Consider the following 54,578-nt stretch of genomic DNA (forward strand, 5'->3'; position numbering starts at 1 on the left):
GCCAGCCGCACCGTGCGGCCCTCGTCCTCGGCCAGTGCCGACCAGAACCCCATGCGTTCCCGGACGACCTCGGACACGTCGCACCCGGCTCCGGCGCCCGGGGGCCCGCCCTGGGTCTGCGGGCGCTGTTCCCGCGCCGTACGGATGATCGTGTCGACCTCGTGCTCCAGCTGTTCGACGGCGGCCCTGGTCTGTTCGGCGGCCGGGCCCTCGCCCAGGGAGGCGGCGTTGAGGCGGAGCACGGTGAGCGGGGTGCGGAGCCGGTGCGAGAGGTCGGCGGCCAGTTCACGTTCGTTGGCCAGGAGCTGGACCACCTGGTCGGCCATGGAGTTGAACGCGGCCGCGGCGGAGCGGAGCTCGGTGGGCCCCTCCTCCGGGACCCTGGTCCCCAGCCTCCCCTCCCCCAGGTCCTGGGCGGCGCCCGCGAGCCGCTGGGCCGGCTCCACCATCCGTACGCCGAGCCGGTCGGCCACGGCCACGGAGCCGACGACCAGCGCGGTCCCGACCCCCGCGAGCACCAGCCAGGCCGTACCGACGCCGTGGGTGACCGCGCCCTCGGGCACGAACACCTCGACGACCGCGATGCCGCCGGAGCCGAGCGCCGTGGGCTGGAGCAGCGCGGAGCCGCCCGGCACGTCGGCGATGGAGGCGCGTCCCGACGTGCCGACGGCCTCCAGGTCCTCGCGGGCGGCGCGCCGGGTGCCTATTTCCAGGCGGGAGCCGCCCGGCCCGGTGGCGGGCACGTGGACCGCGAGCCTCCCCCGGCCGCCGGGCTCGGTGGACAGGACGGCCCGGGTCAGCTCTTCGCGTTCGGTGGTGACGGTGAGGGTGGGACCGATGGTGGCGGCCTGCCGTTCGGCGTCGGAGAAGGCGCGGTCGCGGGCCATCTCCTTGATGACGAGCCCGAGCGGCACCGCGAAGGCGATCACGACCATGGCGGTGACGGCCAGGCAGACCTTGACCAGGGCCCATCTCATGCGGACGGCCCCGTGGCCGGTGGTTCGAGCTTGACTCCGACTCCGCGCAGGGTGTGCAGGTAGCGCGGCCGGGCGGCCGTCTCGCCCAGCTTGCGCCGCAGCCAGGAGAGATGGACGTCGATGGTCTGGTCGTCCCCGTAGGACTGCTTCCAGACCTCGGCCAGCAGTTCGCGGCGGGGGACGACGACACCGGGACGGCCCGCGAGGAAGGCCAGCAGGTCGAATTCACGGCGGGTCAGGTCCAGTACCGTGCCGTCCAGTTCGGCCTGCCGGCGCAGCGGGTCGACGGAGAGCCCGCCGACCTGGATGACCCGCGGCGGCGGGGCCCCGGCGCCGGCTCCGCGGGTGCGGCGCAGCACGGCCGCCATGCGGGCGGAGAGGTGCTCCACCGAGAACGGTTTGGTCAGGTAGTCGTCGGCCCCGTCGTTGAGCAGCCTGACGATCTCGGCCTCGTCGTCCCGCGCGGTCGCGATGATCACGGGTACGTCGGTGATGGAACGCAGCATCTTCAGGGCCTCGGCGCCGTCGAGGTCGGGCAGCCCGAGGTCGAGGACGACGACGTCGAAGCGGAAGTGCGCGACTTCGCGCAGTGCTTCGAGCGCGGTGCCGACACTCCTCACCGTGTGCGAGGCCTCGGTCAGGTGCCGGATGAGGGCGGAACGTACGAACTGGTCGTCCTCGACCACGAGCACACTGGGCATGCGCCGCACCGTAGCCCATACGGGGAAGCGGGCTCCCTCCAGGACGGCGCCCGCGCGGGTGGTGCAGGATGTGCCCGATGCAACGAGGACTCGTACACGCGATCGCCTGGTCGCTCGCCACGGGTGCGGCGGTCACGCTGTCGTGGTGGGGCGTGCACACGGTCATGTCGGGGACGGCGTACGACCCTCCGCGTGCCGTCCCGATCCCGGCGGGGGCGCGGGGCGGGCAGCCCACGGACGCGCCCGTGTCGTCCTCGACGCGTCGCGCGCTCCCCTCTCCCCCGCCGGGTGCCGCGGCCTCCCGGGCCGCACCCACACCTTCCCCCCGCCCTCCACGGCGGCCGTCCTCCCGTCCGCCGGCCGCGAGCGCGAGCCCGGCGAAGCCTTCGGCGCCTCCGGCCGTCCCGGGCGAGGTGAAGAGTTACCCGACGCGGGGCGGCAGGGTCGTCCTGGAGCTGGCGAAGGACTCGGCGAAGCTGGTCTCGGCGACGCCCGAGCCGGGCTGGTCGATGCAGGTGTGGACGAACCCGGGGTGGATCCGGGTGGACTTCGGCGACGGGGCGGGCGCGACCGTGTCCGTCTTCTGCACCTGGAACGGTCATCCGCCGATGGTGCAGACGGTGGACCCGTAGCCCCGCCTACGTGAAGGTGCCGGGCGGCGGCACGGGGGAGGGCTTGGCGCCCGCATCGGTGACGACGGCGGCGCCCCCCGTGAAGTCGGCGAGCGCGCGGCCGTGCTCGACGCGGCCGGGGTGCGGGTCGCCCGCGACCCGCCGGGTCAGCTCGGCGACCGCGACCGGCAGGCCGGAGGCGACCAGGACCGCGTTGCCGAAGCGGCGCCCGCGCCAGACGGCCGGATCGGCGGCCAGGGCCAGCTCGGGGAAGAGGGACGCGGCCGTGGCGATCTGCCCGCGCAGGTGCGCGAGCGGCGGGCCGTCGGCGAGGTTGGCGGCGTACTGGCCGCCGGGCTTCAGCACCCGGCGCACCTCGGCGAGGAATTCGGCGGAGGTGAGGTGCGCGGGGGTGCGGGCCCCGCCGAAGACGTCGGCGATGACGAGGTCCGCCCAGCCGTCCTGGATCCTGCCGAGTCCGGCGCGGGCGTCCACCGAGCGCACCCGTATCCGGGCCTGCGGGTCCAGCGGCAGTTCCCGGCGGACCAGTTGGACGAGCGGCGCGTCGATCTCCACGATCTGCTGGGTGGAGCGGGGACGGCTCGCGGCGATGTACCGGGCGAGCGTGAAGGCCCCGCCGCCGAGGTGGACCGCCTGCAGGGGCCTGCCGGGCGGCGCGGCGAGGTCGATGACGTGGCCGAGCCTGCGCTGGTATGCGAACGAGAGGTGAGCCGGGTCGTCCAGGTCCACGTGGGACTGGGGCGCGCCGTCCAGCAGCAGCGTCCAGGCGCGCGGGCGCTCGCGGTCGGGCACGAGCTCGGCGAGGCCGCCGTCCACCGTCGCGGACACGGGCTCCCGCTGACGCTCCGGCCGCTTCCGGTCGCCCGCGCCCCGGACCGCTCCACGACGTGCCACGCGTGCTCGTCCTCGCTCACCGGTTCGGGCCGGCACCTCGGAGGACCGGCGACGGCGGGAGATCCGCCCACCTGCCCATTATGGCCTCAGCGGCAGTTGTCGGCCGCCTCGATCGTCCGGGCCGCCTGGTCGAGGGCGGCCCGGAGCACGGCCGGGTCGGTGACAGGGGTCTCCGCCACGGGCGGCAGGAGCCAGCCCCCTCCGACGACGGGCGGCTCGGCGGGGACACGCAGCCCCCGGCCGTCCGTCCGCGTACAGGCGCTGCCGGGCACGTCCCACGCCTCCGCCGTGCCGGGGGGTACCAGGAAGCCGAGGACGGCGCAGGCCCCGTCGTGCAGGACGGGGCCGACGGGGTCGTTCTCCGCTCCCCTGCGCAGGATGTCCACGGCCTCCAGGCCCTGACGCGCCGGGACGGTCACCAGGTCGCACGGTGTGGTTTCCGGGCCCATGTGAGGCAAGGGAACCCCTCCTCTCGTCTCGACGAGACGGCGCCGCGCCCCGTCTCCGCATGGACCAACGCGCCGACGGCGTCAAGGGCTACGGCGGCACGCCGCCGCAAAGGGTGGCAGTTCATGGCGGATCACGGGTGAGATGTCCCGTTTTATTGGCAAACGCTGCGTGTGAGGCGTGACACAACAGGTACGTTCTTGCTCCGCCGGGACACCGGAAGCAGGAACCCGGCTGCGCCAGAGAGGGCTCCGCCATGGTGTCGGCACGGGCAGTTCCCAACCTCGTCTTCCGTCGGCTGCGCGGACAGCGCTCCGCCGGGGAGTTCGCGGCCGCGGTCCGCAGGGCCGCACGCGAGATCGGTGAACAGGTCGCGTGCGACGCCCGGTACATCGGACGCGTGGAGTCGGGCGAGATCCGCTGCCCCAACTACGCGTACGAACGGGTGTTCCTGCACATGTTCCCCGGGACGAGCCTCGCGGACCTGGGTTTCTCGGCCCGCGAGAGCGTGCGCGGCCGGGGGGCCCGCACGACACCTCTGCCCCCGCCCACCACACCCCCCACGCTCGACAGCGACATCCACGAGGAGAGCGACGTGCTGCGTCGCGTGTTCATGACCAGCGGTACCACCACGGTGGCGGCCGCGTCCCTGGGCCTGGGCGGCCGTCCAGCCGCCGCGAGCCCCCTTGCCGTACCCGCGCAACGCCGGGTGGGCGAAGCCGAGGTGAGCGCCGTCGAGCAGGCGGTGCGCCGGATCCGGCTGCTGGACGACCGGCACGGTGCGGACGGCCTGTACCGACAGGCCTCCCAGCCGCTCCGGGCCGCGTACGCCCTGCTCGATTCGGGGACCACCACACGGCGCAGCACGGCGGACCGGCTGCACGCGGGCGCCGGTGAACTGGCGATCTCCGTGGGCTGGCTGGCGCACGATTCGGGACGCTTCGACGACGCGCGCTCCCATTACGCGGAGGCGCTCGCGACGGCGCGGCTGGCGGGGGACTCCGCCCTGGAGGCGCACGCGTTCTGCAACGCGTCGTTCCTGGCCCGGGACACGGGACGGGCCCGCGAGGCGGTCCGCGCGGCGGAGGCCGGGCAGCGGGCGGCCCGGCCGCTCGGTTCGCCCCGGCTGCTGGCGCTGCTGGCGCTGAGGGAGGCGGGGGCCCGGGCGTGGCTGGGGGACCGCACGGGGTGCGAGCAGGCGATCGGGCGCGCGCAGGCGGCGTTCGACCACGGGCCCGGCGACGCGGACCCGGAGTGGATGACCTTCTTCCGGGAGGCGGAGCTGGAACTGCTGGAGGCGCAGTGCTGGTCCGCCCTGGGTGACTGGCCCCGGGCTGCGCGCCATGCCCGGCGGGCGACCCGGCTGCAGGATCCGCATTTCACCCGGAACCTCGCGCTGTACCGCGCGCAGCTCGCCGGAGACCTGGCGCGGGCGGGCACGGCCGACGAGGCCGCGGCGGCGAGTCACGAGGTGCTGGACCTGCTGGACCGGGTCCGGTCCTCCCGGATCCGCGGGATACTGGCGAGCACCGTACAGGTGCTCCGGCCGCAGGGCGGCCCGGAGGTGACGGCCCTCCTGGCCCGCTACGAGGAACTGCCCCCCGGCGCCTGAGGCGGGGCCCCGCCCCCTCCGGACCGGGCCGGACGGATCCAGCCCGTCCAGGGCCCGAACCGGCCGGCCCGCGCCGGAGAACCTGAGCGTGCCCGGGCCGGCGGGCCCGCTCGAACGGACCGGACCGGGCCGGAAACCGGCCCGGGCGCCCGGCTTGGACACGCCGGGCCAGGATCCGCCTGCCGTGCGCAGCCGGCGGGCATCACGATGAGCTCCGTGCGGTGCGGTCCCGGACAGCTCCACCGCATCGGAGGTCTTCGTCTCGGCCGAGCCCGGCAACGGTCGGCAACGCTCGTGATCAACACACCTGGCGGTCCAGGTGGCCCGTGTCGTTCCAGCGCTCCAGCGCAGGGAGGCCGTACGCCCAGCCCAGCACCGACAACGACGTGGGCTCCAGCCTGATCCGCGCGGCGAACGACACGTCCTCACCCAGCCACCGCGCCCCCAGCGCCCGCAGGATGTGTCCGTGGGCGAAGACCAGCACGTCGCGGTCGGCGGAACGCGCCCACTCCACGACCTCGTCCGCCCGGGCCGTGAGTCCGGCGAGGGTCTCGCCGCCGGGGACTCCGTCGCGCCAGATGAGCCAGTCCGGCCGGTCCGCCCTGATCTGCGCCGGGGTGAGGCCCTCGTAGTCCCCGTAGTCCCACTCCATCAGCGCGTCCCACGGCTGGGCCCGCTCACCGAAACCGGCGATCGCACAGGTCTCGGAGGCCCGGACGAGCGGGCTGGTCCGCACCTCGACGCCGGGCAGGCCGCTCCAGGGCTCCCTGTGCAGCCGCTCGCCGAGCAGCTTGGCGCCCTCACGACCGGTGCCGAGGAGGGGGATGTCGGTCCTGCCGGTGTGATTGCCCTGGACCGACCACTGTGTCTGGCCGTGCCGGGCGAGCAGGATTCGCGGTGCCATGACGGCTCTCCCTGAGAATACGGAGATCCGAAGATCCGAGGACCCTGGGATCCGATGGGTCCGGGACGGCGGTGTCCGGGACGGCGACGGGGCGGCGGACGCGGACGGCCGGCCGGGGGACCGGTGCGTGCGGGGCCCTGCTCCATCATCTCCCACCTGCTTCACGGGCAACCTGGGGGGCGGCGTCCGCGTCCCTCTCAGCGCGTGGCCAGGAACGTCCGCGTGGGACGGGCCCCACGGGGAACCAGTGCGTACGACCGCCGTACGGTTGAACGCCCGCCGTCGACCGCATGAACATTGGGGAGAGCAACCGGATGCCGCACGCCACCGCCGCGACACCGTCCGCCGGTCCCCGGCCCCGCTGGTGGACGGAACTCCCTCTGCTCGCGGTGGTGTACGGGCTGTACTCGGCGGGCCGGCTGCTGGTCCACGAGAACGTACCGGCGGCCGTGGAGAACGGCCTGGCGATACTCCGCCTGGAGAAGGCGCTGCATCTCAACGCCGAGCACCCGCTGAACCGGCTGCTGACCGCCCGTCCCACGCTCGGGATACCCGCCGACTTCGCGTACGCCTCCCTGCACTACCTGGTCACCCCGGCCGTCCTGGTCTGGATCTTCCGGCGCCGTGCGGCCGCCTACCGGGCGGCCCGCACCTGGCTGATGACCTCCACGCTCCTCGGGCTGGCCGGCTACACGCTGCTGCCGACCTGCCCGCCCCGGCTGCTCGACGCCCACCACGGTTTCGTCGACACGATGGCGCAGTACAGCGCGTACGGCTGGTGGGGCGCGGGGGCGAGCGCCCCGCGCGGGCTCAGCGGAATGACCAACCAGTACGCGGCGATGCCGAGTCTGCACGTCGGCTGGGCGGTGTGGTGCGGCGTCCTGCTGTGGCGCCACGGCCGTCACCCGCTCGTCCGGGCGGCGGGCGTGGCCTATCCGCTGATCACCGTGCTCGTGGTGATGGGGACGGCGAACCACTATTTCCTCGACGCTGTGGCCGGCGCCGCCGTGATGGTCCTCGGCGCCCTTCTGACCAGGCCGTTCATGCGGATCGCGGACCGCGTCAAGGACCGGGTGAGGGCGGCGCCCGCCCCCGTGCCCGCGATCGTCACCCGGGCGGAATCCACGATTGTCGGTGACGGATGCAACACTTCCGCGGGTGAGCGAATACCCGGACAGCGGACCGCCTCCGCAGATTCCAGCGACGCGAGACCCCGCTCGACAGCCGAGGCCGGTGACGACGCTCCGGCAGCGGCTCGCTGAGCTGCGCGGTCCGTCCGTCGCACCGCATCCGCTCGACGCACGCGCGCTGGCCGCGCTCGCCGCCAACCCCGGATGCAAGCGGCGCGCCCTGCTCGACGGCGCCGGCGTCGACAAGGCGGTGCTGGCCACGGCACTCGGCTCCCCCGCCGCGTTCGGCCAGTCCCAGTTCGCGTTCGTGCGGGGCAACGCCTTCGAGGCCAAGGTCAAGGCCGACGGCGGCACGGAGCTGCTCCGCCTCCTCGTCGAGCGGCTCGGCGGCGGCGCCGAGGCGCCGGCCGCGGCCACGGTGCCCGATCTGACGGCCGCGGGCCCCGAGGGCCGCGCCGCGCGTACGGCACTGGCGCTGCGCGAGGCCACGGCTGCGGGCGGCTGGACGCTGCTCGACCATCCGATGCTGGCCCTGGAGGTCGCGGGCTCGCCCGCCTACCTGGAGCCGGACGCCGTGGTGGTGCACCCCGACGGCACCTGGACGGTCGTCGAGATCAAGTCCTTCCCCATGATCGACGCCTCGGCGGACGCCGCGAAGGTCGGTGCGGCGGCCCGCCAGTCCGCCGTCTACGTGCTCGCGCTGGAGCGGGTCGCCGAGGTGACCGAGGGCGCCGGGGTCGGGCACCGGATCCTGCTGGTCTGCCCGAAGGACTTCTCCAACCTGCCGACCGCCTCGGTCGTGGACGTGCGTAAGCAACGTGCCGTCACCCGCCGCCAGCTGACCAGGCTGACCCGTGTCGAGGACATCGCGGCGGCCCTGCCCGAGGGCACCACCTTCGACCCGGACCGTTCCGCCGAGGAGCTCGGCACGGCGGTCGAGTCCGTCCCCGCGGCGTACGCCCCCGAGTGCCTGGCCGCGTGCGAGCTGGCCTTCCACTGCCGGTCCAGGGCACGCGCCGAAGGCGCGGTGGAGGCGCTGGGCCGGAGCGTGCGGGGTGAGCTCGGCGGCCTGAGGACGGTCGCCGAGGTACTGGCCGCGGCGGCCGGCGAGAAGGGCGACCCGGCCGACCCGACGGTGGCGGCGCTGCGCAGGGCGGCAGCCCTGCGGGCCGAGGCCCTGGCCGCAGCGGGCGGTGGCGTCCCGTGTCGCTGATCAGCACCCTGGCCCGGCTGGAAGCGGTCGACAGCGGGCGGGCCCAGCCGCTCGCCACCGTGCGCCACCGGCATCTGACCGGCGAGCCGCTCGTGCTGGTGCCGCTGACGACCGCCGGTGAGGCGGGCGCGCCGCTCGGGGCGCTCGTGGGCACGGACCGTGCGGCGCCCCGGCTGCTGACGGTGGCCCAGCCGCGCGACCGCGACCTGCGGTTCGCGTTCCTCGCCGAGCTGGCCGAGGCGGTGCTGCCGCACATCGAGTCCTACGCCGACGCCGTCGAGCCCGCCGAGCGCAGCGAAGTCGATCCCGCGACCGGCAAGAAGGTCAAGGTCGAGGTCGAACTGTGCGCGGACGCGGCGCAGTTGATCGTGCCCAGCAGGGCCGGCATCGATTTCGTACGGCTGCTCGGGCGGTCCATGCGGTTCCGGCGCACCGCCGAGGACGACCCGGACACCCCCTATCCGGCTCCGGCCCGCGTGCCGCTGCTCGGCCGCTGGCTGACGCATTACGGGGAGCGGGCCAGGGTGCCGGGCTCCTCGCTGCTGCTCGCCGCGACGGATCTGCTGAACCGTCACTGGGCGACGGGCCAGAGCAGCCTGGAGGACCAGCATCTCGGCGCGCTGCTCGCGTGGGTCGACCCGCCGGACGGACGGTCCGGTGCCGAGGCGGCACTCCGGGCGGAGCTGGAGCGGGACCGTGCCGGTCAGCTGGTCTGCCCGCCGGCCGGACCGGCGACGGATCCGGCGTTCGACAACAGGCTGCTGGCGCCCGCGATCGAGCGGTACGACCGGGCGCGCACCGCGCTGGCCGCCGCGGAGGACGCCGTCGACGCCGACACCCGGCTCGGTGAACTGAGCGACGCCGAGCGGGAGATCAGGTCGCTGCTCGCCGGGGTGCTGCTGCCCACCTGGGACGCGGTGTGGCGGGGACTCGACCTGCTGCGGGGGCTTCCGGAGGGGGCGAGGTCCGGGGAGCGCTGGACCAGGGACCGCTGGTCGTTCACCGCGCACCGGGACCGGGTGCGGGCGGGCGAGCCCCCGCAGCCGCGCCGGGACGACGCGGTGACGGCGGCCCGGAAACTGGCGTCGAGGGAGACGGCCCAGGCGCAGCTGGACGCCCAGGAGGCACTGGACGATCCGCTGGTGCTGGCGGGGCGGAGGCTGGCGGGCGAGGCGTTCGTCGGGGAGGTGACGGAGGTCGAGATGGTGTACAGCGGGTCGAAGCGGCCCTCGCCGCGTCCCCTGGTCACGGTGCTCACCGACGAGCGCCCGCACCTCGGTGAGCGGACCAAGGTGTACCGCTCGCTGGACGGGAAGCCGCAGACCGCGGAGTTCGTGGGGTACGCGGCCGAGGAGGCGGGGAGCGCCGGGACGGCCGGTCTCGTCCTGCGGATCACGGACCGGATGGGCCGGAGCAAGGAGCCCGCCCCCGGTTCGGTGCCCGAGCCCGGGGACCGGATCGTCTGGACCCTGTTCGAGCACGATCAGCGGGGCGGCCCGAAGCTGCCTGATCCGGATGAGACCCCCTGGACCCATGGCGGCCCGCCGGACGCCGCCGGCGGGCCTGCCGAGCAGCCCGATCCCGTGACCGCGGAGGACCTCCTGTGACAGCCGTATCCGGCCCGGGCGCCTCGGCGGCACGGGCGACCGACGCGATCCTCGGCGACACCCTGCGGGGCACGGCGCGCGGCATCGTGGTGGATTCGCCGCCGGGTGCGGGGAAGTCGACCCTGGTGGTGCGTGCCGCGCTGGAGCTGGCGGCCGCGGGCCGCCCGTTGATGGTGGTCGCGCAGACCAACGCCCAGGTGGACGACCTGGTGGTGCGGCTGGCCGAGAAGGCTCCCGAGCTGCCGGTGGGCCGGCTGCACAGCAGCGATTCCGATCCGTACGACAAGGTCCTGGACGGCCTGGACAACGTACGGAAGTCGGCGAAGGCGGCGGATCTGGCGGGTCTGGACATCGTCATCTCCACGGCCGCCAAGTGGGCGCACGTGAAGAACGTGGAGCCGTGGGGGCACGCGATCGTCGACGAGGCGTACCAGATGCGCTCGGACGCCCTGCTGGCCGTGGCCGGGCTGTTCGAGCGGGCACTGTTCGTCGGGGACCCGGGCCAGCTGGACCCCTTCTCCCTCGTGGGCGCCGACCAGTGGGCGGGTCTCTCGTACGACCCGTCGGCGAGCGCCGTCTCGACTCTGCTCGCGCACAACCCGGAGCTCCCGCAGCACCGGCTGCCCGTGTCGTGGCGGCTGCCGGCGTCGGCGGCGCCGCTGGTCTCGGCCGCGTTCTACCCGTACACGCCGTTCCGCAGCGGCACCGGCCACGGTGACCGGCGGCTGTCGTTCGGCGTGCCCTCGGACGGGTCGGGCCCGGACCGGGTCCTGGACGAGGCGGCGGAGTCCGGCTGGGGACTGCTGGAGCTCCCGGCCCGGCACACCCCGCGCACGGACCCCGAGGCGGTCCGGGCGGTGGCCCTGGTGGTCCGCCGGCTGCTGGACCGGGGTGGCGCCGCGACGAGCGAGCGCGCCCCTGACCCGGTCCCGGTGACGGCGGAGCGGGTCGCGGTCGGTACGGCCCACCGGGACCAGGCCGCCGCGGTCCGGGCCGCGCTCGCGGAGCTGGGGGTGACGGGGGTCGCGGTGGACACGGCGAACCGGCTCCAGGGCCGTGAGTTCGATGTGACGGTGGTCCTGCACCCGCTGTCGGGCCGCCCGGACGCCACGGCGTTCCACCTGGAGACGGGCCGCCTGTGCGTGCTCGCCTCCCGGCACCGGCACGCGTGTGTCGTGGTGTGCCGTGCCGGGGTGGCGGACCTGCTGGACGAGCACCCGTCGACGGAGCCGGTCCAGCTGGGGGTGACGGTGAAGTTCCCCGACGGCTGGGAGGCGAATCACGCGGTCCTGGCGCATCTCGCCGAGCACCGCGTGCATTGGGCGCCCTGATCCTGGGCAGCGCTCTTGCGCCGGGCTGGACAATGGAAGGTGGCCGTCCGGCCGTACGAGGAGGGAACCCCACATGGCACGACCCGAGCGGAACGAGCGGCAGAGGCTGCGTCCGGCACCGCTGCTCTTCGAGCCGTCGGAGGCGGCAGCCGATCCGGAGCACTTCTTCGACCTGGAGTCGATGGAGGACCCGAAGAAGCTGCTGGCCCGCGCGACGGAGCTGACGCTCGCCTTCCGGGCGGCGACCGACCGGGCCGTGGAGTTCCAGGCCGTGGCCGCCGCCCAGCTCGCCGATCCGCGCCGGTTCGACCGGCTCACGGCCGCGGACATAGCCGAGCGCGCGGAGTGGACCGAGGACTACACCAAGAAGATGATCGAGTTCGGCCGGTCCCTGCTGGACGAGCCCACGCCCTGACCTCGGTAGCCTCCGGCCGCACCGGCATCACTGCGGGTACACCCGTGGCATATGCCGATGGGCAAGATACTCCGTACGCCCGCACCCTGTCCGGCTTTCGGCGACTCCGGGAAACAGAGTCGTCACTGCCGGTAGACATGACGCCATGACCGCATGGCTGAATGACGAAACGACTCTGCAGGCCGGTGCCGCCCCGCACCACGGCGCCGGCCTCCTGGCCCTGCTGCGGCAGCGCGCCGGCGACAGGGCCGCCCACGTCACGGCGGCCGGGGCCGCGTGGCTGGCGGGAGCTTCGTCCTGCCCCCGCAGCACTCTCTCCCGGTGGGAGTCCCACCCCCGCTCCCCCGGGGTGCTGCCGTGCGGCTCCCTGTTCGACATCGTGAGCGTGCCCGCCCTGTTCGGCAGGCGCATGCTGGAGCAGCTCTGGGCGGAGGGGCCCGGGTCGGGTCCGGTGGCCACGCACCGGGGCCGGACGCTGCTGTTCGCCTCCCCGGGCACGGCGCAGCGGCTGCCGTCCCTCCTGGCGTGGGAGGAGTGGGGCACGGGGCCGGCCGCCGGATCCCGGCGGCAGCGGGGCGGTCTGCCACCGGTGCTCTGTCACGGCACGGGGGACGCGGTCACCGTCCCGCCCCTGACCGGCGGTGCGGACACCGGCGGGCCCCGCTGGGTGGTCGCTCCCGGCACGCGCACCCCCTGGCTTCCGGGCCCCGACGTGCTGCTGTGGGCCTGTGTCCGGGCGGGCAGGTCGGCGGCCCCGTCGACCACCGGGAATTCGATTTTTCCTCCCGCCGATGCGGGTGCTAATGTCTACGACGTCAGCAGGCGCCGTTAGCTCAGTTGGTTAGAGCAGCTGACTCTTAATCAGCGGGTCCGGGGTTCGAGTCCCTGACGGCGCACCGACGGAAGAAGCCCCCTCGCGCGAGCGAGGGGGCTTCTTCGTGCGTCTGGGCAGGTCAGGTGCCGGTGGCGATGCGGACGGTCCATGCTCCCGACCGGGTCCGGTCGGCGACGTCGATGCGGACGCGTTCGCCCGGCACGGTGTAGCGCTCACCCTCCCGGAGGGGGGCGTCCGCGAGCGGTGGGTAGACCGACCGGTCCCAGCAGGCGTCGGACCCGGGGTGGGCGTCCAGCACCTCGACCGGTCCGCCGCCGGACGGCGTCGTGTTGCGGATGCGGTAGACGAGCACGCCCTCGGTACAGGTCGTCCGGTCGTTGCCCGTGGCGCTGCGGGCCTCGACGGCCAGCGCACTGTCCGCGCCGGTCCTGATGACCGCGAGCCGGGTCCCGATGGACGCGCCCGGCGCGGGCACCTCGGCCATGGGTTCCAGGGTGAGGTCGGCGGTGCCCTGCACGCACACGACCTCCTCGCCCTCCAGCCAGCCGAGCTTCCACTTGTGCCAGCCGAACAGGTCCGGGGACAGGCCGAACTGGCTGCCCATCACGTCCCAGTCGCCGACGTAGGTGTCCCAGTCGCCCTTTCCGTCCTCCGGCCGGTGGTAGAGGTCCGCCAGGTCGAAGACGTGCCCGGTCTCGTGCGCCAGGACGTTCCGGTCCGGCGGGTGCTCCTCGAACAGGGTGACCACACGCCTGATGTCGGTACCGTCGGCGCTCAGCGGCCGGTCGAGGTTGACGACCTTGGTGGCGTCGGAGTCCACACCGGGGGCGCCCGGGTCGGCGACGAGGTAGACGATGTCGTACGCGGAGAAGTCGGTCCGCCCGTCGGCCGCCGCGATCGCGTCGCGCAGATAGGCGCTGCGGCGCCCGGAGTCCCAGTCACGCTGTATGCCGTACCGGGTGGACGGGTGCGGCATGGGTGTCCACTGCCGTTGCGGGTGGGCGCGGAGCTCGAACTTCCCGTACGAGGCGCGGCGGAAGAAGCGGGAGGTCGAGGGGAAGTAGTCGGCGGCGAGCGCTTCGGGGGACACGGCGGGGTCGGAGTCGGGGAACGAGAGGAAGACCATGACCGCGTCGAGGGTGCGGTCGGGGCGCGGGTAGGCGTCGTTCCAGGTGTCGAGTCCGAGGGAGTGGTGCGCCCCGGTCCTCGGCAGGGCGCACGGTCCCGCGTCACGCGTGGCCGCCACGACGGGTCCGGCGACGAGTCCGGTGGCGGCGAGCGCCAGGAGAGAGGTGAGAGCAGCCGCCGCACTGCGCAGGTTCGGCCTCTCCACTCCCCCGGATCCGTGCTGACGCGGCACATCTACCTCCGGGTGGCGAATGCGGGGTCATCCCCTCACCCTGTGCCGTTCCGGCTGTGCACGCCCTGTTGTGCTGCCCCACACGGGTCAGCGGATCAGCGGGTCGGCGGATCCGGTGTGATCACCCGAAGGCAGATAACCCCTTTCACACACAGTCACAATCGCTCACCAGAGAAGCGAGATCGATCGAGGAAGTGCAAAAATGACCACTTGTGGTAAATCTGCATAAAAACGCCATCAGCTGGACAGGCGCGAGACGGGCATGAGCCACGGGCGTGCCGCAGGTCCGGAACGGCAGGCGCATTGGAACGGCCGACGCGCCACCCTCTATGCTTCACCTCGTTTTCCCGCGTGGTTCCCGCCTCCGGCGCGGCGCTCCAACTCCACGCCCTGCCCGGCCATACCTGTTCATGACAATCTGCACAGCGGGAGCGAGCGGTGAGCGGAACCTCCGAAGGGCCGATGGGCCGGGCAGGCACGGCCCACGGCGTCGGCTCCTCAGAGGTCACGCAGTGTGATCATCAGATCTCGAGGCTCTCCGAGCTGCGCGAGTACCGCGCCGCCTTCGCCGCGTCCGCCCTCCCGATGGCCGTCGTCGACCACCACGGCCGGATCGTCAGGCCGAACGGCGCGCTGGGCGAGCTGCTCGGTGCCGACCCCGCTTCCCTGACCGGGCGGCCCGCGGCCGACCTCGTCGGCCTCTCCTCGGACAGCCCCACCTGGCGCGCGTACACCGAGGTCCTGCGCGGCTCCCGGCCCCGGCTCCGGTACACCCGGCGGCTCGCGCACGCCGACGGCCGGCCGCTGTGGGCCGAGGTCACCGTCGTGCCGATGAGCGGCCAGGACACCGGGAGGGGCCGTGCACTGCTGTCCGTCGCCGACGTCAGCGACCGCCGGGAGCTGCGGGAGCGGCTGCGCCACCTGCGGATGCACGATCCCGTGACCCGGCTGCCCAACCGCACCCTGTTCTTCGAGCGGCTCACGGCCGCCCTGGAGGATCCGCCCTTCCAGGACGGGTCGTCGCCCCGGCCCGGCCGGATCGGGCTCTGCTATCTCGACATCGACGGTTTCAAGGCGGTCAACGACACCCTGGGGCACCGCACCGGTGACCGGTTGCTCGCCGCCGTGGCCGAGCGGCTCACCGACTGCGCCGAGGCCGGCGGTCGCCGCGCCGGCGGCCATCTGGTGGCGCGCCTCGGCGGTGACGAGTTCGCGATCCTGGTCGAGGGCTCGTCGGGCACGCATCAGCTCACCGATCTCGCCCGTACGGTGCTCAGCGCCCTCCAGCGGCCGTTCGACGTGGCCGGGCACCGGCTGTCGGTCTCCGCGTCGATCGGGGTGGTGGAGCGGGCGTCGGCCGGCACCTCGGCCACCGCCCTGATGCAGGCCGCGGACACCACCCTCTACTGGGCGAAGGCCGACGGCCGGTCCCGCTGGACCCTCTTCGACCCCGAGCGCAACGCGCACCGGATGACCCGGCAGGCGCTCTCCTCCACGCTCCGCCCGGCCGTGGAGCGCGGGGAGTTCACCCTGGAGTACCAGCCGCTGGTCGGCATGGCGGACGAGGTCGTACGGGGTGTGGAGGCCCTGGTCCGGTGGAACCACCCGCGGTTCGGGCTGCTGGCGCCGAGCCGGTTCGTCCCCATCGCGGAGGAGGACGGCACGATCGTCCAGCTCGGCCGGTGGGTGCTGCGCACGGCCTGCCGGCAGGCCCGCCGCTGGCAGCTGGGACACCCGGACGAGCCCGCGCTGTTCATCAGCGTCAATGTCGCCGTGCGGCAGCTCTGGGACTCCGACCTGGTCGCCGATGTGGCGGAGATCCTCGCCGAGACGGGCCTCGCACCCGGGCTGCTGCAGCTGGAGCTGACCGAATCGGCGGTCATGGGCTCGTCCGGCCGGCCGCTCCGGGTGCTCCAGGCGCTCAGCGACATGGGCGTCCGTATCGCGATCGACGACTTCGGCACGGGCTACTCCAACCTCGCCTATCTGAGCCGGCTGCCGGTGTCCGTGCTGAAGCTGGACGGCTCCTTCGTGAGCGGTTTCCGCTACGAGGACGGCGCGCACCCCAGCCCGGCCGACGAGACGATCGTCGAGGCCATGGTGCAGCTGGCGCACCGCCTGGGCCTCACGGTCACCGCGGAGTGCGTGGAGACCTCGGGCCAGGCGGAGCGGCTGCGCCGGATCGGCTGTGACACCGGGCAGGGGTGGCTGTATTCGCGTGCGGTGGCCCCGGAGCGGATCGCCGAGCTGATCGGCACCAGGCCGGCGGGGAACTGACCGGGTCAGACCGTCCCGGGCAGCCCGTACGCGTCCGCGATGAGCTCGTAGGAGCGCAGCCGGGCCTCTCCGCCGTGCGCGTTGGCCGTGATCATCAGCTCGTCCGCGCCGGTGCGCTCGGCCAGGCCGTCCAGACCGCTGCGGACCTCGTCCGCCGTGCCGTGGACGATGTCCTTCAGCCAGCCGTCGACGAACTCGCGCTCCATGGGGCTGAAGTCGTACGCCTCGGCCTCCTCGGGGCTGGGCACGAGGCCGGGGCGCCCGGTGCGCAGCCGGAGCATGGACAGCGCGCCGGTCAGCACCTGGCGCCTGGCCTCACGCTCGTCGTCGGCGGCCAGCGCCGCGACCCCGATGAGTGCGTAGGGGGCGTCGAGCACCGCGGAGGGCTTGAAGGACTCCCGGTACAGGTCCAGGGCCGGCACGGTGTTCCGGGCCGAGAAGTGGTGGGCGAAGGCGAAGGGCAGACCGAGCACACCGGCCAGCCGGGCGCTGAAGCCTGAGGATCCCAGCAGCCATACGGGCGGACGGGCGGGCGACTGGACGCCGCCGGGCGACGTGGCCTGCACGGGCCCGGGGACGGCGTGGATGCGGGCGTAGGGATGCCCGTCCGGGAAGTCGTCGTCCAGGAAGCGGGTCAGCTCGGCCAGCTGCTGCGGGAAGTCGTCGGCTCCCTCGTTCAGCCGGTCCGTGCGGCGCAGGGCGGCGGCCGTGGCGCCGTCCGTGCCGGGAGCCCGGCCCAGGCCGAGGTCGACACGGCCGGGGGCCATCGCCTCGAGGGTCCCGAACTGTTCGGCGATCACCAGCGGGGCGTGGTTGGGCAGCATCACTCCGCCGGAGCCGAGCCTGATGCGCCCGGTGTGGGCGGCCAGGTGGGCGAGGATCACGGCGGGGGACGACGAGGCCACACCGGGCATGGAGTGGTGCTCGGCGACCCAGAAGCGGTGGAACCCGCGGTTCTCGGCAAGCTGGGCGATGTCCACGCTGGTGCGCAGGGCCTGGGTCGCCGTGCGGCCCTGGCCCACGGTCACCAGGTCGAGCACGGAAAGGGGCACGGAGGCCGTCCCGCCCGCTGTGCCGCGAATCTGGTCGCCTCGGTTCTCGTCCACGTGTTCGGCCTCTCCGGTGCTGCGTTCTGTGTACCGGAGGATGCCAACAGGAGGATGGCTCCGCTTATTCCCCGGGGACTGCCCCGGCCCTCACTCCCGCACCTCGATGCCCCGGGGTTCGGTCGCCCCCGGCGGCGGCTCCCGCGTGGCGAACAGGGTGCCGAGGGTGGGGGCCCAGATGCGGCGCTCGGCCAGCCGGAGTCCTTCCCAGACCGCCACCTGGTTGGCGGTGAGGACCGGCTTGCCGAGGAGTTCCTCCAGCTCGGGCACGTGCGCGGCGGTGTGCAGCGCGTTGTCGGGGAGCAGCACCACCTCGGCGTCCGGGTGGTCCCCCGCCACGGCCAGTTCCTTCACGAGGTCCACGTCGGCGGCGGCGGCCTGCGACGCCGTGACGATGCCGCCGCCCCGGACGGAGGTCACCCCGACCCCTCCGGACTCCAGGAAGCCGGCGAAGAGCGCGGCGATGTCCTCGGAGTAGGTCGCGGCGACCGCGACCCGGGAGGCGCCCAGTTCGCGTACCGCGTGGACGAAGGCGACGGACGTGCTGGAGGCGGGCAGGCCGGCCGCCCTGGCCAGCCCTGCGGCCTGCTCGTGCGCCCCGTCCCAGCCGTAGGCGAAGCTGCCGCCCGAACAGGCCCAGACCAGCGATTCGGCGCCGGCCATCCGCAGTTCCTCGACACCGGCGTTCAGGCGCTCGGGCGCGCCTGCCGCCCTCAGGTTCTCGGCCCGGCGGGCGTCCTCGTCGATGTCCGTGTGGAAGAGCGGCACTCTGATGTCGCTGTCGAGCATGACCTCGATCCGCGGGAAGTCGTCCTCCGCGGCGTGGCCCGGGTAGAGAAGTCCTACGGTCGTCATGTCCATCCTTCCGGGGTGTCCGGATGTCCTGCCGGCATCCGTCCGGATGTCCTGCCGGCACTTCTGTCACCGCTGCCCCTGCCTGGGACAAGTATTCCCCTTATCGGCCCGTACCGCCGCCCGCGACAGCGGTGACCAGCGGTTTTCCCCGAGGGCGCCAGGCCCTGTTGACGGGCGTGCGCCCCGGTGCCAACGTGGTCGGTCCTGATGACCACTCCCGTGATCCTCGTCCTGGACACCGACCCGTCACCGCGCCTGGGCCGGCTGACCGGCCGGGCCACCGTCCGGTACGCCGACGAGCGGACGCTGGCCGGGCAGCTGCCGCACGCGGACGTGCTGCTCGTCTGGGACTTCACCTCCGACGCCGTCCGCGAGGCCTGGCCGGGCGACGGGCCGCGCCCCCGCTGGGTGCACACGGCGAGCGCCGGGGTGGACCGGCTGCTCTGCCCGGAGCTGGCCGCCTCCCCCACCGTCGTCACCAACGCCCGGGGTGTGTTCGAGCTGCCCGTCGCCGAGTACGTCGCGGGGCTGGTGCTCGCCTTCGCGAAGGACCTTCCGCGCACCCTGGAGCTCCAGCGGCAGCACCGGTGGCGCCACCGGGAGACCCGGGCACTCGCCGGCAGTCGCGCGGTGGTCGTCGGAGCGGGTCCCGTCGGGCGGGAGATCATGCGGCTGCTGCACGGACTGGGCGTCCAGGTGGCGCTCGTGGGGCGTACGGCACGGCGCACGGTCCACGGCGTCGAGGACCTGGACCGGCTGGCGGCCGGTGCGGACTGGGTGATCGGCGCGGCCCCCCTGACGGACGCCACGCGCGGGATGTTCGACGCGCGCTTCTTCGGGCTGCTCCAGCCGTCCGCCCACTTCGTCAACGTGGGGCGCGGTCCGCTGACCGTCGAGGAGGACCTGGCCGACGCGTTGCGCAGGCACTGGATCGCGGGCGCGGCGCTCGATGTGTTCCAGGAGGAACCGCTGGGCCCGTCCAGCCCGTTGTGGGACGTGCCGGGCCTGCTGGTCTCCCCGCACATGAGCGGGGACACGGCCGGCTGGCGGGACCGCCTGGGCGAGCAGTTCGTCTCGATGTACGAGCGCTGGGCAGCCGGTGAGCCGCTCCCCCACATCGTGGACACCGCACGCGGTTACGTGCCCTCCCCGGACGCCTCCGCCTGACACCTCGGCATGACGGCCGGTCATGAACCGCTGGACGGCGGGAGACACGCCCCGCGCACCGGCCGTCGCCCTCCGCCGATGAGGAGATACGGGAAGGTCACCCTCCGGCCACCGTTCGGTTACATGGAGCCGCTTGCTGCATAGGAGTCCTGGATCGGGCAGGTACTCACCCTGTCCGGACTGTTCGGCACCCTCATCTCTCCAGGAGACCTCGAACCATGGCTGACTTCCCTCACCTGTCCCGTCGGAGCTTCTTCAATCGAACGGCAGCCGTGGGAGGTCTGCTCGTCGTCCCCGGTCTGCTCTCCGCCTGCAGCAAGACCGACGCGGGCGCCGCCGACGGCGAGGGCGCGCTCGACAAGCTCCGCAAGCAGGGTTTCGTGCGGGTCGCGTACGCCAACGAGGCCCCGTACGGCTACATGGAGGGCAAGGAGCTCAAGGGTGAGGCCCCCACCCTGCACCGGGAGATATTCAAGGCGCTCGGAGTCGACGAGCTGAAGCCCACCCTCTCGGAGTGGGACGGCCTCGTCCCCGGCCTGCAGGCGGGCAAGTACGACGTGGTCAGCGCGGGCATGGCCATCACTCCCGAGCGCTGCGCCAACGCCCTCTTCTCGGAACCGGAGTTCATCTCCCCCACCGCCCTGATGGTACGGAAGGGCAACCCGAAGAAGCTCACGGACCTGGCCTCCGCGAAGACCGCGGGGGCCACCGTCGGCGTGATGTCCGGGGCGGTGGAGGGCTCGTACGCCGAGGGCGCGGGCATCGCCGAGGGGAAGATCAAGACGCTGCAGAAGCCGCAGGACGGTGCGGACGCCGTCAAGGGCGGCCGGATCGACGCCTTCCTGCTCACCGGCATCTCGCTGCGCTGGCTCGCGAAGACCAACCCGGACACCGAGGTCACCGAGGCCTTCGTCCCCGAGCTGAACGGCAAGAAGCAGTTCTCACCGGGCGGCGCGGTGTTCCGTCAGGGCAACGAGGATCTGCGGGACGCCTTCAACCGCGAGCTGAAGAAGATCGTCTCGGACCGGTCCCGTTACGTGGAGCTGCTGCGGGACTACGGCTTCGGTGCCACGGAGATCCCGCCGGCCACGCTCAGGACAGCCGACCTGTGCAAGGGCTGACGAGGGCGGAGCACACACCGTATGAGTGACTTCTTCTCCACACTCCTCGACGAGTTCCCCCAGGTCGGGTCCGGCCTGTGGGTGACGCTGCAGGCCACTGTCCTGGGCGCCCTGTTCGCCCTGCTCCTGTCGTTCGTCCTCGGCCTGGCCGCAGGCAGCGGACTGCTCCTGGTGCGGGGGGTCTCCCGGACCGTCGTGGAGTTCTTCCGCGGCACCTCGCTCTACATCCAGCTGTTCTGGCTCTACTACGCGATGCCGCAGCTGACGGGCTACGAACTGACGCCCATGCTCTGCGGTGTCGTCGCCTTCGGCCTGAACTACGGGGCGTACGGCTCCGAGGTCGTGCGGGGCGCGGTCAACTCCGTGCCGCGCGCCCAGTACGAGGCGGCGGTGGCACTGAACATGACGCCCTTCCACCGGATGCGGAAAGTGATCCTCCCCCAGGCCTGGGTCCAGATGATCCCGTCCTTCACCAACCTCCTGATCCAGCTGCTGAAGTGCACACCGCTGCTCTGGCTGATCTCCGCGGCCGACCTGATGACCGTGATCCAGCAGATCCGCGACCGCACGGGTGAGAGCCTCACCGCCTATCTGACGCTGCTGGCCGTCTACTTCGTCCTCGCCTACGCGCTGACCCTGCTGATGAACCTGCTGGAGCGGGCCGCCAAGCGGCGGCTCGGCCTGCACACCGGCACCAGGAGCCTGCTGAGGACACGCAGTGCGGAGCCCGTCCCGACGGCCGGAGGCGCCCGGTGAACACATTCGACCGGGAGGCCGTCGAAGACGCCCTCCCCCTGCTGCTCGAAGGATTCCGGGTCACCCTGCTCGCGACCGTGCTCGGCACGCTCGTGGCCGCGGTGCTCGGCCTGGCGATCGCCGTGGCCGGGCGGGCGCCGTCCCGCCTCGTGACCGTGCCCGTGAAGGCGGTGATGGAGTTCATCCGCTCCACCCCGCTGCTGGTCCAGCTGGTCGGCGCGGCGGCCGTCTTCACCTCGGTGGAGCCCCTGACCATCGGCATCGTGGTCCTGGGCGTCCACTACGCCACCTACACCTCCGAGGTGTACCGGGCCGGGATCGACGGTGTGCCCAAGGGCCAGTGGGAGGCCTGCCGGGCGCTCTCGATGTCCCCGCGGCGCACCTGGCAGGCGGTGATCCTGCCGCAGGCGGTGCGCAACGTGCTGCCCGCCCTCGGCAACTACGCCGTCTCGATGTTCAAGGAGACCCCGTTCCTCGCCGTGATCACCGTGCAGGAGATGGTCTTCGAGGCCCGGAAGTACGGAGCCGACCACTTCGCGTACACCGAGGCATTCACGCTCGCGGGACTGGTCTTCCTGGTCGCGAGCTACCCCACCTCGCTGCTGATGAGAAAGCTGGAGAAGCGCCTTGGCCACTGACCCTGCCCCCCTGAAGGAACCCGCGGACCGGGCTCCGGCCACCGGGACGACCGGTGTGGAGCCGCTGGTGCGCTTCGACAAGGTCGTCAAGCGCTACGGCGACCACGTGGTCCTGGACGAACTCGACTTCACCGTGCGGCGCGGCGAGCACGTCACGCTGATCGGGCCGAGCGGCTCCGGCAAGACCACCATCCTGCGGCTGCTGATGACGCTGGAGAAGGTCAGCGACGGCGTGATCTGGGTGGACGGCTCGCCGCTGTCCCACGTGCGCAGGCCGGACGGCTCACTGAAGCCGGCGGGCGAGAAGCAGCTGCGTGAGTCCCGGAAGAAGATCGGGATGGTCTTCCAGCAGTTCAACCTCTTCCCGAACATGAAGGTGCTCCAGAACATCACCGAGGCGCCGGTCAACGTCCTCGGCATGGACCGTGAGCTGGCGGAGGGGCGGGCCCGCGAACTGCTCGACCTGGTCGGGCTCTCCGGGAAGGTCGACGCACACCCCTCCCAGCTCTCCGGCGGCCAGCAGCAGCGGGTGGCGATCGCGCGCGCACTGGCGATGCGGCCGGAGATCCTGCTCCTCGACGAGGTGACGTCGGCGCTCGACCCCGAACTCGTCGCCGGGGTGCTGGAGCTGCTGAGCGACATCGCCAGGACCACCGACATCACCATGCTCTGCGTGACCCACGAGATGAATTTCGCCCGTGACGTGTCCAAGAAGGTCCTGATGTTCGACGCGGGACGGGTCGTGGAGTCCGGGACGCCGGAGAAGATGTTCACCGACCCCGAACACGAACGGACGCGCGAATTCCTCAACGCGGTGCTGTGACCACGCCGTCGGCGTGACGCCGACGGCTCCGGTGCATGCCGGACGGACACGCCCCGGCCGACGGGGCCGGCGCGGCCGCCTCCCCCGGCACCGGATCGCACGGCTGACCTCGCGGACGATCACGAGCGGGAAGGTGCTCTTCTCGAAGCCGGACAGCCGGCCGGCCGCGGCGCCGGTGCTCGACCTGTGGGAGTACGCCATGGGCACGGCGTGCGCGGCCGTGCCGCTGACGGCGGGCTCCTCGGCCGGGTGCCTGGCCCTCTCCCTGCCGATCGGGCACGCGCACCGGCTGCGGGGCGGCAGCCGCCACGCCGGACCGGCGTGCGGCGCCGGTCCTCCTGCCGCTGCCCCCCTGAGCCGGTGCGGGTCCGCGGACGCCGCGGGCGAGTGGCCCCGGCGCTCCCCCGCTCGGTACACATGTGAGGCGCGGACCCGCAGGTCAGGGGCGGGACCGCGCGTTCCGGCGGGCGTTCCCGGCCCTCGTGGGCGCGTGTCATCAGCACCCCTGAGGACCAGGTATTATTTTCGAGTCAGCAGGCGCCGTTAGCTCAGTTGGTTAGAGCAGCTGACTCTTAATCAGCGGGTCCGGGGTTCGAGTCCCTGACGGCGCACCGACACCACAGTGGGCGGTCTCCCTCCGAGGAGACCGCCCACTGTGTTCGTGCCGTGCCTCGTGCCGCGCTCGATCAGAACTTCACGTCGGAGCACGCGTAGAACGCGTTGGCGGTGTCGGCGACGTTCCAGACCGCCAGGATGACGTGCTTGCCCGTCTTCTGGGTGGGCATCGAGCCCTGGTGGGTCAGCGTCGCCGGGGGCTGCTGGTTCCCGTACGGCACCGTCATGAACGGCTGCGACTCCAGGGCCGCCCTGGTGAGCGGCTTGGTGGAGTCCCAGCCGTTCTTGGTGATGTAGTAGCGGAAGTCACTCGTGGAGTGCCGGGCGGTGAACTGCCAGCGGAAGCTGTAGCCCTGCCCCGCGGTGACCTGGGTGGCGGGCCAGTTGCCGCCCCGGGGGTCGTCGAGCTGAGCGAAACCGCTGTTCCCGCCGGCGCAGATCCTGCCGTCCGCCGGTCCTGCCGCCGGGAAGCCCTTGGGCCCCTCGACGCTCTGCGGCTCCCACTGGATGTTGCCGCAGCCGGAGACGGTGCCGTTGGCACAGAGCTTCTGCCGGCTGATGGGGGAATCCGTGTAGCCGTGGCTGCTGGCGCTGCCGGTCGCGAACATGGAGACGCCCGCTATCGCCAGGCCGATGACGGCCGCGCTTGCCCTTTTCCGCATGCTGTGTCGCTCCTCGAGAACGTGGGGGATGTTCTGGGGATGTTCTGAGCCGTGCTGCGCGCCTCACTGTGCGGTCTAGACCAAGTCCAGATTATTGACGCGACATGAACATGTCCAGACCAATGTGGACCGGGTTTCGCGCGCACTCCCGTGCGGCCGGAAGCGGTCAGACCCTCTCCCCGCCGCTCCGGCCGGTGTAGAAAGCCACCGTCAGATCCCTGACCAGGGACTTGTGTTCGTAGTCGTCGAGCTCCACGATGCCGCGTGCCGTCAGCCGGCCGACCGTGTCGTCCACCGCGTCGATCACGGAGGTCAGCACCCCGTCCCGGTGCTTCGCGTCGATGGCCGCCACCCGGCACCGCTGCATCGCCGCCGCGACCTCGGGGGCGTACTCGATCCCGGTCGGCTGCGCGGAGTACACCTCGATGCCCACGGGCACGCAGTCCGCCTTCACCATGCGGGTCAGCGCGTCACCCACCGCCTCCGCGTCCCGCAGGGTGCGGGTCTCCTCGTGGAAGGCGTCGGCGGGCAGCTGCGAGAGCACCCGGGCCAGTGCGGCCTCCACCTGGTCGCGCAGATACCGCTCGTGGTCCGCGACACCGAGCGTGGCCCGCGCGGTGTCCGTCACCCGCCAGACCACGAGGACCACGGCCCGCAGCGCGGTGCCGCTCGCGTCCACGGCGGGCAGCGGCTCACTGCGCCAGTGCCGCAGGCGTACGTCGACCCTCCGGCGCCGCAGGAGCGGGGAGATCCACAGGAGGCCGGTGCGCCGGACGCTGCCGCGGTAGTCGCCGAAGAGCGTCAGCACCGAGGCGTGTCCGGCCCGGCCACGCCCCAGGCCGTGGAGCGCGAACAGCGCCACGGCCGCCGACAGCGCGAGCAGGGCCCAGCCCTCGGTGCCGATGCCGTGGTGCCGGCCCTCCCCGAGCCCGAGCCGGCCGGTCACGGCGGCGGGCAGCGCGCCCTGCCACCACAGCACGGCGAGTGCGCCGGCCGTCCCGGCGGCAGCGGTGAGCAGCGCGGCCCAGCCGGGCAGCACGGGGCCGGGCCGTTCGGTGAGCCGGGGGTCGGCGAGGGGTGCGGGCCGGGTGGGGCCCTGCCGCCAGGGGGACCGCGGCGAGGGCGGACGGCGGCCACCGGGCCGCTGCGCGGCACCGCGGCCTGCGCCGCCCGTGCCGGTGAGCCTGCCGCCGCGCTCGTCGTCGCGGTGGGACAGGTGTACGGGCGCGGTGGTCCCGGAGGGGAGGCCGGGCTGCCGGTGCCCGGAGCCGTGCCAGGTGGCCGGGTCCGCGGCACCGACGGCGAGGGCCACCGAGGCGAGCTCCCTGTCGTCGGACGACAGGGCCCCGCCGGACACGGGCTTCCGGGGAGCCGGCGCCCCGCCCCCCTGACCCGCCGGGGCGGGCCGTGCCGGGCCCGCCTCCGCGCCGATGCCGGCGACCGCCTCCGGCAGTGTCAGCGGACCCGGCGTCGGGTCCAGGCCCGGCGCCGGCGGTTCCGGGGCGCGCACGGGCTCGGGCTCCGTACCTGCGTCCGCGTCCGCGTCCGGGCCCGCGTCCGGGCCCGTGCCCGTGTTCGCGTCCGGTTCCGCCACGTCCAGGGCCGTGTCCGAGTCCAGGTCCAGGTGCGGGTGCAGGTCGACGACCCCGCCGCCGGCCGGGGCGGTCCGGCCGACCCCGGCCACCGCGTCCAGGGCGGGCCCCAGGTCCGCCGGGATGTCCTCGTCCTCCACCGCGGGGGGCGCGTCCACCGCTGCCGGCGCGTCCTCCGCCGCGGCCCCCGCGGGCGCCGGCTCCGCCCCGCCGGCGGGCTCCGGCATCCCCGCCCCGCCCGTCTCCGTCACGGCCGGCACCTCGGCCGGCCTCTCCTTCGGCGTGTCCCCCGCACCGGGTCCGGGCAGGACCGTCCGCGCGCCCCGCTCGCCCAGCTCGTCCCATTCGCCCCGTACATCCTCGATGAATCGCATGTCCGCCTCCGTCATGTCCGTTCCGTCACTTCCGCCGTCACGTGAAGAGCCGCCGCCACGTCTCCGGCCCCGGATGTCCGTCGGCCGCGCTCCCGCTCCAGCCCTGGGCGCGCTGGAACGCCTCGACGTTGCGGCGGTCCGCCTCCGTCCAGCGGGGTCCCGGGCCCGCCGCGTAGTGCGTGCCGTATCCCTTCTCCACCAGCCGGGCACCGAGCCGTTCGACGTGGGCACCTGCCTGACCCGGCCGGAAGTAGCTCCTCCCCGGGTACGCCACGGGCCCGCCCGCGTCGCCGCCGGAGGCAGCGGGGATCCTGTGCCCGGTGCCCGTGACCAGCAGCTTCCAGGTTTCCGGGCCGGGGATGCCGTCCGCGTCCCCGCCCCTCCACCCCTGCGCCAGCTGGAACGCCCGCGTCGCCCGCCTGTCCGCGTCGCTCCAGCGCGGCCCGGCGCCCTCCTCGTGGAAGCGCCCGCCGCCCTGCGCGACGAGGAGCCGCCCGAGCCGGGTCACGTACGCGTTGTCCGTGCCCGGACCGAACGCCGCGGCCCCGGGGAACGGGCTCGCCGCGCCGCTCCCGCCCGTGCCGCTGACGACGCCCTTGTAGCGGTAGGCCACGTATTTCGAGGAGTCGCTCCAGTACGCCATCGGCATCGTCACCTTGCGCGCGTGCGGGCGGGCCAGCTCGTACGCGAGGTAGTGGCCGCGCGTGCTGCCGGCCCAGCCGCCGAAGACCGTGACGTGCGATCCCGGCCCCGGGTCGGCCGGATCGTGGAAGAGGAGGATGTCGCCGGGCTCCAGGTCGGTCCGGGCGATCTCCGTCCCGAAGCGGGCGAGGCTGCCGGTCCACTCGTTCGCGCCGAGGCCCCACACCATGGACACGAAGCCGGAGCAGTCCTGCCGGTATCCGTCCTGCCGGTACGCCGTCATGTCGTACGGGACCTTCGCCGTCACCCACGCCTGCGCACGCTCGACGATCTCGGCCCGGGTCGTCGTGCGCGACGCCGTGCCGGGTACGGGGGACGGCTGCGGGGCTCCGCCGTCGCGCAGGGGGCCCGCCGGGCCCTGCGGGGTGACCGGCCGCGGATCGGCCACCGTGTCGGCACGGGCACCCCGCGCACCGTGCGCGGCGGCCTGGCCCGCCCCGCAGGACAGCGCCATTCCCGCCGCGGTGAGCAGCACCAGCGCCCGCCGCACGCCGTGCGCGGCGGGGTGCCCGCCGCGCACGGGCAGCTCGGCGTCCGTACGACGCCGCCGGGCGCAGCCCGGACAGCCGCAGTCGGCGGCGGGCTCGTACTCTTCGAAGAGCGGCACAGGCATACGACTCCTCTTCCTCGGAAGCCGTCCAGATCTTCCGCGTCTCAGCTTTCCGGAGTGCCCCATGGTGACGGATTAAAGGGACAAAACGACCATCCGACAGGCCGTGGCGGAGGAGAATTGGTCAGGAGCACCCCTGCGCATCAGGTAATGTTTTCCAGGTCAGCAGGCGCCGTTAGCTCAGTTGGTTAGAGCAGCTGACTCTTAATCAGCGGGTCCGGGGTTCGAGTCCCTGACGGCGCACGCAGCAGCGAGGCCCCCTCACCGAGTGTGAGGGGGCCTCGCTCTTGTGCGTTCAGGTGCGGGCGTCGCTCCGGGGCGCCGCCGTCAGATACGCGGAGACGACGACGTTGGCCGTGTAGGCGCGGGCCTCGCGGTCGTACGTACCGCCGCAGGTGATCAGCCGGAGCTCGGCCCGCCCGTCCTCGCGCGGCCCGTAGGCCTTCTGCGCGTCGAAGCGTTCCCGGGTGAGGACCTGGACGTCGTCGACGGTGAATTCGGCGGTCCTCCCGTCGGCCCGGCTCACCCGGACCTTCTCGCCCGGCCGCGCGGTGCTGAGCGCGTGGAAGACGGCGGGTTCCGTCCCGGTGTCGACGTGGCCGACGAGGAGCGCCGTTCCCTCCGCGCCGGGTTCCGTGCCCTCGGCGTACCAGCCGACGGCGCCGGGCGTCTCGAACGGCGGGGGTTCGATCGCCCCCTCGGCGTCCAGTCCGCGCCGCACGACGGTCGCCTCGATGCCGAGGGAGGGGATCTCGACCCGCTGCGGCACGGCGCCGTCGAGCGGGTCGTGCGCCGGGGGCAGCGGCACGCCCAGGGGCCGGCCGACCGCCGCCACGTCACCGGTCGTCGGGGCCGAGTGGCCGACGGTGGCCGCACGGCCCCACACCCACAGTCCCAGCAGGAGAACGGCCCATGCGACGCCGGTCAGCAGGCGTCCTGTCCCGGCGGGACGCTCCGGGGCGGCCACGTCAGTGCCGGGCCCGGCGGCGGCGTCGCACGCCGCGGAACGCGACGGTGACGGCCGCGACGGCGCCCAGCGCGAACCCGCTCACCGCGTGCCGGGTACCGGGGCCCTCGTCGGCCGCGGTCTCCTCGGCGAGCATCGCGGTGCCTCCGCCGCCGGCCCGTACGGGGGCGACGGGCGAGGGGCGGCCGCGAGGGACGACGGCGACCGTGCCCACGGCCCGGCCGTGGCCGTCCTCGCAGGTCACCCGGGCCTCGTGGCCGCCGGGGGCGGCGCCGGGCCGGATCCGGGCGCCGGCGACGAGGTCCCTGTCGCCGCCCGGCCGGAAGCGCACCCCGGAGACGGACGCCTCGGAGTCGCCCCGGGCCGGCCCGCCCTTGCCGCAGACACCGCCCCGGAGTTCCACCTCCCCGCCCGGCGGGACACGGGACGGGGCGGCCGGAGCCGGCCCGGAGCTCCGGCCGTCCCTGGAGTGGCCGGCCTCGGGGGCGGCCTGCGCGGCGTACGCGGGAAGGGTCATCGTCCCGGCCACCGCTGCGGCACAGAACGTGAGGGGCAGTGAGCGCATCGTAAACCTCCTGGGGGAAGGTTCACGCGTCAGGCGGCACCCCGCATCCGCTGTGGCCCGGTCGGGTCACACCGACGGCAGGTCGACCAGGTCGACGAGGTCCGCGATGGAGTCGACGACGGTGGAGGGCCGGAAGGGGTACCGGTCCATGTCGGCCTCCGTGGTCAGGCCGGTGAGGACCAGGAAGGTCTGCATCCCCGCCTCCAGGCCGGCGAGCACGTCGGTGTCCATCCGGTCGCCGATCATGGCGGACGTCTCGGAGTGGGCGCCGATGGCGTTGAGCCCGGTCCGCATCATCAGCGGGTTCGGCTTGCCCGCGAAGTACGGCGCCTTGCCGGTGGCCTTCGTGATCAGCGCGGCGACCGAACCGGTCGCGGGCAGCGGGCCCTCGGCGGACGGCCCGGTCTCGTCCGGGTTGGTGCAGATGAAGCGGGCGCCGCCGTTGATCAGCCGGATCGCCTTCGTGAGCGCCTCGAAGCTGTAGGTCCGGGTCTCGCCGAGGACGACGTAGTCGGGCTCGTGGTCGGTGAGGACGTAGCCGATGTCGTGGAGCGCGGTGGTGAGCCCGGCCTCGCCGATGACGTACGCGGTGCCGCGCGGCCGCTGGTCGTCCAGGAACTGGGCGGTGGCCAGGGCCGAGGTCCAGATGTTCTCCACGGGCACGTCCAGCCCCATGCGCTTGAGGCGTGCGTGCAGGTCGCGGGCGGTGTAGATGGAGTTGTTGGTGAGGACGAGGAACGGCAGTCCGGAATCCCGCAGCCGCTTGATGAAGGCGTCGGCCCCGGGGATCGGTGTGCCCTCGTGGATGAGGACGCCGTCCATGTCGGTCAGCCAGGATTCGATCGGCTTGCGCTCTGCCATGTGACGGGCTCCTGCCGTACGCACTGTGCACTCGGGGTGCTGGACGCCGGCGGCACCGCACTGTGCAGCGCCGGCGCCCCGATATTAGGCCGCCCCGCCCGCCGCACGGAACCGGCCGATCACGCGGCACCCGTGCCACCGGCTCAGTGGTGGCCGCCGCGCAGCCGCCGGGCGTGGATCACGGCCGCGGCCCCGGCGAGGACGAGCGCCCCGGACGTGAGACCGGCCCACAGGGTGCGGGCCTGGCCGGTGCGGGCGAGGCCGGGCACGTGGGCGCCCTCCGCGTCCGGCACGGCCTCGGTGTCCTCGGGCGCTTCGGGGCCGCCCTCGACGATGGCGAAGGAGTACGCGGCCGACTCCCCCACCCAGTCCCCGTCGGCCGCCTCGCCCGCCTGTCCGGCGTCACTCCCGGCGGTGCGGCGCTGGACGACGGCGGCGCGCGCCGTGACCTCTGCGGGCCGGGTGTCGGAGGTGAACGCCATCCGGACCTCGACCGTCACGGTCTTCTTCGCGGGGACGGTGAAGCCGGGGAAGTCGTCCTGCTCCCCGCTGCCGAACACGCCGATCTGCTCGTCGCGCTCGGTGGACTCCCAGCTGACCCGGTGTTCCTCGCCGGGGTGCGCCCGCTCGGTGAACTCCAGCTGGATCTGCTCGGCCGCCAGGGTCCGGTCCTCGTCGGTGAGCACCAGGACGGGGTGGATGGAGCGGCACGCCCCGGAGGTGGTGTTCGTCAGGTCGAGGTACCAGGTCCCGTAGCCGCCGCCGGAGGCATAGATGTCGGGGCCGCCGTGGATCCGTGTCTCGATGGGGAAGTGCTCGCCGTCCGGATCACCGCAGGTGGGCAGCTCCGGGCCGGTGACGGCCACGGTCCCGGTCGCGGCGGGGGCGGTGACGGGGACGGCGATGGCGGCCGGGACACCGAGGAGGCCGGCGGGGACGACCAGTCCGGCGGCCAGTCCGAGACGGGCCAGGGCGCGGCCGTCGCGCAGCCGTGCGGGGGGTCTGGTGGGCATGGGGGGCACCCTTCGCTGCTCGCGTACGGCCGGGGCGGAGAGCCACCGGTTGTCGCGGCGGCGCTGCCCCTGTGTGCCGGTCGGTCTCAGTCCGTGACGCTGCCACGCGCGCGCGAGGGGCCGCCACCTGCCGACGGTGTGCACCGCCCGTTCGGGCGGCGTGATCCGCTCGAACGGGTCCGTCCGGTGGCGCGGAGGCACTCGGCCCCGTACGTCCGGCGGCGCGGGGGCGGCGAAGGGGTCCGGGCCGCCGTCAGCCCCGTACGCCGCCGTCCTCGCCGGCCCTCCCGAAGAGCGGGGCGAGGACGAGCTGGGCCGCTCCCTCCGCGACGGGGCGGTCGCCGCCGCCGGCGACGGTGACGGGTACGGCGGCGGTGGCGCCCTCCCGCCGGGCCCGCTCCTCGATGACGGCGCGGACCCCCGTCACGTAGGCGGCCTCGTGGGCGGCGACCGTACGGCCCCCGAGGACGACCCGGTCGATGTCGAGCAGCCCGACGAGGTTGGCGGCGCCCGCTCCGAGGATCCTGGCCGCCCCGGCGACGTCACCGCGGGCGGCGGCGGCGAGGCAGAGCGCCTCGATGCAGCCTCGTCCGCCGCAGTCGCAGGGGGGTCCGTCCAGCTGGACGGTCTGGTGGCCGAATTCCCCGGCGCCGGTGCGGGCTCCCCGGTGCAGGGCCCCTCCGAGGACGAGCCCGGCGCCGAGGCCGGTGCCCAGGTGGAGATAGGCGAAGTCGGCTCCGGCGCGTCCGCGCAGGGCGAGGCCGAGGGCGGCGGCGTTGGTGTCCTTGTCGACGACGACGGGCAGCCCCGTCTCCCGGGCGAGGGCGTCGCGCAGCGGGTAGCCGTCCCATCGGGGGAAGCCGGTGACCCGGTGCAGCACCCCGCTCCGGTGGTCCAGCGGGCCCGGCAGCGCGGCACCCACGCCGAAGACCTGCCGGGCTGCGGGACCGGGGGCCCGGGGGCCCGCCGTCCGGACCGCCCGCACCGCGTGGGCGGCGGTGGCGAGGACCTCGGCGGCCGGGGCACCGAGGTCGAGCGGGAAGGCGCGGGTCGCGACCGTGGTGCCGGCGAGGTCGGCCAGGACGGCGGTGAGCTCGTCGCGGTCCAGGTGGAGCCCGACGGCGTATCCGGCGTCCGGGACCAGCCGCAGGACGGTGCGGGGTTTGCCGCCCGTGGAGGCGAGGCGGCCGGCTTCGGCCGCGAGGCCCTCCGCGCGGAGCCTGGCGGTGATCTTGCTGACGGCCTGCGGGGTGAGCCCGGTGCGCTCGGCGAGCTCCAGCCGGCTGATGCCCCGCTCACCGGCCACGCGCAGCAGGTCGAGGACGAGCGACGCGTTGTGGTGGCGCAGAGCCGGCAGATTCGCCCCGCCGCTCCCGCTGTTGCTCCTGTTCACCGCACCATTGTCTCCATCGCTTGCACTTTGGCAACAGCGTTGCTTAAGTGGGTCGCATGACTGCCAACGCTCCTCTTCGCGTCGGGCTCGTCGGCTACGGCCTGGCGGGTTCCGTCTTCCACGCCCCGCTGGTCTCCGCGACCGAGGGCCTCGTCCTCGACACGGTCGTCACGTCGAACGAGGAGCGGCAGGCGCAGGCCCGGGCCGAGTTCCCCGGCGTGCGCCTGGCGGCCTCGTCCGACGAGCTGTGGCCGCGTGCGGACGAGCTGGACCTGATCGTGATCGCCTCGCCGAACAGGACCCACGTCCCGCTCGCGAGGGCCGCGCTGGAGGCGGGGCTTCCGGTGGTCGTGGACAAGCCGCTCGCCGGCACCTCCGCGGAGGCCCGTGAGCTGGCGGCGCTGGCCGCGGAGCGGGGGCTGCTGCTCTCGGTCTTCCAGAACCGCCGCTGGGACAACGACTTCCTCACGCTGGCCGGCCTGGTCGAGGACGGTGAGCTCGGTGAGGTGCAGCGCTTCGAGTCCCGTTTCGAGCGGTGGCGTCCGCAGCTGAAGGGCGGCTGGCGCGAGTCGGGCGACCCGGAGGAGATCGGCGGGCTGCTGTACGACCTGGGCAGCCATGTCGTCGACCAGGCACTCACCCTGTTCGGGCCGGCGGTGCAGGTGTACGCGGAGTCGGACGTGCGCCGCCCCGGTGCGGCGGCCGACGACGACACCTTCATCGCGGTCACGCACGCCGGCGGGGTGCGCTCGCATCTGTACGTGAGCGCCACGACGGCGCAGCTCGGCCCCCGCTTCCGGGTGCTCGGCTCGAAGGCGGGCTATGTGAAGTACGGCCTGGACCCGCAGGAGACCGCGCTGCGTGAGGGCGCGCGTCCGGTGCCGGGGAAGCCGTGGGGCGAGGAGCCAAAGGAGCTGTGGGGCCGGATCGGTTCCGGGGAGTCCCCGCTGACCGGCGGCGGCGACCTGGTCCGCACGCTGCCGGGTGACTACCCCGCGTACTACGCCGCCGTGGCCTCCGCCCTGCGTGGCAGGGGCGGGAACCCGGTGACGGCGCTCCAGGCCGCCGCGGCGCTGGACGTCCTGGAGGCGGCGCGGCGCTCGGCCCGCGAGGGCGTGTCCGTGACCCTTCTTCCCCACCACGACGAGGAGCAGCACGCATGAGCACCGGTGCGCCGACCATCTCCGAGCTGATCGCGCAGGAGCGGCGTCTGACGCTGCCGCGTTTCGGCCACGACGACGCGTACGCCCTGGGCGGCCTGCTGGTGGCCCTGGCCCGTGAGCGGCACGCCCCGGTCGCGATCGACATCCGGCGGGGCGCCCAGCAGCTGTTCCACGCCGCGCTGCCGGGTTCGAGCGCGGACAACGACGCCTGGATCGACCGTAAGCGGCGGGTGGTGGAGCGGTACGGGGAGAGCTCCTACCTGGTCGGTACGCGGTTCCGGGCGAAGGGCACCACGTTCGAGGAGTCCTCGCGGCTGGACCTGGACACGTATGCCGCTCACGGCGGTTCGTTCCCCCTCGCGGTGGAGGGAGCGGGGGTGATCGGCTCGGTCACGGTGTCGGGTCTGCCGCAGGCCGAGGACCACGCGCTGGTGGTGGAGGCCCTGGAGCAGTTCGTGACGCGCGCCCGGACCTGAACGCGCGGCGCGGCCGCCGGGACCTCCCGGCGGCCGCGCCTCGTCCTACGCGTCCTCGAGCCGCTGGCGCTGCCGCCCCAGCCCCTCCACCTCCAGCTCCACGACGTCTCCGGCCCGGAGGTACGGCTTCGGCTCGGGCCTGCCCATGGCCACGCCCGCCGGGGTGCCGGTGTTGACGACGTCGCCCGGGTAGAGCGTCATGAAGTGGCTCAGGTAGCGCACGACCTCGCCGACGGGGAAGATCTGCCGGGCCGTCGTGCCGTCCTGCTTCAGCTCCCCGTTGACCCACAGCCTGAGCGGCAGCGCCTGCGGGTCGGGCACCTCGTCCGCGGTGACGAGCCAGGGGCCCAGCGGGTTGAAGGTCTCGCAGTTCTTGCCCTTGTCCCACGTGCCGCCGCGCTCGATCTGGAACTCCCGTTCGGAGACGTCGTGCGAGGTCGCGTATCCGGCGACGTGCCCGAGCGCCTCCTCGGCGGAGTCCAGGTAGCGGGCGGTGCGGCCGATCACGACGGCGAGTTCGACCTCCCAGTCGGTCTTCCGGCTGCCGCGCGGCACCAGGACGGTGTCCTCGGGGCCGACGACGGTGTCGGGGGCCTTGAAGAACAGGATCGGCTCGTCCGGGATCGCCGCTCCGGTCTCGGCGGCGTGGTCGTGGTAGTTCAGCCCGATGCACACGATCTTGCCGATCCGGCCCAGGGGCGGCCCGATCCGCAGGCCGTCCGCCGCGAGCGGGGGCAGGACGTCGGGTGTCCGGGCCGCTTCCCGCAACCGGTCCAGCGCCGAGGCGTCGGCGAGGAGTTCGCCGTCGATGTCGGTGACGAGGCCCGAAAGATCCCGCAAGGTCCCGTTACGGTCAAGCAGTGCGGGCCGTTCCGCGCCCGCCGTACCCACTCGAAGAAGCTTCAACGGTCCATCTCCCCTTGGTCGAGGTCGAGCCCGTCGATGGGTTGCGGCCAGCGAAAGGCTCGGCTGATCCTCCAAGACATCCGATCACTCCGCAAGACCCTGTTCACGCACTGGACCCCGGGTGCTCAGACGGCCGGCGCGACGGCGGCCTCGGCTGCCGGGGTCTCCCGGTAGAGGTACGCGCGCTCGACGGCGGTCCAGGTGGTGCTCGTGACGATGTACAGAGCCGCGGCGAGGGGCACGAAGGCCACGGAGAAGAGGGTCAGGAAGGACATCAGCGGCATGACCTTCGTCATGGCGCCCATGCCGGGCACGGGCTGTCCGTCCGGTCCGGTGGCCGGTGTCATCGGGTTCGCCGCCATCTGCCGCTTGGTGCGGCCGTAGTTGAAGGTGGCGACGGCGGCGACGAGCACGAAGAGCGCGAGGTAGACCAGGCCCTGCTCACCGAAGGGACCGCCATCGGCGAGCGCGTCGTGCCAGCGCTCGCCGAGCGGGGCGCCGAAGAGTTCGTGGCCGAGCAGTGAGTTGGGTTCGCCGCCGATGTCCCGGCTGGAGAAGAGGTGGTAGAGCAGGAAGAAGGCGGGCATCTGGAGCAGGCTCGGCAGGCAGCCGGAGAGGGGCGAGACCTTCTCCTTCGCGTGGAGCTCCATGAGCGCCTCCTGCATCCGGTCGGGGTTCCTGGCGTGCTTCTTGCGCAGCTCCGCGATCTGCGGCTGGAGCTTGGTGCGGGCCTTCTGCCCGCGCGCCGCCGCCCGCGAGAGGGGGTGGACGGCGAACCGTACGAGGGCGGTGAACAGGACGATCGCGGCAGCGGTGGAAGCGTGCTGGAAGAGGGGCTGGAGCAGGTCGGCGAGAGCGCCGACCAGGCTCGCGAAGGCGGACATGAAAGCGGACATGGGTGAGCCCTCCGGGGGTCTCGTCGTGCCGGGGAGTACGTGACTCGGCAGGACGACCCGCGCAGGAGGCCGTGGAAGGTGTGCCCTCTACGCGCCTCTACGCGGCCGTCAGGAGGGCGGCCCCGGGAGCCCGGGGCCTGGTGCGTCCCCGGGCGTCGGGGTCCCGTTGCGGGAGGAACGCGGTGCGCTTCTCGCGGTCCCGGATGGCGGTGCGCACTCTCGTACGGGGCACTGGAGCCGCGCAGCGGGCGCTGATGACGGAACAGGCCAGGAGCGCCGAGCCCGCGGCCGCGGTGGCGGCGAGCGTGACGGCGGCGGAGAGGCTGCCGCCTTCGGCGAGGAGGACCTCGGTGAGGAACAGGACGAGGAACGCGGCGGGGCGCACGAGGCGGGCGACCGCGCGGCGTACACGGTTCATGGCGTCGTCCACCGGCCCTCCCCCTTCGCTCCGTGTCGTTCGTGCCCTTCAGCCGTTATACACGATCGGCCTCCAGCGGCTGAAGGAGCCGCCGGGGGCGGGCAGCGCACGGCTGCCGGGAGCGCCGGGCCGGCTCGGCCGTTCCCGCGGGAGCACCGGGTGTTCTCCCCGCCGTCCCGCGGCCTTCATCAGCGCTCGGGCCCACTCCCTCTCACCTCGCACCCGTCCCGCAGTACCGTGTGCTCCATGCGCCCCGACACGCCTGCCGACCACATCACCGAAGCCGAGCGCCTGCTGCGCACCGCAGCGCAGTACCCCGAGGACCACGAACCGCTGTTCCTCCAGGCCGCGGCCCATCTGGAGCTCGCCGGTGAGCGCGCCCGCGCGAGCACCCTCTACGACGAGCTGCTCGGCTCCGCCGACAGCGGCATCGATCACCCGTATCTGGTCAAAGCACTCAAAGCGGCCAACCTGTGGGAGTACGGCCACGAGGCCGAGGCCCGCGCGATCATCGACGGCATCCGCGCCGCCGGCCCGCTCGAAGCGGCGCCGTGGGAGATCGCCGCGGAGACGCTCGAAGCGCACGACGAGCTGGAGGCGGCCCACGACTTCTTCTCGACCGCGCTGACACTGCTCATCGCACCGGGCGAGGACGTCCCCTACCCCACCCAGTCGCTGCTGACCGGGCGGCACCGGGTACGCAGGCTGATGGGTGTCGCCCATGACGCGTGGGACGAGCTGGCCGACACGCTGCACACCGCCGCCGTCCCCCTCGACGAGCTGCACGACCCGAAGCGTCTGTGGTCCCTCGGTTCCTCGGACCCGGGCGAGCTGCAGGCGGAGATCACCCGTCTCCGTGCCGAACTGGGCACCTACCGCAGTGCGTTGTCCCGTCCGTTCCCCGTCGCGGTGCTGCACTGGCCCGAGGGCGAGCTGCGCGAGCTCCTCACCGCCTACCCGGAGCTCTCCCAGGAGTACGTCTCGCACGAGGACCATCTGGCGCGTCTGGAGGCGGCGTTGCGGGACCTGCATGCGGCGGGCACGCCGAATCTCGGCATCGTGACGGGCACGGTCCCCTCCTACGAGGCGTTCGCCGCGTCGGAGGCCGCGTCCCCGTCCGATCCGGACCTGCTCCCCCAGTACGCCACGACGCTCGCGGCCCGCGGCCGCGCCGTGCCGTGGCCCCCGCAGCGCAGCGCGGCGTGCTGGTGCGGCTCGGGGCGTCCGTACCGCGGGTGCCACGGCGCGGGCTGAGGAAGGCTCCCGTCACCTGCCCGCGAACACGTCCCGCAGCGCGTCGTCGAGCTCGTCGGCCGCTTCGGCGGTGTCGGGTCTCTCCGCGGCCAGCAACGCGTGCACATGGGACTGGAGGACCTGGGTGAACGCGCCGTAGTACGGGGTGCGCGGCCGCTGCACCGCCTCGGTCAGCGCCGCGCCGAGGATCCGGATGTACGTGGCGCGCGCGTTCGCCCCCTGCTCCTCGAGCCCGCCCTCGCCCGTCGCCGCCGCCTCCGGGCTGTCCCCGGCCGGCCGGAGCGCGGCGGCGACACGGGGCCAGCAGGGCTGCGCGGCGCTGCCGTACACGGAGGCCCGGGTCGCCGCGAAGCCCGCGTCGAGCAGGCAGCGTTCGCTCTCCCGTGAGGTCAGGAAGGTGATGAGCTCGCGGGCGTCGTCGCCACGGCGCGAGTCGGCGGTGACGGCGAGGTTCTGTCCCCCGAGCACGGCTTTTCCGGGCAGCCGGTTCACGGCGTAGGCCGCCGGGTCCATCCGGCCTCCCAGTGCCCCGTACGCGTAGGGCCAGTGGCGCAGGAAGACGGCGCGTCCCTCGACGAAGTCGGTGAGGGACGCCGTCTCGTCGGAGGTGAGCGCGGCCGGCTGGACCCGGCCCCGTTCGATCCGGTCGAGGAGGCGGTCGAGCCCTTTCTTCAGCTCTCCGGCGCCGGAGCTGTACCGCCCCTCGCTGTCGGCGAGTTCGACGCCGGCGTCGGCGAACGCCTCGACGGTGTTGACGGTCAGCCCCTCGTACTGCTTGAGCTGTGTGGTCCATCCCGCGCGTTCGTCGCGGCGGACCGGGTTCAGTCCGAGGGTCTTGACGGAGGAGTAGAGCTGGTCCCACGTCCAGTTGGCGGTGGGCTGCTTGTCCGCCTCGATGTCGGCTTTCGTCAGGAGGTCGGGCCGGTAGTAGAGGAGTCCCACGTCGGTGTTGAACGGCCGGGCGTAGGAACGGCCCTTCCAGACCGTGGTGGCGTGGACCTCCCTGATGAAGTCGCGGTCGTCATCGGCGGCGGCACCGGTCCCGGCCTCGGGCAGGGGGCTGATGAGCCCGGCCTCGGCGAATTCGGGGATCCAGGTGATGTCGAGGTTGACCACGTCGTAGCGGGCGCTGCCGGACTGGAGGGCGCCGAGGAGCTGGCTGCGCTGCTGGTCGGCGCCACCGGGCAGCTCGACGAGTTTCGCCTGCCGGGTCCTCGACCCCGCGTGCAGGCGGTTCCACTCCTCTATGAGCTGCTGCCGCACGCTGCCGGAGCCGGTGACGTCGAGCCCGCTGGCGACGACGATGGGCCCTTCGGCCGCCTGCTCCCGTCCGGCCTCCTCCGCGTCCCGGGGCCCTCCCGTGCAGGCGGTGGCGAGGAGCGTGAGCAGGCAGCCGAGCGCGGCAGCGGACCTGATCCGCCCCCGGCGGACCGCGCGACGGTCGTGGCAGGTCATCTCGCGTCCCCCGTACCGGTCTTGGCGACCTCCGCCGCCAGTTCGGCCGCGAGGTCGTCGGCGGGGCCCAGGCACCGTCCGCCGCTCACCTCGGCGAGCCGCTCGCCGAACCGGCCGGGCGCGCAGGCACCGTCCTGCAGCGAGACCGTCACGATCCTGACGAGCGGCGCCCTGCCCGCGTCCGCGACCAGGTCCTGCTGGTCCCTCTTCCCGACGGCTTCGAAGTCCTCGCCGTCGGTGACCAGGACGAGCAGCCGCGGCTGCTCCGCCCCGGCGGGGCCGGCACGCAGCGTGGCGAGTGCCGCTTCCAGGCCCTCCGCGATGCGGGCGTCGAAATCGGCGGTCCTCGCACCGGCGACGGCCCTCTGTGCGCCGGCCGTGGCCTGCAGCCCGAACGGCACGCGGTCCGTGGCGGGTTCGCCCTCCTCCACGGCCGTCTCCCACACCCCGTACGCGTCCTCGGCGGCCAGGGAACGCATCGAGCGGACCACGAGTTCCTTGGCGCCGCCCGTGCCGTCCCAGACCCGCTCGTCCGCCATCGAGGACGAGTTGTCGAGGAGGTACAGCACCCGGCCGGGCCCGAGCGCCCCCCGGTAGCGGCTCAGGGTGTCGTTCAGCGACGCGGACACGTCGGTGCCCTGGCCGGTCTTCGGGATCTGTTCGCGCACGGCTGTCGCGTTGTCCTTCTTCCGCAGCACCGAGCCGTCGTCCGGCGGCGCCGGGCGGCTCTTCTCGACACCCCGGAAACCGTCGTCGGTGAAGCACCTCTGCGCGACCGGGTCCGTGACCAGCCAGTGGTGGAAGGCCTCGACGGCCGCCTTGCGGTCCTCGGCGTCCCGGTCGGCCCCGTCCCAGGTGACCCGGACGAAGGGCAGGTCCAGCATCGGCACGTCGGAGGGGTAGTGGGCCACCCGGTGCTTCAGTGCCTCCGTCGCGCAGGCAGGACGGCCGGCCTCGCCCGCCGACAGGTTGAACTGCGCCAGGGTCTGCTCCGGCACGAGGACGGCGGCCCGGTCCTCCAGGTCGTTGTGCGCGCCGTCGGCCAGCAGGCACATCAGCTCCCGGGCGGTGGAGGGCATGGGCCGCAGCGCGGTGGCCATGCCCTGCTCCACCGTGGCCGCGCCGCCGGGACGGGAGGCGGCGTAGAGCGCGTCGGTGGCCAGCAGGGCACCTTCGGTCCCCTCGGGGTCGGGGCGCAGGACATCGACGTCCTGGGCTTCCTCCAGCGCGGAGACGATCTCGCCGAGCGGATCGTCGGTCTGCAGGGACCGCGCCAGGATCATGGTCTCCGGCACGCCGAGGACCATCGGTGTGTAGGCGACGGGTCCCAGCCGGTCGAGGTCCACGACGCTCTTCCCCGCGTCCGCGGCGGACCCCTGGCCCCCGGCCGCGGCGGAGGCGGTGCCGCCGCCCGCCCCGTCGGCCGTCGCCCGCTGCCACGCGCTTCCGGCGGCCGGGATCCAGATGTCCGGCTGCGCGCCGACGTCCCGCTGGGGCCGCAGGCAGTCACCGGAGGCGGGGCAGGCGGCGGGCGGTTCCTGCCAGAGCGAGGAGGACCGGAACGCCGCCACGGCGTCGGTGGCCTTGGCGTCGTACACGTTGATGCCGACGGACCGGCAGCCGCGGGCGTCCCGCTCGGGGTAGGCGTCGGCGGCCTTCTGCACGGTGGGCAGCAGGTCGGGGTCGGTGAGCACGCGGAGTTCCAGGGGCGAATCGCAGCCGCCCGGGGGCGGGCCCGTGAAGTACCACACGCCGGTTCCGCCGAGAGCGACGAGACCGGCCAGGACGAGCACGGCCGTACGCGTCAGGCGGCGGGCCAGGGCGCCCGGCAGCCGGCGCGAGAAGGCCGCCGGCCGCTGCCACCACGTCGGCGGGGGCGGTGGAGGGGGCGGCGGGGGCGGGACGGGCCGTGGCTTCAGGGGCTCCCTTCCCGCGTCCGCCGCGAGTGCGAGCACCACGTCGTCGCCGTGCCGCAGCTCGTCCGGGATCCACGGGTGCCCGTCGACCGCCTTGAGCGGCGCCATCGCCTCGCGTATCCCGGTGACGACCCGGGTGAACGTGACGGGTTCTCCCTCGCCCGTGGTGAGCAGCCGGTGGAGGGCGGCGGTGAACTCCGTGCCGGTACGGGGATCGCCGGGCGGGATCTCCACTCCCGGCTCCGCCGCGGTGAGCAGGGCGAAATTCTGTCCCGCGGCGGGGCTGAAGGCCGCGAGGGCGTTACCGGCGAAACAGCAGTCGAGGATGACGACGACCCAGTCGGCGTGGCAGTTGCGCAGCTCGGGCATGACGTCGTCGCGCCAGGACAGGGTGCCGAGGAAGGGGTGCTGCCGGTCCCTGGTCACCCCCGATTCGGTGAACATCAGGTTGAGGTCGCTGCCGTCGGGGCGCACGATGCCGTGCCCGGCGAAATAGACGACCAGCAGCCCGGTCACCTCCTTGCGGGCAGCGGTCAGCACGGCACGCACCTGGAGCGGGTCGACTCCGGCCGTCGGACCGCCGTTCGCGGGGACCACGACGAGGTCCTCCGGGCCGAGCACCCCGGTGCTGCCGGCGGTCAGGGCCTCGCGCATGAGGCGGAGGTTCGTGGTGACGGCCGGGAGGTCGTTCCGGTTTCCCGCGTAGTGCTCGACCCCGATGAGCACGGCTCTGTGCCGCTTGGACCTGTTCTCCTCGCCGCGCGCGTCGTACGGCGGCACGGCTGCTAGACCTCTCCGGGCTCGTCGCCGCCCGCTCGGTCGTCCCCGCGGGAGCCGGGCCCCGCATCCGGTCCCCCGTCACCACCGGTGCCGGGCCCGGTGTCACGCCTCAGGTCGGAGCCCGGGCCTTCCGACGGCCCCTCGAGCGTGACGCGGGGCGTCTCCTCGGGGCCGGCGAACCGCCGCCGGTTGCGCAGCCAGGTCTCCACGGACCGCCAGGCGTTCTCGGCCACGGAGCGCGCCAGCTCGACGGACACGACCAGGATGATGTCCTGGATCAGCTCCCCGCCCATCGCCTCGACCTGCGTGAACGAGTCCTTGCGCTCGAGGCCGAGCTCGTTCCGCTCCAGCGCGTCCTCGATGACCGGCGCCTTCTTGAGCCAGGTGTGCAGGGCTTGGAGGTCGTCGCGCCGGGTGTGCGTCCCGGTGAGGCTGATGCGTAACTCGACCGTCTCCCGTCCCTGGTCCTGCCCGCTCGTCCTCGCCCCGTCCGCCACGCCTGCCCCCATCAGCCCCATCGACCCCGTCACCCTCGCCACATGAGGGGCGGGTCCCCGAACACACGAGTATTTCACGGGTGTTGACACGAGGCACCTCTTTGTCCGGCTTCAACTGAAGGCCGTCGCACGCCCACCGATCACTTCTGCGCCCTTCGGAAGTCATAAGCCCTGAGAGACCCGCGAACACGCGTGGCGCTCGCCACGACCGACCCCGAGGACAGGACCGCGACATGACCGAAGCAGTGAAGGGCCCGGCGAGCTACTTCCCCTCGATCGAGAAGAAGTACGGCCGTCCGGTCGCCGAGTGGAAGGACCTCATCCGGTCCTCGCCCCTGACCGGGCACATGGAGCTCGTCTCCTGGCTCAAGGCCGGACACGGCCTGGGCCACGGCCACGCCAACGCACTGGTCGCGCACACGCTCGCCGAGGGCGAGTAGGGCCCTCCTCAGCCCTGTCCCCCGGGAATCACCTGCTCCGACCAGACGGTCTTGCCCTCGGCGGCGTACCGGGTGCCCCACAGGTTGGCGAGCTGGGAGATGATGAAGAGCCCCCGCCCGCCCTCGTCGACCGCTCCGGCGTACTTCATGTACGGGGCGGTGGTGCTGCCGTCCCGGATCTCGCAGGTCAGCCCCCGGTCGAGGATGAGGCGCAGCTTCACCGGCGGGCGGCCGTAGCGCACGGCGTTGGTCACCAGTTCGCTGACGATCAGCTCGGTCGCGTCGCCCGTGTCGCCCTCCAGGTGCCAGTCCGCCAGCGTCTCGGACGCGAGGCGGCGCGCGGTCGCCGGGGCCGTCCTGTCGTAGGGGAGTTCCCATGCGGCGTACCGGTCCGCGGGCATGGCGTGGGTCCGGGCCAGCAGCAGGGCGGAGCCCTGGAGGTCGGGGCTGTCCGGCAGGGCGCGGGCGACCGCGTCGCACAGGTCGCGCATCGGCCGGTCCGTGGGCGTGAGCGCCTGGCGCAGCGCGCCCGAGGAGGGCTGGGCGTGGCCGCGCAGCGCGTTGCTGTGGAGCACGATCAGGCTGCCCTCCTGGAGCGGGAAGGGGGCCGCCACGACCGGGGACCGGTCCGCCGCCCCCAGTGACGGCCCCACGGGCAGGCCGACGACGAAGGCGTCACCGCCCGGTTCCACGACGAAGGGGGCGGGGTGGCCGGCGGAGGCCACGGTGCACGTCTCGGTGAACGGGTCGTACACGGCGTACGCGCATGTCGCGGCCAGCGGTTCCTGGTGCAGCGGGTCGCTCTTCGGCAGCCGGGCGCGTTCGTCCGCGAGCCGCGTCGCCGTGTCGTACAGGCGCGCGAGCAGTTCGTCGGGCTCCAGGTCCAGTGCGGCGAGGGCGTGGACGACGGTGCGCAGCTGTCCCATGGTGGCGGCCGCGTGGATGCCGCGCTCGAACACTTCCCCGATGACGAGGGCCGTACGGGCCCCGGACAGGGCGATCGTGTCGAACCAGGTGCCGGCGTCCCCGCCGGGCAGCAGCAGGTGGTCCGCCTCGACGGCGGGCTGGAGCGCGGGCCTCTGCGGCAGCAGCCGGCGTTGGAGAGCGCTGGCGACGGTGTACTCGTGCACGTAGCGGCGGGCGTTGTCGATGCCGAGCGCGGCCCGGGACGCCATCGCCGCCGCCACGGGGACGTCCTCCTCGGTGAACGGCTCGGAGTCACCGCACCGGTAGAGGGCCACCAGCCCGAGGACCGCCCCGCGCAGCGTCAGCGGCGCCAGCAGCAGCGTGTGCGCGCCGGCTTTCCGGACGGAGCCCACACGCGCGGCGTCGGCGTCGGCCCACGGGACGTCCTCGAGCGGCAGGACGCGGACCCGCAGGTCGGAGAGGGCGCGCTGGTAGGGCGTCCCGGGCAGCACCGGCCGCACCTCCCCGACCGGGTGGGCGGCCTGGTTGCCGCCGCCGTACGCGGCACGCCGCAGCGGCACGTCCGGGCCGAGCGGCCCGGGCTCGGGTGTCTCGCCGCGCAGGACCGCGTCGACGACCTCGACGACGCCGATGTCCGCGTAACCGGGGACCAGCGCGTCCACGAGGTCCCGGCAGGTGGCGTCGACGTCCAGTGTCCGGCCCACGCTGTCGCGGACCGCGGCGAGCGCCGCGTCCCGGCCGCGGCTCCTGAGCTGTTCGCTGACGTCGGCGACGGATACGGCGACCCCCAGGACCGCGCCGTCACCGCTCCGCCGCGCCCCACGCCCCTCCTGGAGCCGGAACGCCGTCAGGGCGAGAGTGCGCCGGCCGGGGGCGTCGCCGGGGTGCGCGTGGAACGGGCTCTCGACACAGGGCACACCGGTGCGCAGGACCTCCCGCGCGAAGGCCTCCACCCGCTCGGGTTCCTCGAAGGCGTACACGTCACGGAAGGGCCGCCCGCGCAGCCGCTCGGTCTCGTCCGTGCCGGAGCCGGCGGAGGGGCCGTCGGTCCGCAGGAGGCGCAGCTCCGGGTCGAGCACGTGGACGCGTACGCGTGTCTGCGCGAACATCACGTCCAGCAGTGCCGTCCCGACGGCGTCTCCGCCCTCGTCGGCCGCCCGGACGGCCCAGCCCTCCCCCGCGAGCGGCTCCAGCCGCAACCCGGCGGGCGTCCCGTCATCTCCGGCCACCCGTGCGGCGCCGCCCGCCCTCCGGGGGCCCGCGCCCTGGGGGTCCCGGGCCAGTACGTCCGTCAGGCTCAACCCCAGCGCATCGGCGGTGGCCGTCCCGTAGCGCCGCTCGGCCGCCCGGCTCCACCCGGTGACCAGCCCGGCGCCGTCCACGACCATCAGGGGCGCATCTGCCATGGGCCCAGCTCCTTCGCCCCCCGCACGGGACCCGGGTCCGGGCCTCCGCACACGTGGACACGTACGCAATCAGCATCGGCCCCAGGCCCGCCGCCCGCGACCGGAGCGGGGCACGGGTCGGGCCTCGGCCCTGGTCCCGGGCGGGTGTGTGTGCCAGCCGACCGTGTTCCTGGGCTCGGAAGGGGCGTGCGGTGTGGTGGCGGGCAACCTCTCGGACTTCCTGTGAGTCCCGGCCGACGGTTACGGCCCGAGCGGGGCCGCCCTTGCCGCGGAGCCCGGCCCCCGCTCCTACGCCTCTCTGGTCCGGCTCGCCGAACACCGTGCGACGACACCGCGCCGGACGGTGAAGGAGAGCGTCACGGAAGCGCGGGCGGAGTTCCCCACCTTCCGGGAGGACCTTTACGCGCTGTGCCGGTGAAGCCGGGGGCAGTGAGCGTGGAGGCGCTGGTGGAAGGGGAGCGAGCTTGAGAACCGCTCATAACCTCATGTCAGTACCCCTTGATACAACTGCACTTGCACGTGACGCAATGAGGGGGACTCGGCGATGCCAAGCGACTTTTCAAATACTGCCCCAGTGGTCGGGCTCTACGAAACGCTCATCACGCACCGCCTCGCAGAGCGGATGAAGCAGCTCGATGTGACGGGTTGGCGATCCATCGACGCACCCGTCGGACCTGAGTCTGCACCCCATGTCCTTGCCCGCCACATCGGCGACACGGTGCGGCAGATCCTTCAAGGACTCTCCTCTGCGGAGCAGGTGCTTGCGGCCAATCACATCTTGGAGTCCCTCAACACCATCGAGGGAGCAACACAGTGGGTCGATCTCGTCACGGACGGCCCCCGCCAGCTGCTCTCTGTTGCCGAGGAGGAAGCTCCCGGTGTCTACGCCATCCGCCCTGCGACTCCGCTCTCCGATACAGCTCTCATCACCAATTCACCAGAGGATCCAAGCCTCGGCTTTGAGCTTCGCGCCGAGCTGGCCACGGCCGACCGTGTTGATCTTCTCTGCGCCTTCGTGAAGTGGCACGGCCTTCGCGTTCTCGAAGACGCCCTCGCCTCCGCGCATGCTCGCGGTGTCCCGATCCGAGTCCTGACCACCACATATATCGGTGCCACGGAACGCCGCGCATTGGACCGTCTCGTCCGGGATTTCGGGGCGGAGGTCAAGGTCAACTATGAGCTTCGCTCCACCCGCCTGCACGCCAAAGCATGGCTCTTCCGGAGGGCGAGCGGCTTCGACACGGCTTACGTAGGCAGCTCAAACCTGTCCAAGGCCGCGCTTCTCGATGGGCTCGAATGGAACGTACGACTCTCCTCCGTCGCCACGCCGTCTGTGCTCCGCAAGTTCGAAGCCACCTTTGACGCCTACTGGAGCGAGCAGGCGTTTGAGCCCTACGACCCCGATGCCGACGCGCAACGGCTCGACGAGGCCCTGTCCCAGGCTGGCGGTTCTCATGGACAGGACCGCAAGGTGATCACTCTCTCCGGCCTAAAGGTCCGCCCCTACCCGCATCAGCGCGACATGCTCGAACGCCTTGAGGTCGAGCGAACCGTGCATGACCGCCACCGCAACCTGCTTGTGGCCGCCACAGGCACGGGTAAGACAGTGATGGCCGCTCTGGACTTCAAGCGCCTACGCCAGAAACTCGGCCGGGATCTCCGGCTCCTGTTCGTGGCCCATCGCAAAGAAATCCTCGAACAGTCCCTGCGGGTCTACCAGAACGTGCTGACCGACGCGAACTTCGGAGAGCTGTTCTACGCCGGCGAGATCCCAGACCACTGGACTCATGTGTTCGCCAGTGTCCAATCACTAAACGCGCGCACGCTGGACCGTTTCAGCCCTGACCACTTCGACGTCATCGTAATCGATGAGTTCCATCACGGCACATCACCCACATACCGCAAGCTCCTGGATCACTTCGCACCGCAGGAGCTTCTCGGCCTCACGGCGACACCCGAGCGCATGGACGGCCTGAACGTACAAGATGAGTTCTTCGATGGCCGAATCGCCGCCGAGATGCGGCTTTGGGAAGCACTGGAAAATGAGCTTCTCAGCCCTTTCCATTACTTCGGAATCACTGACAACACTGACATGAGCGCGGTTGCATGGAAGCGGGGGGCATACGACTCGACAGCTCTCAGCAACCTGTTCACCGGTAACGACGCACGCGCCCGTCTCGTCCTACAGGCAGTGGTCGACAAGGTGACAGACCCGGGAGCCATGCGCGCTCTGGGCTTCTGCGTCTCGGTGGCACACGCCCATTTCATGGCCGACTTCTTCCAACGCGCTGGACTCAACTCCCGCGCTCTTTCCGGCGAGACCCCCCGCCATGAGAGGAAAGCAGTTCTCGACGATCTGCGAGCTGGCACCCTCCAAGTGATCTTCTCGGTGGATCTGTTCAATGAAGGACTCGACATCCCCGATGTCGACACGTTGCTTCTACTGCGCCCCACTTCAAGCGCTACTATCTTCCTCCAACAACTGGGGCGCGGGCTTCGTCGCACCGAAGACAAAGCCGTACTCACGGTCCTGGACTTCATCGGACAGCATCGCAAGGAGTTCCGCTTTGAGGCGCAATTTCGCGCGCTGACGAACCTAACGAGGAACCGCCTTCTAACCAACATCGAGCAGGGTTTCCCCCAGCTACCATCCGGCTGCCAGATCGTTCTTGAAGAAAAGGCCAAGGACCTGATCATTGACAACATCCGAAACCAGATTGGTGTCAATGTTACTCAGCTGGCCCGAGAAGTAGCTACGTACGCCGAACCTCGCCTCACTGATTATCTCAGGGAAAGCGGCCGGGACCTCAAGGAGCTCTACCGAGGAAATGGAAACTCGTGGACCGGTTTGCTGCGCCGGGCGAAACTCCTAGACAACAATGGGCCTGACGGTGAAGCTGAGCTCCTGAAGCGGGTCTCAGCTTTCCTGCACGTGGATGACCCGCTGCGTGTCGCTGCCTACAGCAAGCTCCTGGCCGACGACGCCCCGGTCTATGACCAGCTCTCCGAGCAAGAGCAAGCGTATGCCCGTATGTTCTTCTTCTCTCTGTGGCCGCTGGGCGGTGGCTTCTCCAGTTATCAGGAGGGCTTCGCCACTCTCGGCCCTCAGAAGGCCTTCCGCGACGAGCTCCACCAGGCACTCGCGCACGTCCTTGGCCAGGCGGACCACGTCCCGCTACCCCTCCTCGGCACCCACGCCAGTCTGCCCATGACGGTGCACGCTTCATACAGCCGTGAGGAGATCCTTCCTGCTCTCGGCCAGTCCACCGTGGGCGGCTTCATGCCCGGCCATTTTCGCGAGGGCGTGAAGTGGTGTGAGGGCATCCAGACGGATGCCCTCCTCATCACCCTTGAGAAGGACGAGAAGGACTTCTCCCCGGAGACGCGTTACAAGGACTACGCCCGCAGCGACTCGCTGTTCCACTGGGAGTCTCAGAACCAGACCTCGGAGTCTTCCCCCACGGGCACCCGCTATCAGACGCACAAGGAGCGGGGGACTCACGTCCTGCTGTTCGTGCGCCGCTTCAAGAAGACGGACATCGGAGGCCCTCAGCCTTGGATGCTGCTGGGCCCCGCCGAATACGTCGAGCACAAGGGCAGCAAGCCCATGGGAATCGTGTGGAAGCTCCGCCATCAGATCCCCGCCGACGTACTGACCTACTCGGCAATCGCTGCCGGTTGACAAGATTTTCCCGGTAGAGGGGAAGGTCGGCTACGACCACTCACGTTTCTGATCACACCGGACCCGTGGGGAAATGCCCCGCAGTTCGTCCACACTATGGAACGGATCCGGGTGGGCCGAATCGCTGGCGGCCCACCCGGATCCGTCGGCACCTACACAAACACCAGATCAAGTACGCCATCCCAGAACCGAAGAGCCAGCGGGCCAACCATCAACAGCGCGGCATTAATAGCGGCCATCCCACCGGCTTCGATCAGGGCGGAGTCCGAGCGCCTGGTGCGGGCGGGCGGGACCGTCCTGGAGGTTTTCGACGGACACCATGTCCTGATGGCCGACCCGGAGGGCAACGAGTTCTGCGTCGGAGCAGCCCCTGCGTGAAGGGCCCCGACGGGTCGACGCCGACCGGTCACACGACCGGCCGGGCAGACCCCGGGCCCGTGCCGCCTCGCGCGTTGCTCGCGGCGTCCTCCGGGACCGCCGCCTCGGCGGGATGGCAAAACGCCCGCCGCCCCACCGGCCGCTCAGACGCGCGAGTCGGAAGCCAGCACCGTGAAGGCAGACCATGCGTGAGGAGAGACCGTCAGCGCGGGCCTCTGCGTGTCCTTGGAGTCGCGGACCAGCACGGCTCCGGGGCGCGCGGCGATCTCGACGCAGTTGTCACCGCCGGTACCGCTGTAGCTGCTCTTGAACCAAGCGAGTTCAGAGGTGGTCATAGCGCTCCTCGCAGTTGCTCAAGCAGGTTGACGGACGCCTCGGGGCTGAGGGCCTGCGAGCGCATCTTGCCATAGCGCTGGAGCATCGAACTGACTTGTTTCCCGTGGGTGGCGAGCGCGCTGGTGTCATGAGCTTCGGTGTACCCGATCCATTGGTGGCCGGGGGTCTCCGCCAAGTACATCGAGCCGTCCAAGCCCGCGTGTGCTGTCTGCCGCAACGGCATGAGCTGGATTTCCACGTTGCGCAGGCTGCCCATCCGCAACAAGTAGTCGATGAGGGAGCGCGTGACCTCCGGACCACCGGTGTCCCGCTGGATCAGCGCCTGTTCGATGATGAAGCCAAACGCGGTGTTCCCCTTGTCCGTGAACAGACGCTGACGTTCCAGCCGTGCGGCAACCTGCGTTTCGAGTTGGTCATCCGTCAAGGGTGGCAACCGGCTACTGAACACCGCCCGAATGTAGGGCTCCGGCTGCAGCAAACCTGGAACGACCCGGCACTCGTACGCGTACAGCGTGATCGCCTCCTCCTCGATGGCCGCCCACTGCAGGAACCACGACGCCAGCCCCACCCTCCGCGTCAGGCTCTTCGCCGCCGCCACCAGCACCCGCGCCGCCCCCGCCCCCAGCACCTCCTCCGAGCGGTCCAGCAAATCCCTCGGCGGGAACCGCTTGCCCTGCTCGATCTTGGCGATGTACGCCGCCGAGTACTGCACCAGCGGCGCGAACTGCTCCTGGGTCAGGCGAGCTTCGTCGCGCAGCGCCTTGAGCACCGCCCCGAACGTCCTGAGGCTGTCGGACAGCTCCGGCTCACCACAGCTCCCCCCGCCCCCGACACCGCCGTTGCCCGTAGCCATCCGTGGCTGCCTCTCCCTGTGCCTGACCCGTTCATGGGCCCATCCGTGCCCTGCCGTTCGTCGTCCGCGCTGCACCACCGCCCGACCCGGTCAATGGTTACGCGCTGTGACTCGTCCAGTCCAGCGCGTGAACCGATACAAGCCGGTCTGTATCGGTGCCGTGCCTGCCGCAGGCCCCGTCCCCCCGCCAGGCTGAACCCCATGCCAGCCCTTCACCACGAACCAACGTCCCCCACGTGCGTGTTCGCCCAGCGCTTCTCCGCCACCCGGCGTGGAGCGCGCCTCGCGCGCCTGCTTGCCGCGCTTCAGCTCGCCGAGTGGGGCCTCACTCGCGGGACGGACGACCACGACGCGGTCACGCTCGTCGTCGCCGAGCTCGCCGCCAATGCCGTACTGCACGGCCGCGTGGCCGGACGGGACTTCGCCCTGTTCCTTGCGTACGACACCTGCGGGGGCCTCATCCGTATCGAGGTGGCCGACACCCACCCCGCACAGCCGGCCCATGTCGTTCCGGCCCCCGAGGAGGACCACGGTCGTGGCCTGGTGCTCGTCGATGCCCTCGCCGCCCGGTGGGGCGTACGCGAGCGCGTCGGTCCGGGCAAGACGGTCTGGGCGGAGTACGCCCTGCCCGCAGGACCTGGAAGGCTCGCGTGGCCGCACGCCGCCCAGCAGGGCGAGCCATGCCGTCACCCCGCGCCTCGCTGAGCCGAGGCCCCTGCCCACAGCAGGGCGGAGAGCACCAGAACCTGACGCGGAGAACAGCTCCGCGTCAGCAACCTCCGGAAGGAAAACCGATGGTCCACACCATCGTGACCCCCGCCGGGCCCGCCGGCCTACCCGCACTCTGGGGCATGAACCGCATGGCTCCTCCGCGTAACACCGAGCCGTCGCCCCGCCGAGTACGAGACCGCGCTCATAGCCTGACCACCACACCAATGGCGTCCGTCGAAGTAGAGCAAGCTCAGCACTCGTCCGGCCTGCACATCCCCGGCGACACCGACCGGGCCCCGCCCGTTGAGCAGACTCCGCAGTTCGTTCTCAGCAGATGAGCTCCGAGGTCGCATCGCCCCGGGTTGCCGCACTGGAAATGTCCAGTGCGGCCGGCCTTGTCGGCGCCGGACGTATCAGGCGCGGTCGTGAAGAGTGACCTGATAGCCGTCGGGGTCGGCGAAGGTGAAGGTCCGGCCGAAGGGGCCGTCGATCGGCGCGGAGACGACGGTGTGACCGTCGGCGACGAGAGCATCGTGAATGGCCTGGACGTCCGTGGCGTGGAACCAGATCCCGGCACCGATGCCGGGCTGGGCGACGGATGCGAGACCGGTGCCGGGAACGACCTCGCGGAGTGCGAACGCGATCGGCTCCGTCTCGAAGACGACGGCGTGCGGAGGTCCGGCCTGCGAGCGGACGAGGCCGAGGTACCGCTCGTAGAACGCCTGCGAAGCGTCGAGGTCGCGCGCTTGGAGCGAGATGAAGTCGGGGCCGGTGGCGGGCACGATGACGCTCCTTCTTTCGTGTCAGTTTTCTGACACGGATCAAGCTATGTCAGAATCCTGACATGAGTCAAAACGGTGTCGGCGTCGACCTGGACAAATCGCTGGGCTATCTGCTGAAAGAGGCTTCGAGTGCCCTGCGCACAGCCATGGAGGAGGTGCTGCGGCCGCTCGGGATGAGCGTGACGCACTACTCCTGCCTCGAACTGCTGGCTCAGCGGCCGGGCTTGTCGAACTCCGAGCTCGCGCGGGGCGCGTTCGTGACACGGCAGTCGATGAACGTGCTGCTCCAGACCCTGGAGCGAGAGGGCTACGTGACCAGGCCCGCGGAGGCGCCCGTCGGGAAGGCTCTTCCCGCGCGGCTCACGCCCCGCGGCCGGCGGAGCCTGGAGAAGGCGACCGTAGCGGTCCGGTCCGTCGAGGTCAGAATGCTGGCCGGCCTGACCGAGGCCGAGCGGTCAGGCGCGTTCCGGATCCTGCAGAGCATGATCCATTCCCTGCGCGATGACAGCGACGGCGCATAGCCCGTCCCCGGCGCACGGCTCGTCGCGCACCGGCAGGAGTGCGGCCGAGCGGGAAAATCCGTACGTGCGGCCTCGGGGACCGGCAGACCGCGACCACCTCCTCCTCGGCGCTGAACCGACTGGGAGGGGCCGCATTTCTCACGGCACCGCCGCCCTCGCCGCGCTCCGGCTCCGCCCACGATCCGCCGGGCCGGCGGCCCTCCGGCAAGCCGCCGACCGCCTCACCTTCGGCCCCGCCCCCGCTGTCAGAGGTGCGCGGTACGGTCCCTTCATGGCAGCCAAAATCGACCTGACACTCGACAGCGCGGACACGCAGGCCCTTGCCGCCTTCTGGAAGACAGCCCTGGGTTACGTCGACGAGCCGCCGCCTGCTCCCTTCGAGACGCGCGAGGAGTGGTTCGCGCAGTTCGGACTGCCGGAGGACGACTCCGTGGACGACGGGGCGTGGCTCTGCGATCCCGACGGTGTCGGCCCGCGCCTGTGCATCCTCAAGGTTCCCGAGCCCAAGACGGCGAAGAACCGGCTGCACATCGACATCCGAGTGCCAGGACACGGCAGTTCCGACGAGCGTTGGGCGCGGATCAGGGCGGAGTCCGAGCGCCTGGTGCGGGCGGGCGGGACCGTCCTGGAGTTTTTCGACGGACACCATGTCCTGATGGCCGACCCGGAGGGCAACGAGTTCTGCGTCGGAGCAGCCCCTGCGTGAAGGGCCCCGACGGGTCGACGCCGACCGGTCACACGACCGGCCGGGCAGACCCCGGGCCCGTGCCGCCTCGCGCGTTGCTCGCGGCATCCTCCGGGACCGCCGCCTCGGCGGGATGGCGAAACGCCCGCCGCCCCACCGGCCGTTCGGACGCGGGAATCAGCAGTCGGCACCGTGGACGCGGATCACGCGTGGAGCGAGGCCGCCGGCGCGGGCCCCTGCGTCTCCTTCGGGTTCCGGACCGGTGCGGCCACCGGACCTACGGCGGTCCCGACGCGGTCGCCGCCGCCGGGTCGCCACGCGTTCGGCACCCCGGCCGAGGGGCGGTCCCGGGGACCCCCGTCACGACCTCGGCACGATCCGGCCGAAGACCTCGGGGGCCTGCGGAGCCATCCGCGCAGTCCGGCTCCCCGCACAGCCCGTGCGCCGGCCGGGAAGGAGCCCCGCCCGCGGCACGGCCACGGTCCGGCCGGGTGCCACCACCACCTCCTTCGTGACGCAGATCACACCTCAGGGAAAACCCGTCGGCCCGGTCCGGCGTCCAGCAGGTGTGAGATCAGACAGGAAAGCGCTGGACCGGGCGGACGAGGAACGCCTCGTCCGCCTGGTGGCCAAGGGCGACCGTGCCGCGTTCGAGGAGCTGTACCGGCGTACCTCGCCGTGGATGGCGGTGCGGCTGTACCGGCGTTGCTCCGACGAGCAGATCGTCGCCGAGGTGATGCAGGAGACGTATCTGGCGGTGTGGCGCGCGGCGGGCGCGTTCGCCGGCAGTGCGGTCGGCGGTACGGCCGTCGGATGGCTGTGGACGATCGCGGCGCGCCGCCTCGTGGACGCCTTCCGCCGTCGCGCCCACCACGCCGCGCCGCCGCCGGCCGCCGCCGCGCGGGCCATGGCGCCCGCGGCCGAGGAGGAGGCGCTCGCAGCAGGCGTCGACGGTGACGTCGGCGATGCGCTGCGGCGCCTGGCACCGGAACTCAGAGAGGTACTGCAGGCGACGGTGCTCGACGGACTGTCCGTCCGGGAGACCGCCGCCCTGCTCGGGCTGCCCGAGGGCACGGTCAAGACCCGTGCCCGCCGGGCCCGGATCGCGATGCGGAAGGCGCTGGCATGAGCGGAGTGGGCAAAGAGCACGCGTCGGTGCGGCTCATCGGCGGTTACGCGCGCGGTGACGCGGGCATCGCCGCCGACGAGGTGTGGGCGCTGGAGGCGCATCTGGAGACCTGCGCGGCATGCCGCGCCCGGCTCTCGGACGCCGTGGAGACCGGGGTGCCCGCCGTCGCCTCGCTGGTCGGCGCCGTCTGGTCCGGCCTGGAGCCGGGCCTGGACACGGCGGCCACGATGCCGGCGCGACGGTGGCGCCGGCCGGTCTGGCTGTCGGCGTGGCTGACGCCGGTGATGGCCCCGTGGCTGGCCATGACCGTCGGCGTGGTCCTGATCGCGCTGGCCCTGGACCTGGCCGGTCCTGGTTTCGGCGAGGTGTCGCTGGTGCTGCTGCTGGCCCCGGTGCTGCCGCTGTGCGGGGTCGCCGCGTCCTGGTCGCGGGGGCTCGATCCGGCGTACGAGCTGACGGCGGCGGCCCCGCGGGCGGGGCTGTACCTGGTGCTGCGGCGCACCGCGTCCGTGCTGGCCGTGGTCGTCCCGGCGCTGCTGGCCGCGGGCTGGCCGGCGGGGGTGTCGGCCGCGCAGTGGCTGTTGCCCTGCCTGGCCCTGACCTCGGCGGCCCTGGCGCTCGGCGGCGTCTTCGGGGTGACCCGCGCCGCACTCGGCCTGATGGCCGTATGGGCGGCCGGTGTCATGGTGCCGTCCCTGGTCACCCGCAGCGAATCCGCCTTCCTGGACACGAGCGGCCTGCCCGTGTGGGGCCTGCTGCTCGCCCTCGGCACCGGTGTCGTGACGGCCCGCCGGGGCGCGTACACCACTGTT

50 protein-coding genes, 3 tRNA genes and 3 pseudogenes (2 of these 56 running past the window's edge) are annotated in these 54,578 nt (G+C 72.6%); 30 read left to right on the plus strand and 26 right to left on the minus strand.

Annotated elements, in window-relative coordinates; all coding sequences use genetic code 11:
- Both ACF1FZ_RS05265 and ACF1FZ_RS05270 read right to left on the minus strand, forming a co-directional pair.
- A protein-coding gene (locus tag ACF1FZ_RS05265) for an ATP-binding protein (protein ID WP_391772016.1) crosses the window boundary here: on the minus strand, positions 1 to 977 show its 5' portion. The gene continues 433 nt to the left of window position 1, outside the view; the window shows 977 of its 1,410 coding nt (coding positions 1-977); the start codon lies at positions 975 to 977; the stop codon falls past the left edge of the window.
- A complete protein-coding gene (locus ACF1FZ_RS05270; protein ID WP_391772017.1) occupies positions 974 to 1,678 on the minus strand; it encodes a response regulator transcription factor in 705 nt (234 codons plus the stop codon). Before ACF1FZ_RS05270 ends, ACF1FZ_RS05265 begins: the two co-directional genes overlap by 4 nt.
- A gap of 77 nt (positions 1,679 to 1,755) precedes the next feature.
- On the opposite strand from ACF1FZ_RS05270, the gene ACF1FZ_RS05275 reads away from it, so the two are divergent.
- The gene (locus ACF1FZ_RS05275; protein WP_391772018.1) at positions 1,756 to 2,310 is read left to right on the plus strand and encodes a hypothetical protein; all 555 of its coding nucleotides are present in this window, start codon (positions 1,756 to 1,758) and stop codon (positions 2,308 to 2,310) included.
- A gap of 6 nt (positions 2,311 to 2,316) precedes the next feature.
- Here the strand turns inward: ACF1FZ_RS05275 and ACF1FZ_RS05280 are convergent, their stop codons facing one another.
- A complete protein-coding gene (locus ACF1FZ_RS05280) occupies positions 2,317 to 3,204 on the minus strand; it encodes a spermidine synthase (RefSeq protein ID WP_391772019.1) in 888 nt (295 codons plus the stop codon).
- 86 nt (positions 3,205 to 3,290) lie between these two features.
- The gene (locus tag ACF1FZ_RS05285; RefSeq protein ID WP_391772020.1) at positions 3,291 to 3,653 is read right to left on the minus strand and encodes a hypothetical protein; all 363 of its coding nucleotides are present in this window, start codon (positions 3,651 to 3,653) and stop codon (positions 3,291 to 3,293) included.
- A gap of 254 nt (positions 3,654 to 3,907) precedes the next feature.
- Between ACF1FZ_RS05285 and ACF1FZ_RS05290 the strand changes: the two genes are divergently transcribed.
- Positions 3,908 to 5,263 (plus strand): tetratricopeptide repeat protein, encoded by a 1,356-nt coding sequence (locus tag ACF1FZ_RS05290; protein WP_391772021.1) that lies wholly within the window; start codon positions 3,908 to 3,910, stop codon positions 5,261 to 5,263.
- A 298-nt stretch (positions 5,264 to 5,561) separates the two neighbouring features.
- Here the strand turns inward: ACF1FZ_RS05290 and ACF1FZ_RS05295 are convergent, their stop codons facing one another.
- Positions 5,562 to 6,167: a histidine phosphatase family protein gene (locus ACF1FZ_RS05295; protein ID WP_391772022.1), complete on the minus strand. Its 606-nt coding sequence runs from the start codon at positions 6,165 to 6,167 to the stop codon at positions 5,562 to 5,564.
- Positions 6,168 to 6,481: 314 nt separating this feature from the next.
- Here ACF1FZ_RS05295 and ACF1FZ_RS05300 point away from each other — a divergent pair, with 314 nt between their 5' ends.
- The 7 genes from ACF1FZ_RS05300 to ACF1FZ_RS05330 all read left to right on the plus strand — a co-directional run bounded on the left by ACF1FZ_RS05300 (position 6,482) and on the right by ACF1FZ_RS05330 (position 12,759).
- Positions 6,482 to 7,429, plus strand: coding sequence for a phosphatase PAP2 family protein (locus ACF1FZ_RS05300; protein WP_391772216.1), 948 nt, complete (start codon positions 6,482 to 6,484; stop codon positions 7,427 to 7,429).
- Positions 7,326 to 8,510 (plus strand): hypothetical protein, encoded by a 1,185-nt coding sequence (locus ACF1FZ_RS05305; protein ID WP_391772023.1) that lies wholly within the window; start codon positions 7,326 to 7,328, stop codon positions 8,508 to 8,510. Before ACF1FZ_RS05300 ends, ACF1FZ_RS05305 begins: the two co-directional genes overlap by 104 nt.
- Positions 8,501 to 10,117, plus strand: coding sequence for a hypothetical protein (locus ACF1FZ_RS05310; protein ID WP_391772024.1), 1,617 nt, complete (start codon positions 8,501 to 8,503; stop codon positions 10,115 to 10,117). Before ACF1FZ_RS05305 ends, ACF1FZ_RS05310 begins: the two co-directional genes overlap by 10 nt.
- On the plus strand, positions 10,114 to 11,448 hold the full coding sequence (locus tag ACF1FZ_RS05315) for an AAA domain-containing protein (RefSeq protein WP_391772025.1): 1,335 nt from the start codon (positions 10,114 to 10,116) through the stop codon (positions 11,446 to 11,448). The genes ACF1FZ_RS05310 and ACF1FZ_RS05315 overlap by 4 nt, the downstream gene beginning before the upstream one ends.
- A gap of 73 nt (positions 11,449 to 11,521) precedes the next feature.
- A complete protein-coding gene (locus ACF1FZ_RS05320; RefSeq protein ID WP_391772026.1) occupies positions 11,522 to 11,863 on the plus strand; it encodes a hypothetical protein in 342 nt (113 codons plus the stop codon).
- A gap of 145 nt (positions 11,864 to 12,008) precedes the next feature.
- On the plus strand, positions 12,009 to 12,695 hold the full coding sequence (locus ACF1FZ_RS05325) for a hypothetical protein (protein ID WP_391772027.1): 687 nt from the start codon (positions 12,009 to 12,011) through the stop codon (positions 12,693 to 12,695).
- Positions 12,686 to 12,759: transfer RNA gene (locus tag ACF1FZ_RS05330), tRNA-Lys, on the plus strand. Before ACF1FZ_RS05325 ends, ACF1FZ_RS05330 begins: the two co-directional genes overlap by 10 nt.
- Positions 12,760 to 12,816: 57 nt before the next feature.
- Here the strand turns inward: ACF1FZ_RS05330 and ACF1FZ_RS05335 are convergent.
- Positions 12,817 to 14,058 (minus strand): M6 family metalloprotease domain-containing protein, encoded by a 1,242-nt coding sequence (locus ACF1FZ_RS05335; protein WP_391772028.1) that lies wholly within the window; start codon positions 14,056 to 14,058, stop codon positions 12,817 to 12,819.
- A 438-nt stretch (positions 14,059 to 14,496) separates the two neighbouring features.
- Here ACF1FZ_RS05335 and ACF1FZ_RS05340 point away from each other — a divergent pair, with 438 nt between their 5' ends.
- Positions 14,497 to 16,335 carry a putative bifunctional diguanylate cyclase/phosphodiesterase gene (locus tag ACF1FZ_RS05340; RefSeq protein WP_391772029.1) on the plus strand — a complete coding sequence of 613 codons (1,839 nt, stop codon included), beginning with the start codon at positions 14,497 to 14,499 and terminating at the stop codon, positions 16,333 to 16,335.
- A gap of 5 nt (positions 16,336 to 16,340) precedes the next feature.
- Here the strand turns inward: ACF1FZ_RS05340 and ACF1FZ_RS05345 are convergent, their stop codons facing one another.
- Both ACF1FZ_RS05345 and ACF1FZ_RS05350 read right to left on the minus strand, forming a co-directional pair.
- Complete coding sequence (locus ACF1FZ_RS05345; RefSeq protein ID WP_391772030.1) at positions 16,341 to 17,441, minus strand: LLM class flavin-dependent oxidoreductase; 1,101 nt, start codon at positions 17,439 to 17,441, stop codon at positions 16,341 to 16,343.
- 90 nt (positions 17,442 to 17,531) lie between these two features.
- Entirely contained in the window at positions 17,532 to 18,296 is a 765-nt protein-coding gene (locus tag ACF1FZ_RS05350) for a decarboxylase (RefSeq protein ID WP_391772031.1), read from the minus strand.
- A 207-nt stretch (positions 18,297 to 18,503) separates the two neighbouring features.
- Here ACF1FZ_RS05350 and ACF1FZ_RS05355 point away from each other — a divergent pair, with 207 nt between their 5' ends.
- The 7 genes and pseudogenes from ACF1FZ_RS05355 to ACF1FZ_RS05385 all read left to right on the plus strand — a co-directional run bounded on the left by ACF1FZ_RS05355 (position 18,504) and on the right by ACF1FZ_RS05385 (position 23,412).
- Entirely contained in the window at positions 18,504 to 19,463 is a 960-nt protein-coding gene (locus ACF1FZ_RS05355; protein WP_391772032.1) for a D-2-hydroxyacid dehydrogenase, read from the plus strand.
- 218 nt (positions 19,464 to 19,681) lie between these two features.
- Positions 19,682 to 20,584: an ectoine/hydroxyectoine ABC transporter substrate-binding protein EhuB gene (gene ehuB, locus ACF1FZ_RS05360; RefSeq protein WP_391772033.1), complete on the plus strand. Its 903-nt coding sequence runs from the start codon at positions 19,682 to 19,684 to the stop codon at positions 20,582 to 20,584.
- Between the two features lie 21 nt (positions 20,585 to 20,605).
- A complete protein-coding gene (gene ehuC, locus ACF1FZ_RS05365) occupies positions 20,606 to 21,340 on the plus strand; it encodes an ectoine/hydroxyectoine ABC transporter permease subunit EhuC (protein ID WP_391772034.1) in 735 nt (244 codons plus the stop codon).
- Entirely contained in the window at positions 21,337 to 21,978 is a 642-nt protein-coding gene (ehuD, locus tag ACF1FZ_RS05370; protein ID WP_391772035.1) for an ectoine/hydroxyectoine ABC transporter permease subunit EhuD, read from the plus strand. Before ehuC ends, ehuD begins: the two co-directional genes overlap by 4 nt.
- A complete protein-coding gene (gene ehuA / locus ACF1FZ_RS05375) occupies positions 21,968 to 22,801 on the plus strand; it encodes an ectoine/hydroxyectoine ABC transporter ATP-binding protein EhuA (RefSeq protein ID WP_391772036.1) in 834 nt (277 codons plus the stop codon). Before ehuD ends, ehuA begins: the two co-directional genes overlap by 11 nt.
- A 61-nt stretch (positions 22,802 to 22,862) precedes the next feature.
- A pseudogene (locus ACF1FZ_RS05380) lies at positions 22,863 to 23,157 on the plus strand (IclR family transcriptional regulator); the annotation flags it as partial.
- 181 nt (positions 23,158 to 23,338) lie between these two features.
- Positions 23,339 to 23,412 (plus strand) — tRNA-Lys (locus ACF1FZ_RS05385).
- A gap of 75 nt (positions 23,413 to 23,487) precedes the next feature.
- On the opposite strand, the gene ACF1FZ_RS05390 is transcribed toward ACF1FZ_RS05385, so the two are convergent.
- The 3 genes from ACF1FZ_RS05390 to ACF1FZ_RS05400 form a co-directional block, all read right to left on the minus strand.
- Positions 23,488 to 24,078 (minus strand): lytic polysaccharide monooxygenase, encoded by a 591-nt coding sequence (locus tag ACF1FZ_RS05390; protein WP_391772037.1) that lies wholly within the window; start codon positions 24,076 to 24,078, stop codon positions 23,488 to 23,490.
- 166 nt (positions 24,079 to 24,244) lie between these two features.
- Positions 24,245 to 26,044 (minus strand): SPFH domain-containing protein, encoded by a 1,800-nt coding sequence (locus ACF1FZ_RS05395; protein ID WP_391772038.1) that lies wholly within the window; start codon positions 26,042 to 26,044, stop codon positions 24,245 to 24,247.
- A 37-nt stretch (positions 26,045 to 26,081) separates the two neighbouring features.
- Positions 26,082 to 27,359: a peptidoglycan-binding protein gene (locus tag ACF1FZ_RS05400; RefSeq protein ID WP_391772039.1), complete on the minus strand. Its 1,278-nt coding sequence runs from the start codon at positions 27,357 to 27,359 to the stop codon at positions 26,082 to 26,084.
- Positions 27,360 to 27,525: 166 nt separating this feature from the next.
- On the opposite strand from ACF1FZ_RS05400, the gene ACF1FZ_RS05405 reads away from it, so the two are divergent.
- Positions 27,526 to 27,599, plus strand: a tRNA-Lys gene (locus ACF1FZ_RS05405).
- Between the two features lie 52 nt (positions 27,600 to 27,651).
- Here the strand turns inward: ACF1FZ_RS05405 and ACF1FZ_RS05410 are convergent.
- The 5 genes from ACF1FZ_RS05410 to ACF1FZ_RS05430 all read right to left on the minus strand — a co-directional run bounded on the left by ACF1FZ_RS05410 (position 27,652) and on the right by ACF1FZ_RS05430 (position 32,155).
- A complete protein-coding gene (locus tag ACF1FZ_RS05410) occupies positions 27,652 to 28,323 on the minus strand; it encodes a class F sortase (protein WP_391772040.1) in 672 nt (223 codons plus the stop codon).
- Between the two features lies 1 nt (position 28,324).
- Positions 28,325 to 28,888 (minus strand): hypothetical protein, encoded by a 564-nt coding sequence (locus ACF1FZ_RS05415; protein ID WP_391772041.1) that lies wholly within the window; start codon positions 28,886 to 28,888, stop codon positions 28,325 to 28,327.
- A 66-nt stretch (positions 28,889 to 28,954) separates the two neighbouring features.
- Positions 28,955 to 29,749 (minus strand): HAD-IIA family hydrolase, encoded by a 795-nt coding sequence (locus ACF1FZ_RS05420; RefSeq protein WP_391772042.1) that lies wholly within the window; start codon positions 29,747 to 29,749, stop codon positions 28,955 to 28,957.
- A gap of 143 nt (positions 29,750 to 29,892) precedes the next feature.
- The gene (locus ACF1FZ_RS05425) at positions 29,893 to 30,762 is read right to left on the minus strand and encodes a hypothetical protein (RefSeq protein ID WP_391772043.1); all 870 of its coding nucleotides are present in this window, start codon (positions 30,760 to 30,762) and stop codon (positions 29,893 to 29,895) included.
- Between the two features lie 253 nt (positions 30,763 to 31,015).
- Positions 31,016 to 32,155, minus strand: a complete 1,140-nt coding sequence (locus tag ACF1FZ_RS05430) for an ROK family protein (protein WP_391772044.1) — start codon at positions 32,153 to 32,155, stop codon at positions 31,016 to 31,018.
- Between the two features lie 56 nt (positions 32,156 to 32,211).
- On the opposite strand from ACF1FZ_RS05430, the gene ACF1FZ_RS05435 reads away from it, so the two are divergent.
- Positions 32,212 to 33,318: a Gfo/Idh/MocA family oxidoreductase gene (locus ACF1FZ_RS05435; RefSeq protein ID WP_391772045.1), complete on the plus strand. Its 1,107-nt coding sequence runs from the start codon at positions 32,212 to 32,214 to the stop codon at positions 33,316 to 33,318.
- Positions 33,315 to 33,794, plus strand: coding sequence for a heme-degrading domain-containing protein (locus ACF1FZ_RS05440; RefSeq protein ID WP_391772046.1), 480 nt, complete (start codon positions 33,315 to 33,317; stop codon positions 33,792 to 33,794). Before ACF1FZ_RS05435 ends, ACF1FZ_RS05440 begins: the two co-directional genes overlap by 4 nt.
- Positions 33,795 to 33,839: 45 nt before the next feature.
- On the opposite strand, the gene ACF1FZ_RS05445 is transcribed toward ACF1FZ_RS05440, so the two are convergent.
- From ACF1FZ_RS05445 to ACF1FZ_RS05455, 3 genes are all read right to left on the minus strand, one after another.
- Entirely contained in the window at positions 33,840 to 34,700 is an 861-nt protein-coding gene (locus tag ACF1FZ_RS05445; protein ID WP_391772047.1) for a fumarylacetoacetate hydrolase family protein, read from the minus strand.
- Positions 34,701 to 34,825: 125 nt separating this feature from the next.
- Entirely contained in the window at positions 34,826 to 35,596 is a 771-nt protein-coding gene (locus ACF1FZ_RS05450; protein ID WP_391772048.1) for a YidC/Oxa1 family membrane protein insertase, read from the minus strand.
- Between the two features lie 97 nt (positions 35,597 to 35,693).
- On the minus strand, positions 35,694 to 36,014 hold the full coding sequence (locus ACF1FZ_RS05455) for a DUF6412 domain-containing protein (RefSeq protein ID WP_391772049.1): 321 nt from the start codon (positions 36,012 to 36,014) through the stop codon (positions 35,694 to 35,696).
- Between the two features lie 246 nt (positions 36,015 to 36,260).
- Between ACF1FZ_RS05455 and ACF1FZ_RS05460 the strand changes: the two genes are divergently transcribed.
- Positions 36,261 to 37,268 (plus strand): SEC-C domain-containing protein, encoded by a 1,008-nt coding sequence (locus ACF1FZ_RS05460; RefSeq protein ID WP_391772050.1) that lies wholly within the window; start codon positions 36,261 to 36,263, stop codon positions 37,266 to 37,268.
- Positions 37,269 to 37,280: 12 nt separating this feature from the next.
- Here ACF1FZ_RS05460 and ACF1FZ_RS05465 read toward each other — a convergent pair whose 3' ends face one another.
- Genes ACF1FZ_RS05465 through ACF1FZ_RS05475 form a run of 3 tightly spaced genes read right to left on the minus strand, consistent with a single transcriptional unit; the run spans position 37,281 to position 41,949 of the window.
- A complete protein-coding gene (locus ACF1FZ_RS05465; RefSeq protein WP_391772051.1) occupies positions 37,281 to 38,723 on the minus strand; it encodes an extracellular solute-binding protein in 1,443 nt (480 codons plus the stop codon).
- On the minus strand, positions 38,720 to 41,419 hold the full coding sequence (locus tag ACF1FZ_RS05470; RefSeq protein WP_391772052.1) for a substrate-binding domain-containing protein: 2,700 nt from the start codon (positions 41,417 to 41,419) through the stop codon (positions 38,720 to 38,722). Before ACF1FZ_RS05470 ends, ACF1FZ_RS05465 begins: the two co-directional genes overlap by 4 nt.
- Before the next feature lie 5 nt (positions 41,420 to 41,424).
- The gene (locus ACF1FZ_RS05475; RefSeq protein ID WP_391772053.1) at positions 41,425 to 41,949 is read right to left on the minus strand and encodes a hypothetical protein; all 525 of its coding nucleotides are present in this window, start codon (positions 41,947 to 41,949) and stop codon (positions 41,425 to 41,427) included.
- A gap of 200 nt (positions 41,950 to 42,149) precedes the next feature.
- Here ACF1FZ_RS05475 and ACF1FZ_RS05480 point away from each other — a divergent pair, with 200 nt between their 5' ends.
- Positions 42,150 to 42,356, plus strand: coding sequence for a DUF4287 domain-containing protein (locus tag ACF1FZ_RS05480; protein ID WP_391772054.1), 207 nt, complete (start codon positions 42,150 to 42,152; stop codon positions 42,354 to 42,356).
- A gap of 8 nt (positions 42,357 to 42,364) precedes the next feature.
- Here the strand turns inward: ACF1FZ_RS05480 and ACF1FZ_RS05485 are convergent, their stop codons facing one another.
- On the minus strand, positions 42,365 to 44,689 hold the full coding sequence (locus ACF1FZ_RS05485; RefSeq protein ID WP_391772055.1) for a SpoIIE family protein phosphatase: 2,325 nt from the start codon (positions 44,687 to 44,689) through the stop codon (positions 42,365 to 42,367).
- A 544-nt stretch (positions 44,690 to 45,233) separates the two neighbouring features.
- On the opposite strand from ACF1FZ_RS05485, the gene ACF1FZ_RS05490 reads away from it, so the two are divergent.
- The 3 genes and pseudogenes from ACF1FZ_RS05490 to ACF1FZ_RS05500 form a co-directional block, all read left to right on the plus strand.
- On the plus strand, positions 45,234 to 48,371 hold the full coding sequence (locus ACF1FZ_RS05490) for a DUF3427 domain-containing protein (RefSeq protein WP_391772056.1): 3,138 nt from the start codon (positions 45,234 to 45,236) through the stop codon (positions 48,369 to 48,371).
- Between the two features lie 18 nt (positions 48,372 to 48,389).
- Positions 48,390 to 48,628, plus strand: a pseudogene (locus tag ACF1FZ_RS05495) (IS5/IS1182 family transposase); the annotation flags it as partial.
- Positions 48,618 to 48,749: pseudogene (locus ACF1FZ_RS05500) on the plus strand (VOC family protein); the annotation flags it as partial. The pseudogenes ACF1FZ_RS05495 and ACF1FZ_RS05500, both read left to right, overlap by 11 nt.
- Before the next feature lie 143 nt (positions 48,750 to 48,892).
- On the opposite strand, the gene ACF1FZ_RS05505 reads toward ACF1FZ_RS05500, so the two are convergent.
- Positions 48,893 to 49,084, minus strand: a complete 192-nt coding sequence (locus ACF1FZ_RS05505; RefSeq protein WP_391772057.1) for a DUF397 domain-containing protein — start codon at positions 49,082 to 49,084, stop codon at positions 48,893 to 48,895.
- Complete coding sequence (locus tag ACF1FZ_RS05510) at positions 49,081 to 49,938, minus strand: helix-turn-helix domain-containing protein (protein WP_391772058.1); 858 nt, start codon at positions 49,936 to 49,938, stop codon at positions 49,081 to 49,083. Before ACF1FZ_RS05510 ends, ACF1FZ_RS05505 begins: the two co-directional genes overlap by 4 nt.
- Positions 49,939 to 50,139: 201 nt before the next feature.
- Between ACF1FZ_RS05510 and ACF1FZ_RS05515 the strand changes: the two genes are divergently transcribed.
- A complete protein-coding gene (locus ACF1FZ_RS05515; RefSeq protein ID WP_391772059.1) occupies positions 50,140 to 50,643 on the plus strand; it encodes an ATP-binding protein in 504 nt (167 codons plus the stop codon).
- A gap of 419 nt (positions 50,644 to 51,062) precedes the next feature.
- Here ACF1FZ_RS05515 and ACF1FZ_RS05520 read toward each other — a convergent pair whose 3' ends face one another.
- Positions 51,063 to 51,431: a VOC family protein gene (locus ACF1FZ_RS05520; protein WP_391772060.1), complete on the minus strand. Its 369-nt coding sequence runs from the start codon at positions 51,429 to 51,431 to the stop codon at positions 51,063 to 51,065.
- Positions 51,432 to 51,493: 62 nt separating this feature from the next.
- Between ACF1FZ_RS05520 and ACF1FZ_RS05525 the strand changes: the two genes are divergently transcribed.
- From ACF1FZ_RS05525 to ACF1FZ_RS05540, 4 genes are all read left to right on the plus strand, one after another.
- On the plus strand, positions 51,494 to 51,952 hold the full coding sequence (locus ACF1FZ_RS05525; RefSeq protein ID WP_391772061.1) for a MarR family winged helix-turn-helix transcriptional regulator: 459 nt from the start codon (positions 51,494 to 51,496) through the stop codon (positions 51,950 to 51,952).
- A gap of 271 nt (positions 51,953 to 52,223) precedes the next feature.
- Positions 52,224 to 52,658, plus strand: a complete 435-nt coding sequence (locus tag ACF1FZ_RS05530; protein ID WP_391772062.1) for a VOC family protein — start codon at positions 52,224 to 52,226, stop codon at positions 52,656 to 52,658.
- A 547-nt stretch (positions 52,659 to 53,205) separates the two neighbouring features.
- Complete coding sequence (locus ACF1FZ_RS05535; protein WP_391772063.1) at positions 53,206 to 53,766, plus strand: RNA polymerase sigma factor; 561 nt, start codon at positions 53,206 to 53,208, stop codon at positions 53,764 to 53,766.
- Positions 53,763 to 54,578, plus strand: the 5' portion of a protein-coding gene (locus ACF1FZ_RS05540; RefSeq protein WP_391772064.1) for a zf-HC2 domain-containing protein. 18 nt of this gene lie beyond the right edge of the window; 816 of the gene's 834 nt are visible here — the first part of the coding sequence; it begins with the start codon at positions 53,763 to 53,765; the stop codon falls past the right edge of the window. Before ACF1FZ_RS05535 ends, ACF1FZ_RS05540 begins: the two co-directional genes overlap by 4 nt.

The organism is Streptomyces sp. NPDC014623 (genome assembly GCF_043088245.1).
Classification (GTDB): Bacteria; Actinomycetota; Actinomycetes; order Streptomycetales; family Streptomycetaceae; genus Streptomyces.

Bases quoted from the DNA above. Each gene is read 5' to 3' on its own strand.
- ACF1FZ_RS05270 (WP_391772017.1), bottom strand. From the start codon at position 1,678: ATGCCCAGTGTGCTCGTGGTCGAGGACGACCAGTTCGTACGTTCCGCC.
- ACF1FZ_RS05275 (WP_391772018.1), top strand. From the start codon at position 1,756: ATGCAACGAGGACTCGTACACGCGATCGCCTGGTCGCTCGCCACGGGT.
- ACF1FZ_RS05285 (WP_391772020.1), bottom strand. From the start codon at position 3,653: ATGGGCCCGGAAACCACACCGTGCGACCTGGTGACCGTCCCGGCGCGT.
- ACF1FZ_RS05290 (WP_391772021.1), top strand. From the start codon at position 3,908: ATGGTGTCGGCACGGGCAGTTCCCAACCTCGTCTTCCGTCGGCTGCGC.
- ACF1FZ_RS05295 (WP_391772022.1), bottom strand. From the start codon at position 6,167: ATGGCACCGCGAATCCTGCTCGCCCGGCACGGCCAGACACAGTGGTCG.
- ACF1FZ_RS05300 (WP_391772216.1), top strand. From the start codon at position 6,482: ATGCCGCACGCCACCGCCGCGACACCGTCCGCCGGTCCCCGGCCCCGC.
- ACF1FZ_RS05320 (WP_391772026.1), top strand. From the start codon at position 11,522: ATGGCACGACCCGAGCGGAACGAGCGGCAGAGGCTGCGTCCGGCACCG.
- ACF1FZ_RS05325 (WP_391772027.1), top strand. From the start codon at position 12,009: ATGACCGCATGGCTGAATGACGAAACGACTCTGCAGGCCGGTGCCGCC.
- ACF1FZ_RS05350 (WP_391772031.1), bottom strand. From the start codon at position 18,296: ATGACGACCGTAGGACTTCTCTACCCGGGCCACGCCGCGGAGGACGAC.
- ACF1FZ_RS05355 (WP_391772032.1), top strand. From the start codon at position 18,504: ATGACCACTCCCGTGATCCTCGTCCTGGACACCGACCCGTCACCGCGC.
- ehuB (WP_391772033.1), top strand. From the start codon at position 19,682: ATGGCTGACTTCCCTCACCTGTCCCGTCGGAGCTTCTTCAATCGAACG.
- ehuC (WP_391772034.1), top strand. From the start codon at position 20,606: ATGAGTGACTTCTTCTCCACACTCCTCGACGAGTTCCCCCAGGTCGGG.
- ACF1FZ_RS05390 (WP_391772037.1), bottom strand. From the start codon at position 24,078: ATGCGGAAAAGGGCAAGCGCGGCCGTCATCGGCCTGGCGATAGCGGGC.
- ACF1FZ_RS05395 (WP_391772038.1), bottom strand. From the start codon at position 26,044: ATGCGATTCATCGAGGATGTACGGGGCGAATGGGACGAGCTGGGCGAG.
- ACF1FZ_RS05400 (WP_391772039.1), bottom strand. From the start codon at position 27,359: ATGCCTGTGCCGCTCTTCGAAGAGTACGAGCCCGCCGCCGACTGCGGC.
- ACF1FZ_RS05415 (WP_391772041.1), bottom strand. From the start codon at position 28,888: ATGCGCTCACTGCCCCTCACGTTCTGTGCCGCAGCGGTGGCCGGGACG.
- ACF1FZ_RS05420 (WP_391772042.1), bottom strand. From the start codon at position 29,749: ATGGCAGAGCGCAAGCCGATCGAATCCTGGCTGACCGACATGGACGGC.
- ACF1FZ_RS05425 (WP_391772043.1), bottom strand. From the start codon at position 30,762: ATGCCCACCAGACCCCCCGCACGGCTGCGCGACGGCCGCGCCCTGGCC.
- ACF1FZ_RS05435 (WP_391772045.1), top strand. From the start codon at position 32,212: ATGACTGCCAACGCTCCTCTTCGCGTCGGGCTCGTCGGCTACGGCCTG.
- ACF1FZ_RS05440 (WP_391772046.1), top strand. From the start codon at position 33,315: ATGAGCACCGGTGCGCCGACCATCTCCGAGCTGATCGCGCAGGAGCGG.
- ACF1FZ_RS05450 (WP_391772048.1), bottom strand. From the start codon at position 35,596: ATGTCCGCTTTCATGTCCGCCTTCGCGAGCCTGGTCGGCGCTCTCGCC.
- ACF1FZ_RS05455 (WP_391772049.1), bottom strand. From the start codon at position 36,014: ATGAACCGTGTACGCCGCGCGGTCGCCCGCCTCGTGCGCCCCGCCGCG.
- ACF1FZ_RS05460 (WP_391772050.1), top strand. From the start codon at position 36,261: ATGCGCCCCGACACGCCTGCCGACCACATCACCGAAGCCGAGCGCCTG.
- ACF1FZ_RS05465 (WP_391772051.1), bottom strand. From the start codon at position 38,723: ATGACCTGCCACGACCGTCGCGCGGTCCGCCGGGGGCGGATCAGGTCC.
- ACF1FZ_RS05480 (WP_391772054.1), top strand. From the start codon at position 42,150: ATGACCGAAGCAGTGAAGGGCCCGGCGAGCTACTTCCCCTCGATCGAG.
- ACF1FZ_RS05485 (WP_391772055.1), bottom strand. From the start codon at position 44,689: ATGGCAGATGCGCCCCTGATGGTCGTGGACGGCGCCGGGCTGGTCACC.
- ACF1FZ_RS05490 (WP_391772056.1), top strand. From the start codon at position 45,234: ATGCCAAGCGACTTTTCAAATACTGCCCCAGTGGTCGGGCTCTACGAA.
- ACF1FZ_RS05505 (WP_391772057.1), bottom strand. From the start codon at position 49,084: ATGACCACCTCTGAACTCGCTTGGTTCAAGAGCAGCTACAGCGGTACC.
- ACF1FZ_RS05510 (WP_391772058.1), bottom strand. From the start codon at position 49,938: ATGGCTACGGGCAACGGCGGTGTCGGGGGCGGGGGGAGCTGTGGTGAG.
- ACF1FZ_RS05515 (WP_391772059.1), top strand. From the start codon at position 50,140: ATGCCAGCCCTTCACCACGAACCAACGTCCCCCACGTGCGTGTTCGCC.
- ACF1FZ_RS05525 (WP_391772061.1), top strand. From the start codon at position 51,494: ATGAGTCAAAACGGTGTCGGCGTCGACCTGGACAAATCGCTGGGCTAT.
- ACF1FZ_RS05530 (WP_391772062.1), top strand. From the start codon at position 52,224: ATGGCAGCCAAAATCGACCTGACACTCGACAGCGCGGACACGCAGGCC.